Raw genomic sequence first — 49,310 nt, 5'->3', positions numbered from 1 at the left:
GCCTGAAGGCCGAGAACATCTACTACATCGGCGACCTGATCCAGCGCACCGAGACCGAGCTGCTGAAGACGCCTAACCTGGGGCGCAAATCGCTCAACGAGATCAAGGAAGTGCTGGCCTCGCGCGGGCTCACGCTGGGCTCGCGGCTGGAGAATTGGCCGCCGCAGGGCCTGGACAAGAGGTAACGACGCCCCCCCCCCCGCGCGGCCTTCGAGGGGGGGGCGACGCTGCAGGGCCGGCAGAGCCGGAACCCCGGCGTCTGCTCGAATCAGTAGCTGACGTGCAAGCCCCGGTACCTGATCCGGCCGGGGTTCGATAAGGAAAGGAAAGCACCATGCGCCACCGTCACGGACTTCGCAAACTCAACCGCACCAGCGAGCATCGCCAGGCGATGCTGCGCAACATGTGCGTCTCGCTGCTGCAGCACGAGGCGATCAAGACCACGCTGCCCAAGGCAAAGGAACTGCGGCGCGTCGTCGAGCCGCTGATCACGCTGGGCAAGCAGCCCACACTGGCGAACCGGCGCCTGGCGTTCTCGCGCCTGCGCGACCGCGACGTCGTCACCAAGCTGTTCGCCGAGCTCGGGCCGCGCTACCAGGCGCGTCCGGGCGGCTACACGCGCATCCTGAAGATGGGTTTCCGCGTCGGCGACAACGCACCGATGGCCTTCGTCGAACTCGTCGACCGACCGGAGCCGGTGGCCGCCGAGGACAAGGCCGGCGACGCCGCGAGCTGATCGCCGGCGCGGCGCGCCGCCATGGCCGCCGCCACCCACCCTCTGACCGGCGCCACGAGCGCCGGTTTCGCCTTTGTCCGCCCGCACCGCGGGCGGGCTTGGCACAATCGGCCGCGCCTATTCCACCGGGGTGTGCATCCATGGAAGCCGGCGACGACGCACCGCTCGAGCTGCCGCAGGCGTTCGCCGCGGCCTACCAGGAACTGCGCCGGCTGGCGCGCGCGCGCCTGTACCGCGGCGGGCGCAACACCGTGCTCGACACCACCGCGCTCGTGCACGAGGTGTACCTCAAGCTCAGCCGGCACAGCGGCGTCGCCTTTCCAGACCGCGCGCGATTCCTCGCCTACGCGGGCCGGGCGATGCGATCGATCATCGTCGACATGGTGCGCCAGCGGCAGACCGAGCGCGCCGGCGGCGACCTCGCGCTGCTCACGCTCACCGGCGACGTCGCCGACGCGCTGCCTGCGCAGGAGGAACACATCCTGCGGGTGCACGAGGCGCTCGACGCGATGGGCGGAGTCGACCCGCGCATGGCGCAGGTCGTGGAGATGCGCTACTTCGCGGGTATGAGCGACACCGAGATCGCCACCGCGCTCGGGGTGACCGACCGCACCGTGCGCCGCGACTGGGTGCAGGCGCGCCTGTTCCTGGCCGAGGCGTTGAGGTAGCGCCGCGGCTCCCGGCACGCACCGAGCCCCGCCGCGCCGCCGTGGACGAACCGTTCCGCCTCGATCCTTCCGACTGGGCCCGTCTGCGCGCGCTGCTCGACGAGGCGCTGGCGCTGCCGCCGGCGCAGCGTGTCGAGTGGCTCGGCAGGCTCGATCCGCGCGACGCCGCACTGCGGCCGCGCCTGCAGGCGCTGCTCGCGCACGCCGGCGGCGGGGACGGCGGCGACGGGGTGTCGACCCCCCTGCACGCGTTCGACACGCTGCCGGCGCTCGACGCGCCGCCCGACGGCGACGCCACCGAGCAGCCCGGCGCCGCGGTCGGTCCCTACCGGCTGGTGCGCGAACTGGGCAGCGGGGGCATGGGCAGCGTGTGGCTGGCCGAGCGCATCGACCTCCTGCAGCGCCGGCAGGTGGCGCTGAAGCTGCCCCACGGCGCATGGCGGCGCGCCGGGCTGGCCGAGCGGCTGGCGCGCGAGCGCGAGATCCTCGCGACGCTGGAGCACCCGCACATTGCGCGCTTGTACGACGCCGGCGTCACCGCCGCCGGGCAGCCGTGGCTGGCGCTCGAATACGTCGCCGGCGAGCGCATCGACGCCCATTGCCGCAAGCGCCAGCTCGCGGTGTCGCAGCGGCTGCGGCTGTTCCTGGACGCCGCGCGCGCGGTGGCGCACGCGCACGCTCACCTCGTGCTGCACCGCGACCTCAAGCCGGCCAACATCCTCGTCACCGACGCCGGCGACGTGAAGCTGCTGGACTTCGGCGTGGCCAAGTTGCTGGCCGAGGGTCAGACGCAGGAGACGGCGCTGACGCGCGAGGCCGGTCGCGCGCTGACGCCCGACTACGCCAGCCCCGAGCAGATCCTCGGTCGGCCGCTGGGCACCCCCAGCGACGTCTACTCGCTCGGTGTGGTGCTGTTCGAGCTGCTCACCGACAGGCGCCCGTACCGGCTCGACCGCCCGACGCACGCCGCGCTGGAGGACGCGATCGTGCGCGCCGACGTGCCGCGCCCCAGCGCCGTGGCGCCGCGCGAGCGTCGCCGTGCGCTGCGCGGCGACCTCGACACCATCGTGCTCAAGGCACTCAAGTGCGACCCGGCGCAACGCTACCCCACCGTCGCGGCGCTGGCCGACGACGTGCAGCGCCACCTCGACCGGCGCCCGGTGCTGGCGCAGCCCGACCGCGTCGGCTACCGCGTGCGCACCTTCGTGCGGCGGCACCGCCTCGCCGTCGGTGCCGGCTCGGCGGTGGTCGCCGCGCTCGCGATCGGTCTGGTCGGTGCACTGTGGCAGGCGCGCGTCGCGCAGGCCGAGCAGCGCCGCGCCGAGTCGGTGAAGGCGTTCGTCACCGGGCTGTTCGCCGACGTCGATCCGTTCAGCACGACCAGTCGCGAGCCGACGGTCGAGGGACTGCTCGAGACGGCCGAGGCGCGGCTGCGCGACCCGGCGCGGGTGGCCGGCACCGACGCCGCCACGCGTGTCGAGCTGCTCGAGATGGTGGGCGGCACCTTGGTGGGCCTGAGCCGCTTCGAGCGTGCCGAGGCCGTGCTGCAGCAGGCGATCGACGAGGGCCGGCGCACGCTCGGCGAGTGGCATCCGTTGACGCTGCGCGCGCGCATCACGATGCTGGCGGTGCATCGTTTCCGCGGTCGCTCCGACGAGATCCAGGTCGAGCTCGACTCGCTGCTGCCTGCACTGCGCGCGCGCCGCGGCGCCGCCCCCGAGCACCTGCGCCGCGCGCTCGCGGCCGCCGCTCACCTCGCGCTCGACCAGGGTCGCATCCCCGACGCCACCGCCGCCGCGCGCGAGGCGCTAGACCTGGCCGTCGCCGAACTCGGCGAGATGCACCCGCACAGCGGCACCGCCGCGCTGCTGCTGGCCACCGCGGCGGGTTACGGCACCGACATGCAAGCCGCGCTGGACCTCGCGGTGCAGGCGCGCGACCGCCTGCAGCGCATCCACGGCTCCGACGCGCATGCCCGCGTCCTGGACGCGCGCTACATGGTCGGTCGCGGGCTGGGCAACGTCGGGCGCTACCGCGACGCCGTCGACGAGCTGCGCAACGTGTTGGCCGAAGTGCAGGCACGGCTGGGCCGGCGGGCCCACATGGCTGCGTTCGTCGCCGCCGACGTCGCGCGCTTCGAGCTCGAACTCGGTCGGCCGGTGCCGGCCGAGGCCGCGGCGGCACTCGCGCTGGAGATCCTGCACAGCGAGACCGTCGACGACTCTTTCACCGCGGTGGCCGCGCGCGACCGCCACGCACGCACGCTGCTGGCGCTGCGCCGCAGCGACGAGGCGCTGCGCCAGATCGAGCGCGCGTTGCACGGCATGGAGCGACTGCGCGGGCCGCAACACCCGCAGACGCTCGACGTGCTGGCCGCTCACGCCGCCGCGCTGGCGCTGCTCGGCCGCCTGGACGAGGCCTGGCGGGCGCTGGCGCCGAACCTGACCGCCTACCGCGCGGCGCCGCCGGTGGCGCGCTACCGCGGGCTGCACGCGGCCGGCGTCGTGCGGCGGCTGCAGGGCCGTCTGGACGAGGCGGGCGCGCTGCAGGACGAGGCGCTCGCGGCCCTGCCCGCGACGGCGGTGCACGGCCCGCGCCGCGACACCGTGCGTACCGAGCTCGCCCGGCTGGCGCTGGAGCGCGGCGACGCCCGCGCCGCGCTCGACCAGATGGGCCGGTGGACGCGCGCGCCGGGCGACGGCGGCGCGCACGGGCCCGACGAGGCCGACCGCTGGGAACTGCTCGGCCGAGCCCGGCTGGCGCTCGGTGACACCGACGCGGGTCGCGACGCACTGGCGCAGGCCGAGCGGATGCGCCAGGCGGCGCGCGTGGCTGCCGGCGGCGCGGCGGCCCGGCCACCGAGGTAGCTGCCCTGCGGCGTCGATGTCCGGTTCGGACCGTCGATCTCGTTCTCCTGGGAGCCACCGTCCATCGTGGGTGGTCTGCGCCAACCCAGGAGGTTTCCATGGCCCACTCTCGTTACCGTGCCGCCCTCGCCTGTGCCCTGATCGCCGTGTCCGCGCCTGCGTGGAGCGCCGAGCGCGCCGATCTCCTGGCGGTGGCGCAGTTGCTGTACGGCACGTCGACGCTACACGACGCGTTGCGCGCCGAGGCCTGGCTGCGCCAGGTCGCCGCCGCCGGCAACGTCGTCGCGCAGCACCTCGTCGATCGTGCCGACCGTGCACGCGACGCGCGTCGCACGACGCAAGCTTCGGGCGACGAGCCCTACGTGCCCGGTCCGTACGGCTGCTGAGCGCGGCGACGCGGCACCGCCGCAGCGCGCGGCCGGCCGGCGGCGACGCGCGCCGGGTGCGTATGCCCGGGGCGTCGGCGCGCTGCCCCGCCGTGCTCAGGTGCCGCAGTAGGTCTTGTACGCCGCGGTCACCGCCGCGGGCGCCGGCTCGGCGTACGGCGCCTGCGCGGCTTCGTCGTCGAACGGGCGGCGCACCGCGCCGAGCAGGCGCTCGAACGGGCCGAGGTCACCGTCGTCGGACACCGCCGCCAGCGCCTGCTCGACGCGGTGATTGCGCGGGATCACGAGCGGGTTGACGCTGCGCATGCGCTCGGCGCGCGCAAGGGGCCCGGCGGCGGGGTCGTGCGTCGCTGCGGCGTCGTCGGCGTCGCAGCGCGCACGCCAGCGCGCCAGCCAGGCGACGAGCGGGTCGACGTCGCCGAACAGCGCGCGCAGCGGCGCGTCGTCGCCGGCGGCGGCATCGGCCAGGCGGCGCCAGGCGAGCGTGAAGTCGACCCGTCCGCGCTGCAGCAGGGCCAGCCAGTCGTCGACCAGCGCGGCGTCGGCCGCGTCGAGCTCGCGGCTGGCGTGGTGCAGCCCGAGCTTGGTGCGCTGACCGGCCAGCAGCGCGGCGCGGTACAGGCCTGGGAACGCGTCGATCACCTCGGTGGCGCGCGCGACGGCGTCGCGGATCGCCGCCTCGTCGTCGGGGGCGGCGACCAGCGGCAGCAGCGTTTCGGCCAGCCGCGCCAGGTTCCAGCGCGCGATTTGCGGCTGGTTGCCGAAGGCGTAGCGCCCGCCGTGGTCGATGCTGCTGAACACGGCCGCCGGGTCGTAGGCCTCGACGAAGGCGCAGGGGCCGTAGTCGATGGTCTCGCCCGAGATCGTCATGTTGTCGGTGTTCATCACCCCGTGGATGAAGCCGACGTTCATCCACTGCGCGACCAGGGCCGCCTGCCGTTCGGCAACGGCGCGCAGCAGCGCGAAGTGGCGCTGAGGCGCCTGCGCCAGCGCCGGGTCGTGGCGTGCGATCGCGTAGTCGACCACCCGGCGCAGTGTCTCCAGGTCGCCTTGCGCGGCGAAGAACTGGAACGTGCCGACGCGCAGGTGGCTCGCGGCCACGCGCGTGAGCACCGCGCCCGGCAGCGGCCGCTCGCGAACCACGGCCTCACCGGTGGCGACCACTGCCAGCGCCCGCGTGGTCGGGATGCCCAGCGCGTGCATCGCCTCGCCGATGATCACTTCGCGCAACATCGGGCCGACCGCCGCCTTGCCGTCGCCGCCGCGCGAGAACGGCGTGCGTCCCGATCCCTTGAGCGCGACGTCTCGCCGCCTGCCGTGGCGGTCGACGACCTCGCCGAGCAGCAGCGCGCGTCCGTCGCCGAGCTGCGGCGAGAAGCCGCCGAACTGGTGGCCGGCATAGGCCTGGGCGATCGGCTCGGCGCCGGGCGGGACCGTGTTGCCGGCGAACACGGCGGCGGCCTCCGGGCCGTCGAGCGCCGCGGCGTCGATGCCGAGCTCGGCGGCGAGTATCCGGTTGACGAACAGCAGCTTCGGTGCCGGTGTCGCGGCCGGGGGCCACGCGACGTAGGCGCCCGGCAGCTCGCGGGCGTAGGTGTTGTCGAAGGCGAACAGGGGCATCGGGGGCGTCGCGGGTTCGGGCGCCAGTGTGCCGGCGGCCGCGCCGGCGTGGCGCGGGCAGCGCGGGTGCCCGCGTCGGCGGCGCGCCGTGTCAGCGCTGTCGCCCGGGCATGCTATACTGCGAGGCTCAGTCGCGGGGTGGAGCAGTCTGGTAGCTCGTTGGGCTCATAACCCAAAGGTCGCAAGTTCAAATCTTGCCCCCGCAACCAGGATGCGCGCACAGGCCCCACCGGGGCCTGTGCGCATTTTGGGCGGCCACAGGGACCGGCCCGGGAACCCGGTGCCTCCCGTTGGCCACCTAGAATCCCGTCCGGCGCCATCGCGGCGCCATCATCGTTCGAGGACCCTGACGTGTTGATCTCCCACGCCTATGCCCAGGCCGCACCGGCGGCCACCGGTGGCGCCGAATCGAGCCTGCTCAGCCTGCTGCCGCTGGTGCTGATGTTCGTGGTGCTGTACTTCATCATGATCCGCCCGCAGATGAAGCGCCAGAAGGAGCACAAGGCGATGGTCGAGGCGTTGGCCAAGGGCGACGAGGTCGTCACTGCCGGCGGTCTGCTCGGGCGCATCAGCAAGCTCGGCGACACGTACCTGCACGTCGAGGTCGCCAACGGCGTCGAGATCCAGGTGCAGCGCACGGCGGTGGCGCAGGTGCTGCCCAAGGGCACGCTGAAGTGACCCCGATGCCGCGCCGCGCCGGCGCGGTGAGGCCGGCGGGCGCGGTCGCGGCCGTGCGCGGCCGCGGTGCCCGAAGGACACGAGCATGAACCGCTACCCGTGGTGGAAGTACGCGATCCTCGCGATCGCGCTGGTCGTCGGCTTGCTATACACCCTGCCGAACTTCTTCGGCGAGGCGCCGGCGGTGCAGGTGTCGAGCGCGAAGGCGACCGTGCGCGTCGACGAGGCCTTGGCCGAGAGGGTGCGCGAGGCGCTCGCCGCGGCGACGATCGAGGCCGACTTCGTGCAGCTCGAGGGCACCTCGGTGCGCGCGCGCTTCCGCGACACCGACGTGCAGATCCGCGCGCGCGACGTCATCGCGCAGGCGCTCAACCCCGACGCCGCCGACCCGTCGTACATCGTCGCGCTGAACCTGGTCAGTCGCTCGCCGGCGTGGCTGGCGTCGCTGCACGCGCTGCCGATGTACCTCGGCCTGGACCTGCGCGGCGGCGTGCATTTCCTGATGCAGGTCGACATGCAGTCGGCGCTGACCAAACGCGCCGAGTCGATCGCCGGCGACGCGCGCACGCTGCTGCGCGAGCGCGACATCCGCCACGCCGGCATCGTGCGCGACGCGCAGTCGGTCGAGGTGCGCTTCCGCGACGCCACCGCGCGCGAGTCGGCGCGCCTCGTGCTGAGCGAGCGCGTCGCCGAGATGCAGTGGGCCGAGGTGGGCGAGGGCGAGTCGCTGCGCCTGGTCGGCACGCTGCGACCCGAGGCGGCTCGCGCGGTGCAGGAAACGGCGCTCAAGCAGAACATCACGACGCTGAACAACCGCGTCAACGAACTCGGCGTGGCCGAGCCGGTGATCCAGCAGCAGGGGCTGGACCGCATCGTCGTGCAACTGCCCGGCGTGCAGGACACCGCGAAGGCGAAGGACATCATCGGACGCACCGCGACGCTCGAGGTGCGCCTGGTCGACGACAGCGCCGAGGCCGCGGCGGCGGCGATCGGCCAGGGGCCGGTACCGTTCGGCACCGAGCGCTACGTCGAGCGCGGCGGCGCCCCGCTGATCGTGCGGCGGCAGGTGATCCTCACCGGCGAGAACCTGACCGACGCGCAGCCTGGCTTCGACGGCCAGACGCAGGAGCCGGCGGTGCACCTGACGCTCGACGCGAAGGGCGCGCGCATCTTTCGCGACGTGACGCGCGAGAGCGTCGGCAAGCGCATGGCGATCCTGCTGTTCGAGAAGGGCAAGGGCGAGGTCGTCACCGCGCCGGTGATCCGCAGCGAGATCGGCGGCGGCCGCGTGCAGATCAGCGGGCGCATGACCACGCAGGAGGCGGCCGACGTCGCGCTGCTGTTGCGCGCCGGTTCGCTGGCCGCGCCGATGGAGATCATCGAGGAGCGCACGATCGGCCCCAGCCTGGGCGCCGAGAACATCGCCAAGGGCTTCAACAGCGTGCTGTGGGGCTTCGTCGCGATCGCCGTCTTCATGTGTGCGTACTACATGCTGTTCGGCGTGTTCTCGACGCTGGCGCTGGGCTTCAACCTGCTGCTGCTGATCGCACTGCTGTCAATGCTGCAGGCCACGCTGACGCTGCCGGGCATCGCCGCGATCGCGCTGGTGCTGGGCATGGCGATCGACGCCAACGTGCTGATCAACGAACGCGTGCGCGAGGAACTGCGCGGCGGCGCGCCGCCGCAGCTGGCGATCCAGGCCGGCTACGACCGCGCGTGGGGCACCATCCTCGACTCGAACGTGACCACGCTGATCGCCGGCCTGGCGCTGCTGGCCTTCGGCTCGGGCCCGGTGCGCGGTTTCGCGGTGGTGCACTGCCTGGGCATCCTGACCTCGATGTTCTCGGCCGTGATGTTCTCGCGCGGCCTGGTGAACCTCTGGTACGGGCGGCAGAAGAAGCTCAGGTCGGTGTCGATCGGACAGGTCTGGCGCCCGGAGCCTGACGTGCCCGGTGCGCCCGGCACGCCGCCGGCCAAGGTCTGAGGGAGCTCGCGATGGAGTTCTTCCGCATCCGCCGCGTCATCCCGTTCATGCGCCACGCGCTGGTGCTGAACGTGATCTCGTTCGTCACCTTCGCCGCCGCGGTGTTCTTCCTCGCCACACGCGGGCTGCACCTGTCGGTGGAGTTCACCGGCGGCACGCTGGTCGAGGTGCAGTACGCGCAGGCCGCCGACGTCGGCCAAGTGCGCGAAGCGGTCGAGGCGCTGGATCTGGGCGAGGTGCAGGTGCAGAACTTCGGCACCTCGCGCGACGTGCTGATCCGCCTGCCGGTGCGCGGCGGTGTCGAGCAGGCGCAGGTGGCCGGCCGCGTCTTCGAGGCGCTGTGCGCCGCCGAGCGCGGCCAGGTCTCGAGCAAGGCCTACACCACGCCGCAGGGCGAGCAGGTCAGCCGCGCCGCGTGCGACGCCGGCGGCACCGAGCCGGTGGTGCTCAAGCGCAGCGAGTTCGTCGGCCCGTCGGTGGGCGCCGAACTGTACGCCAACGGGGCCTGGGCGCTGCTCGCGACGATCGTGGGCATCATGATCTACCTGGCGTTGCGCTTCGAGTGGAAGTTCGCCGTGGCAGGCATCATCGCCAACCTGCACGACGTGGTGATCATCCTCGGCTTCTTCGCGTTCTTCCAGTGGGAGTTCTCGCTGGCCGTGCTGGCCGCAGTGCTCGCGGTGCTGGGCTACTCGGTCAACGAGTCGGTGGTCATCTTCGACCGCGTGCGCGAGACGTTCCGCCGCTTCCGCAAGATGAGCACGCCGCAGACCATCGACCACGCGATCACCAGCACCATCAGCCGCACCATCATCACGCACGGCAGCACGCTGATGATGGTCGTCTCGATGCTGGTGTTCGGCGGGCCGACGCTGTTTTACTTCGCCCTCGCGCTGACCATCGGCATCCTGTTCGGCATCTACTCGTCGGTGTTCGTCGCCGCGTCGATCGTCATGTGGCTGGGCGTCAAGCGCGAGGACCTGGTCAAGACGGCGGCCAAGGAGTCCGACCCCAACGATCCGAACGCCGGGGCGGTGGTGTAGAGTCAGCGGCATCGACCGCCCACCCTCCCACCGCATGGCGAGCGCCGCCGACCCGTCGACCCTGGCATCGCAGGCGCGGCGGGTCTACACCGAGCAACTGGTCAAGGGCCTGCCGGGGCTGGTCAACGGGGTCGTCGAGGCCGCCAACCTGCTGCGCGACAAGCCGGCCGAGCACGCGACGGCGCATCGCCGGCGCGAACTTGCGCTCGAGCTGCACCGCGGGGCCGCCGGCTGGCACCACGCGATGGTCGACGCGCTGCGCAGCGCGCTGCTCTACGGCGTGTCGGTGTCGCGGGCGATGGACCTGCCGGGCAACGGGCGCGACCAGCTGACGCTGGTCGACGACGACACGATCGAGCGCGAGATCCTCGGCTCGCGGCTGGCGCTGGCGATGATGGACCGCGCCTCCTGGGAGTTCTCCGACGTGCGCGCGCGCATGGCGCACCTCGAGCGCCGGGAAGAGCTCGAGGCGCAGGACATGCTGCGCGCCCACGTGCTGGCGCGCATCGTCGTCGACGCCTGGGGGCAGTGCGGGTTGTCGCTGGGCAGCTGGCGCGAGTTGCAGTCGTCGCTGCACGAGGCTTTCGCCACGCTCGCCGAGGGTGCCTACCACGAGGTCAACCGTTTCCTCGCCGAGAGGCAGGTGCTGCCGCAGATCGACCTGCGCCCGTTGATCCGCCGCCAGCACGAGTCGGCGCCGGCGAGCGACAGCGGCTACGCGTCGATGAGCGGTCGCGGCGTGCCGCTGGGCGGCGGCGCACCCTCTACGGGGCGTGGCGGCGTCGGCGACGAGACGCGGATGATGACGCGTACGCCGACGCTGGTGCGCGGGCACGAGCAGGCCGAGGCGGTGCTGACCCGGCTGACCCGACTGGTCGGCCGCCACCTGCCGGGCTTCGGGCAGGGCCACGCCGGCGGCACGCCGACCGCGGCGTCGCCCAACCTGCGCCAGGCGATGGTGGTTGCCGAGCAGAGCATCCGCGCGCGGCTCGACGCGGCCAGCCGGCACGGGACGGCGGAACTGACCTCGCCGGCGCTGCTCGAGCCGCTGCAGCAGCACAAGCAGGCGCTGAAGAGGGCCGCCGCGACGCCGGTCGAGCGCGCGACGATCGAGATCGTCGCGTTGCTGTTCCAGAGCATCCTCACCGACGAGCGGCTGCCGCCGTCGGTGCGCGTGTGGTTCGCGCGGCTGCAGATGCCGGTGCTGCGCGTGGCCGTGAGCGAGCCCGACTTCTTCGCGACGGTCGACCACCCGGCGCGCCGGCTGATCGACCGCATGGGCGCCTGCGTGCTGGGTTTCGACGCCTCGGCGCGCGCGGTCGGCGACGCGCTCGAGCAGGAGATCAAGCGCATCGTGCAGGTCGTCGAGGCCTATCCCGACACCGGCCGGCGCGTGTTCCAGACCGTGCTCGTCGAGTTCGAGCGTTTCCTCGAGCACTACTTCAAGGACGCCAACGAGGCCAGCCGCAAGGGCGTGTCGCTGGCGCAGCAGGTCGAGCAGCGCGAGGAGAAGGCGATCCAGTACACGATCGAGCTGCGCAGGATGCTCGAGAGCGTGCCGGTGCAGGAGGGCGTGCGCCAGTTCCTGTTCCAGGTCTGGGCCGACGTGCTGGCGATGTCGGCACTGAAGACCGGCGCAAACAGCGAGCAGACCAAGGCGATGAAGCGCGCCGCCGCCGACCTGATCTGGTCCGCCGGCGCCAAGGTCACGCGCGAGGAGCGCGCCGAGGTGATCCGCCGCCTGCCGCCGTTGCTGAAGACGCTGCGCGACGGGATGGCGCAGGCCGGCTACACCACCGAGCGGCAGGACGAGCGCATCGCCGAGCTGAACAACGCGCTGGCCGCGGCGTTCACCGCGAAGGCGGCGGCGATCCCCGACGACCGGCTCGACGAGCTGAAGGAGCGTCTCGAGAGCCTCGAGGAGATGCTGCCCGCGACCGCGCACCTGCAGATCGACGAGTCGGTGGTGCTCGACCTGTCGGGCTACGAGAACTCGGAGCTCGAGGTGGTGACCGGCGGCGGGTCGATGCCGACGGCGGCGATGCTGGCCTGGGCGCGCGAACTGCAGGTGGGCAGTTGGTTCATGCTCGACTACCGCGACCGGCTCGAGCCGGTGCAGCTCGCGTGGCGCGGTCTGCGTGGCCAGCTGTCGCTGTTCGTCGCCTCGTCGGGGCGTTGCGTGCTGTTCCAGCGCCAGCCGCTGGCCGCGTTCCTGCAGGCCGGGCTGCTGCAACCGGCGCAGGACGAGTCGCTGACCGTGCGGGCCACGCGCACCGCGCTGGCCAAGCTCGATGTCGACCCGTCGCGGCTGTTGAATTGACCCAACCCCCGGGCGCCGGCAGCGGACCGGCGAAACCGCATCCGCGGCGGCTGCTCGAACGGCATACGCGGCACGTCGCGGCCGCGAAAGCGGCGCACAGGCCGCGAAGTCAGTGGATCGAGCGTTCGTCGGCCTCGACGAGCAGTTCGTCGAGGATCAGCGCATCGGGTTCCTCGCCGAGACTCCAGAACACCATCAGCACGATGATCTTCAGGTCCTCGAGGTCGAGCGGGCCAGTGCCCAGCGCCATCGCGCGGTCGATCACCATCTCGCGCATCGGTGGCGGCAGCACGCCCGCGGCTTCGAGGAAGCTGAGGAAGCCGATCGACTCGGTGCCCAGGCGCTCCTGCTCCGCGGACGAATAGACGCGAAGCCCGTGCTCACTCTGCCGCCCGGTGTACGACTCGGCGGCCTGAGCGAGGCCGTCCAGCCAGGTCAGCGCCTCCTGGATCTCGTCCGACTCGAACCCGACCGCGGTCAGCTTGCGCGCCAGCTGGTCGTGGCTCGGGCAGGCGTCGGGTCGCCAGTAGTTCTCGTAGAGGTACACGAGCACGTCGAACATCGAACCACTATAACCGAGCACCCCGGCGCGCGGATCGACGTCTTCGGCGCCATGACCGGCAGTCGGGAATTGCCCGGCGGCGTCGACATGCACGCCGAGGCGCGCCGCAGCGCGGGCAGACGTCAGGCGCGTTCGCGGCGCTGGTACAGCCCGCCGGGCAGCCGCTGCACGTGACCGTCGAGTTCGAGCTCGAGCAGCCGCGCGGCGAGCGCCGCGGCCGACCAGCCGGTGCGCGCGCACAGCGCGTCGAGCGTGGCCGGGTCGTGGCCGAGCGCGTCGAGCAGCGGGTCCGCGCCCGCGGCCGGGGTGGCGCCGGTCGTCGCCGCCGGGGGGCGCGGCGCGCCGAATTCGGCGAGCACGTCGTCGGCGGTCTCGACCAGCTTGGCGCCCTGCTTGATCAGCGCGTGGCAGCCGCGCGACAGCGGCGAGTGGATCGACCCGGGGATCGCGAACACCTCGCGGCCGGACTCGGCGGCCAGGCGCGCGGTGATCAGCGAGCCCGACTGCAGCGCCGCCTCGACCACCAGGGTGCCGCGCGCCAGCGCGGCGATCACCCGATTGCGCTGCGGGAAGTTCGGCGGCAGCGGCGGCGTGCCCAGCGGGAACTCGCTGACCAGCAGACCGTCGTGCGCGATGCGGTGCGTCAGCGTGCGGTGGCGCGCCGGGTAGATGCGGTCGATGCCGGTGCCAAGCACGGCGATCGTGCCGCCGTCGCCGTCGAGCGCGCCCTCGTGCGCGGCACCGTCGATGCCCGCAGCCAGCCCGGAGACGACGCACCAGCCGGCGCGGCTGAAGTGCGCGGCGAAGGCGCGCGCGTTGTCGCGCCCCTGCGGTGTCGGGTGGCGGCTGCCGACGATGGCCAGCGCGTCGCGCGCCAGCCGTTCGACGCGCCCGTGCAGGAACAGCAGCAGCGGCGGGTCGGGGGTGTGCAGCAGCGCCGCCGGGTACAGCGCGTCGCCGAGCGTGACGATGCGCCGCTCCCCGTCGCTGGCCAGCCAGGCCGCGGCGGCGTCGCACTGCGCGCGCCAGCCGTCGGGCTCGGCGCCCAGCGCATCACGCTGCGCGGGGCCGACGCACGCGGCGCGTGCCGCCGGCGACGCGTCGAACACGGCCTGCGCGCTGCCGAACGTGGCGAGCAGGCGGCGCGCCGTGTCGCGGCCGACGCCGGGGGTCAGCAGCAGGCGCAGCCAGCCGCCGAGCTCGTCGTCGACGCCGGCCATCGGTGCGCCGCCCGTCCGTGCGGCGGGCGTCAGGGCTGGGTGAAGCGGTCGCCGGGGCGCACCGGGTCCTGCACGTTGACGATCAGCGCGTACGACACGCGGTCGAAGGTGCGGAACACGAACAGCAGACCGTGGCGCTCGTCGGGCAGCTTGATCATCGGGCGCTTCGGGTCGGTGCGGTCGGGCACGCGCGTGCCGTCGCGCCACAGCGCCAGCACGTGGCCGCGCTCGAGGCCGTCCTTGCGGCCGCGGTTGAGCGCGACGATCTGGTTCTGGCCGGCGGTCAGCGAGTCGCCGTAGATCGAGACGATGCGCCCGTCGAGCGGCTGCGCTGGTGCGTGCGGTGCGAAGCTGGCGAAGTCGCGCTCGGTCACCGGCGCGAGGCGGTCGCCGATGCCGATCTCCTCGCGCACGCCGGTGACGCGGAACGTCGCCGGCACCAGTTCGTCGGCGCCGTCGGCGAGCTTGCGCACCTCGCCGGGGCGCAGGTACTCGGCGGTGCCGACGTAGCGCGCCTCGTAGCCCAGCACCTCGCGCGTGACCGGGTCGACGAGGGGCCGCGCCTCGCGGAACACGCGCCAGTCGCGCACGTCGGTGACGTCGCCGCGCACGTACGCGGTGTCGCCGCGCGACATCATGACGCGGCCCTCCGGCGCCGCGACCACACGCGGCGCCGCGGCGAGCTGGTCGCCGTCGAACACCACCGCCTCGTTGAGGAACGGTGCGATCAGGTGCAGCGGGATCGCGGCGATCGCGCCGTCGCCCACGGCCTCGGAGCGAACGCGCGGCGACAGCCTGACCGTCGGCGTACCACCCACCTGCTGCGCCAGGCGCAGCCGCGCGCGGCCGTCGACGCGTTCGAGCACCAGCAACTGGCCCGGGTAGATCAGGTGCGGGTTGCGGATCTGCTCGAGGTTCATGCCCCACAGCTCGGGCCAGCGCCACGGGCTGCGCAGGAACAGCTTGGAGATGTCCCACAGCGTGTCACCACGCTTGACGGTGTAGCTGTCGGGCGCGTCGGGCGCCAGTTCGGCCAGCGGCACGCCGGCCTGCGCGACCTGCTCGGCGGTCGCGCGCCACTGCGGCAGGACGGGACGGTCGGCGGCGAGCGCCGGCACCGCGACGCCGCCGAGGCACAGGCCGGCGACGAGCAGCGCCGTGCGACGGCGGACGGGGGCGCAGGCAGGCGGGCGTCGCAGCATGAACAGGCTCTCCACGGGGTCCCAACGCGTACGGCAGGCGGTCGATGCACAATCGCCACCCGCGAGGTTATCGGAGCATGCCTGGGCCGGCGCGGCGCCGATCGGCGAAAATGCTCACCATTTCCGGAAGATTCTGCCCATAACGTCTTGATACCGCAATGAAACCGGGCCTCATCGGTCGCCTCGCAGGCGTGCCGGCCCGGCACGCGTTGCCGCCTTGCACGCCATGGCCCAGTTGACGATCCTGCGCTACCCCGATCCGCGGCTGCACACGGTGGCCAGGCCGGTGGCGGTGGTCGACGAGCGCATCCGCCGCCTGGTCGACGACATGCTCGAGACGATGTACGCCGCCGACGGCGTCGGGCTCGCCGCGACTCAGGTCGACGTGCACGAGCAGGTGATCGTGATGGACACCTCGCCGACGCACGACCAGCCGCGCGTGCTGATCAATCCCGAGATCGTCGAACGCAGCGACGACAAGAGCTTCGCCGACGAGGGCTGCCTGTCGGTGCCGGCAATCTACGACCGCGTCGAGCGTCACGCGCGCGTGAAGGTGCGCGCGCTCGGTCGCGACGGCGAACCGTACGAGTTCGAGGCCGAGGGCCTCACCGCGGTGTGCGTGCAGCACGAGATGGACCACCTGCTCGGCAAGGTCTTCGTCGAGTACCTCAGCCCGTTCAAGCGCGAGCGCATCCGCAGCAAGATGCTGAAGAAGGTGCGCGAGGAGCAGCGTGTCTGACGCGCCGCCGTTGCGCGTCGCCTTCGCCGGCACCCCCGAGTTCGCACGCATCGCGCTGGCCGCGATCGCCGACGCCGGCTTCGTCGTCCCGCTGGTGCTGACCCAGCCCGACCGCCCGGCCGGGCGCGGGCTGAAGCTGCAGGCCTCGCCGGTCAAGCGGCTGGCGCAGGCGCTGCGCATCGCGGTGGCGCAGCCGCAGGGCCTGCGCCTGGACGGTCGGTTCGCCGGCGATGCGCGTGCGGCGCGCGACGCGCTGGCGGCGGCGCGCCCCGACCTGCTGGTCGTCGCCGCCTACGGGCTGATCCTGCCGCGCTGGGTGCTCGAGCTGCCGCGCCTGGGCTGCCTGAACATCCACGCGTCGCTGCTGCCGCGCTGGCGGGGCGCCGCGCCGATCCAGCGTGCGATCGAGGCCGGCGATGCGAGCACCGGCGTGACCATCATGCAGATGGACGAGGGCCTCGACACCGGCGACATGCTGCTCGCGCAGGCGCTGCCGATCGCCGCCGACGACACCGCCGCAACGCTGCACGACCGCCTCGCCGCGCTCGGCGCGCGTCTGGTGGTGCAGGCGCTGCGCGACGCCGCCGCCGGCACCTTGCGGCGCACGCCGCAGCCGCCCGAGGGCGTGACCTACGCGCGCAAGATCGACCGGCGCGAGGCGCGCGTCGACTGGCGCGCCGACGCCGCGCAGATCGCGCGCCGCGTCCGCGCCTTCGACCCCGCGCCCGGGTTGCACTTCGAGCTCGACGGCGAGAGCGTCAAGCTGTGGCGTGCCGCGCCACGCGACGACCTGCCGCCGGCGCCCGCCGGCACGGTGCTCGTCGCGGGCGGCGGCCGGCTGGTCGTCGCCTGCGGGCGCGGTGCGCTGGAGCTGGTCGAACTGCAGCGCCCCGGCGGCCGGCGCGTCGGCGCGGCGGCGTTCCTGCAGTCGCGAGCGCCGACGCCGGGCAGCCGCCTGCCGCCGGCCGGCGGCGATTGAGATTGAAACCGCGGCCTCCGGCCGCATCTGCCGGGCACCTTTCCGCGAGGAGTGCGACGTGTTCAACCTGATGAAGACCGCCATGCTGATGGCGGCGATCACCGCGCTGTTCATGGCGTTGGGCCAGATGATCGGCGGCCAACAGGGCATGGTGCTGGCACTGGTGGTGGCGCTGGGCATGAACTTCTTCAGCTACTGGTTCAGCGACAAGCTGGTGCTGAAGATGTACAACGCGCACGAGGTCGACGCGACGAGCGCGCCACAGTTCCACCGCATGGTCGCCGAGCTGGCGCAGCGCGCCGGGCTGCCGATGCCCAGGGTCTACCTGATCGAGGAGGACGCGCCGAACGCCTTCGCCACCGGGCGCAACCCGCAGCACGCGGCGGTCGCGGCGACGACCGGGCTGCTGCGCAGGCTCGGCGAACGCGAGGTGCGCGGCGTGATGGCGCACGAACTGGCTCACGTGAAGCACCGCGACATCCTGATCAGCACCGTCAGCGCGACGATGGCCGGCGCGATCTCGATGTTGGCCCACTTCGCGATGCTGTTCGGCGGGCGCGACAGCGAGGGCCGCCCGGCCAACCCGATCGCCGGCCTCGCGATGATGATCCTCGCGCCGCTGGCAGCCAGCCTGATCCAGATGGCGATCAGCCGCGCGCGCGAGTTCGAGGCCGACCGCGGCGGCGCCGAGATCAGCGGCGACCCGCAGGCGCTGGCCAGCGCGCTGCAGAAGATCCAGCGCGCGGCGCAGGGCATCCCGCTGGAAGCCGCCGAGCGCCACCCCGAGACGGCGCAGATGATGATCATGAACCCACTGGCGGGCGGCGGGTTGCGCGGGCTGTTCAGCACCCACCCGTCGACCGAGGAGCGGGTGCAGCGGCTGCTGGCGATGGCGCGCGCCTGAACGCCGCGGGTCCGCGACGGGCGCTCAAGTTCCGCCGCGTCGCTGCCGATACGCCGGCGTGACCTCGACCGCATCCCGCGTTGCCGCCCTCGCGCTCGCTGCCGCGCTGCTGGCCGGCTGCGACCAGCTCGGGCTGGACACGCCGTCCAAGGTGGCCGAGCGCCGCGCCGCCGAGGGCCACGCGATCGGCGCCGCGTGCCGCCACGCCGCCCGCGCGATCGAGGACTGCTACGCGCTCAACCGCAAGGCCGACAAGTCGGCGATCTACGCCGGCTGGCGCGAGATGAACGACTACATGCGCGAGAACGACATCGCGCCGGTGGCGCCGCAGCTCACCCCGCCGACCGCCGCCGGCGGCGACGACGCCACCCGCCGGCCGTCCTGAGCGCGTTCGGTCGGCGCCGGCGGCAGCCCGTCGGCCGCAGCGGCGGCACGTCGCGGGGCGCTGGTGGCCACGCCACGCGGCCGACGAGAATCCGCGCATGTCCCGCCGCATGCCCCACCGCCCGGCGCCCGACGATCGTGCGTCGACCGACGCGCGACGGCGCTGGCTCGTCGCCCTGGCCGCGTTCGCAGCGCCCTGGTCCGGCGCGGCGTGGGCCCGCGACACGCTGCGCCAGGCCCGCGACGTCGCGGGCTTCCGCGCGATCGACCTGCGCGGTCCGTTCGACCTGGTCGTGCGCCCCGGCGCCGTCGACCGCGTCACCGTCGAGGCTGCGGCCGACGTGATCGACCGCATCGCGACGCGCGTCGAACCCGGCCGCGACGGCGTGCCGACGCTGGTCGTCGCGCCCGCCGGCACGGCGCCGCTGCAGCTGCGCTCGGCGGTGCGCGTCGAGGTCGAGGCGCGCCGGATCGATGCCGTCGACGCCCGCGGTTCGGGCCTCGTGCGCATCGAGGACCTGTCGGTGCCCGCGCTGGCGCTGCGCATGGCCGGCTCGGGCGACCTGCGCGTGCACCGCGTGACGACGCCGGCGCTGACGCTGTCGCTGGCCGGCAGCGGCGACGCGGTGGCCGACGGCAGTGTGCAGCGGCTGCGGCTGTCGGTGGCGGGCAGCGCCGAGGTCGACGCGCGTGCGCTGCGTGCCGACGCGGTGCGCGTCGAGATCGCCGGCAGCGGCGACGTGCGCGTGCAGGCCGGGCGCACGCTCGACGTGACGATCGCCGGCTCCGGCGACGTCGAGTACGACGGCGACCCGGCGCTGACCACGTCGATCCTCGGCAGCGGCCGGGTACGCAAGCGGCGCTGACGGCCGCGGGTCGGGTGGCGCGCGGCGCACCCCCGAACGGATCGCGCTGCCGCGACCAAGCCCGAGCGCCAGCGCGGCCGGGCGGGCGTGGCGACAATCCTGCAATGCATGCTTCCCCCGGGGCGCCGACGCTGCCGGCGTGGCGCCACCCCGAGTTCCGCCGCGGTGCGCGCGAGATGACCGGCGTCGCGCTGGGCATCGCCGCGTGGGGCCTGGTCACCGGCGTGGCGATGGTCAAGAGCGGGCTGGCCGTGCCGCTGGCGGTGCTGATGTCGCTGGTGGCGTATGCCGGCAGCGCGCAGCTGGCGGCGCTGCCGCTGATCACCTCGGGGGCACCGGTGTGGGTCGTGTTGGCGACGGCGTTCTGCGTCAACCTGCGGTTCCTGATCTTCAGCGCGCAGTGGCGACCGTACTTCGTGCACCTGCCGCTGGCGGCGCGGCTGCGCGTGGGCTACTTCACCGGCGACCTGAACTACGTGCTGTTCATGCGGCGCTTCCCCGAGCCGAAGCCGGCGCCCGAGCAGCTGCCGTACTTCTGGGGCGGCGTGGTCACGAACTGGAGCGCGTGGCAGCTGCCGTCGCTGGCCGGCATCCTGCTTGCCGACCGCGTGCCCACGCACTGGGGGCTGGGCTTTGCCGGCACGCTGGCGCTGCTCGGGGTGGCCTGGTCGATGCTCAAGGACCGCGCGAGCTGGGTCGCCGCGGCCGTCGCGGGCTGCGCCGCCGTGGCGGCGTACGCGCTGCCGCTGCGGCTGAACATCGTCGTGGCGATCGCCGCCGCGGTGGCCATCGCGCTGCTCGTCGACCACGCGCGGCCCCCCGGCAGCGGGCGCCGTACCGCGTGGCGCTGGGCCCGCGGCAAGCGCGGGGCCGTGCGGTGACCACGGCGCAGACGCTGCTGACCATCGCCGGCCTGGGGCTGGTCACGCTGGTCACGCGCGCGTTATTCTTCCTCTCGCAGCGCGAGCTGCCGATGCCGCGCTGGCTGCTCGAGGGCCTGCGCTACGCGCCGGTCGCGGCGCTGGCCGCGGTGATCGCGCCCGAGGTGCTGATGACCGACGGCCGCCTGATCGACACCTGGCGCGACGCGCGCTTGTTCGCCGTCGCCGCGGCCGGCGCCTGGTTTGTGTGGCGCCGCGACATCCTGGGCACGATCGTCGTCGGCACCGCGGTCGTGCTGGCGCTGCGCCTCGGGCTGGGCTGGTAGCGGCGGCCGCACAATGGCGGCCGGGCGCGGCGCGTTGGCCGCGCGTGCGACAGTGCATCCGCCGGAGACCCCACCCATGAACGTCCTTCGATTCGCCGACCTCGTCGCGCAGGGCCGCGTCGCCGGCCAGCGCGTGTTCATCCGTGCCGACCTCAACGTGCCGCAGGACGACGCCGGCCGCATCACCGAGGACACGCGCATCCGCGCCTCGGTGCCGTGCATCCGCATGGCGCTCGACGCCGGCGCCGCGGTGATGGTCACGAGCCACCTCGGCCGTCCGACCGAGGGCGCGTTCAAGCCCGAGGACTCGCTGGCGCCGGTGGCGGCGCGCTTGGGCGAACTGCTGCAGCGCCAGGTGCTGCTGGTCGCGAACTGGGTCGACGGCGTCGACGTCGCGCCGGGGCAGGTGGTGCTGCTCGAGAACTGCCGCGTCAACCGGGGCGAAAAGAAGAACGACGAGGCGCTGGCGCGCAAGATGGCCGCGCTGTGCGACATCTTCGTGCACGACGCGTTCGGCACCGCGCACCGCGCCGAGGCCAGCACCTACGGCATCGCGCAGTTCGCGCCGGTGGCCTGCGCCGGCCCGCTGCTGGCCGCCGAGATCGACGCGATCACGAAAGCGCTGAGCAGCCCGAAGCGTCCGCTGCTGGCGATCGTCGCCGGCAGCAAAGTCAGCACCAAGCTGACGATCCTGCAGAGCCTGTCGAAGAACGTCGACGGGCTGATCGTCGGCGGCGGCATCGCCAACACCTTCATGCTCGCCGCCGGGCTGCCGATCGGCAAGAGCCTCGCCGAGCCCGACCTGGTCGGCGACGCGAAGGCGGTGATCGAGGCGATGCGCGCACGCGGCGCCGAGGTGCCGATCCCCGTCGACGTCGTCGTCGCCAAGGAGTTCAAGGCCGACGCGGCCGCCACGGTCAAGGCCGCGGCCGACGTGGCCGCCGACGACCTGATCCTCGACATCGGCCCGCGGACCGCGGCGCAACTCGCCGACAGGCTGAAGGCCGCCGGCACGATCGTCTGGAACGGGCCGGTCGGCGTCTTCGAGTTCGAGGCGTTCGCGCACGGCACCGAGACGGTTGCGCGGGCGATCGCGGCGAGCCCGGCGTTCAGCATCGCCGGCGGCGGCGACACGCTGGCGGCGATCGCCAAGTACGGCATCGACAAGGACATCGGCTACATCTCGACCGGCGGCGGCGCCTTCCTCGAGGTGCTCGAGGGCAAGACGCTGCCGGCGTTCGAGATCCTGACGCGCCGCGCGCAGGGCTGAGTCGCGCCGGCGCGGGTCTCACCTGCGCCGTGCCGGTCAAAGCTGCTTTTGCTGCACGGGGGGTGGCAATCGACCGCCCACGCGGTACGCTGCGGGCCGTCCCCAGAAACCGACCAGGAGACAGTCCATGTCCAAGCCGCTGGCGCCCGCCGAGCTGGCCCTGCGCGACGCCGCGCTCGAGTACCACCGCACGCCCACGCGCGGCAAGATCGCCGTCACGCCGACCAAGCCGCTGAGCAACCAGCGTGACCTGTCGCTGGCCTACTCGCCCGGCGTGGCCTACGCCTGCCTGGCGATCGAGGACGACCCGACGCTGGCCGCCGAGTACACCTCGCGCGGCAACCTGGTCGGCGTGGTCACCAACGGCACCGCGGTGCTCGGGCTGGGCGACATCGGCCCGCTGGCGGGCAAGCCGGTGATGGAGGGCAAGGGCTGCCTGTTCAAGAAGTTCGCCGGCATCGACGTGTTCGACATCGAGCTCGCCGAGAAGGACCCCGACAAGCTGGTCGAGATCATCGCCGCGCTCGAGCCGACGCTGGGTGGCGTCAACCTCGAGGACATCAAGGCGCCCGAGTGCTTCACGATCGAGCGCAAGCTGCGCGAGCGCATGAAGATCCCGGTGTTCCACGACGACCAGCACGGCACCGCGATCATCTCCGGCGCGGCGCTGCTCAACGGGCTCGAGCTGGTCGGCAAGGACCTCGGCGCGATCCGGCTGGTGTGCTCGGGCGCCGGCGCCGCGGCGATCGCGTGCCTGGACATCATGGTCGGGCTGGGCGTGCGGCGCGAGCACGTCTTCGTCGTCGACAGCAAGGGCGTGATCCAGTCCGAGCGCGACGACGCGCGGGCCGGCCGCCTCGACGAGAGCAAGCAGCGCTACTGCCAGCGCACCGACGCGCGCACGCTGGCCGACGTCGTGCGCGGCGCCGACGTGTTCCTCGGCTGCTCGGCCGCCGGCGTGCTGACGCCGGAGATGGTCGCGACGATGGCCGACAAGCCGATCATCCTCGCGCTGGCCAACCCCGAGCCGGAGATCCGCCCCGAGCTGGCCAAGCAGGCGCGGCCCGACTGCATCATCGCCACCGGCCGCTCGGACTACCCGAACCAGGTCAACAACGTCCTGTGCTTCCCGTACATCTTCCGCGGCGCGCTCGACTGCGGCGCGACGAAGATCACCGAGGCGATGAAGCTGGCCTGCGTGCGCGAGATCGCCGCGCTGGCCAAGGCCGAGATCAGCGACGAGGTGGCCGGCGCCTACGCCGGGCAGGACCTGCGCTTCGGCCCCGACTACATCATCCCCACCCCGTTCGACTCGCGGCTGATCCTGCGCATCGCGCCGGCGGTGGCGCAGGCGGCGGCGGAGTCGGGCGTGGCGACGCGGCCGATCGCCGACCTCGACGCGTACCGCCAGTCGCTGACGCGCTTCGTCTACCAGACCGGCATGGTCATGCGCCCGGTGTTCGTCGCCGCGAAGGCGCACCCGGCGCGCGTCGTCTATGCCGACGGCGAGGACGAGCGCGTGCTGCGCGCGGTGCAGGTGGTCAAGGACGAGCGGCTGGCGCAGCCGATCCTGGTCGGGCGCCGCGCGGTGATCGACATGCGCATCGAGCGCGCCGGGCTGCGCCTGAAGCGCGGCGTCGACTTCGACGTCACCGACCCCGAGGACGACCCGCGCTACCGCGAGTACTGGGAGCTGTACCACGCGCTGATGAAGCGCGAGGGCGTGACGCCCGAGATGGCCAAGGCCGCGGTGCGGCGTTCGAACACGCTGATCTCGGCGCTGATGGTGCGCCGCGGCGAGGCCGACGCGATGCTCACCGGCCTGGTCGGGCGCTTCGACGCGCACCTCGAGCACGTGCGCGACGTCATCGGGCTGAAGCCCGGCGCGAAGACCTTCGCGACGATGAACGCGCTGATGCTCGAGGGCCGCACGCTGTTCATCGCCGACACCTTCGTCAACGACGAACCCGACGCCGAGCAGCTCGCCGAGATCGCGCTGATGGCCGCCGACGAGCTGCGCCGCTTCGGCCTGCCGCCGAAGGTGGCGTTCCTGTCGCACTCGTGCTTCGGCTCGTCGAAGCGGCCGGCGGCGCGGCGCATGCGCGCCGCCGTGGAACGCTTTCGCGCGATGGCGCCCGACGTCGCCTGCGACGGCGAGATGCACGGCGACGCCGCGCTCGACCCGCAGATCCGCCGCCGCTTCCTCGCCGACTCGGCGCTCGACGGCGAGGCCAACCTGCTGGTGCTGCCCAACCTCGACGCGGCGAACATCCTGTTCAACGTGCTCAAGGTCACCGGCGGCCACGGCGTGACCATCGGCCCGGTGCTGCTCGGCGCCGCGCGCCCGGTGCACATCCTGACGCCGTCGGCGACGATGCGCCGCGTCGTCAACATGACCGCGCTGTCCGTCGCCGACGCGGCGGCGCAGGTCCGCTGACCCGCATCTTCCCGCCGGCGACACGCACCCCGGCGCGCCGCCTCCGCGCGGCGTGCCGGCGGGTGGGCGTCGCGATAATCGCTGCCGCACCGGCGCGCGCGCCGTGCCACCGGAGACCCTCATGCCCCGCCAGACCAAGATCGTCGCCACCATCGGGCCGGCGTCGTCGTCGCCCGAGATGCTCGAGCGCCTGATCGCCGCCGGTGTCGACGTCGTGCGGCTGAACTTCTCGCACGGCACCGCGGCCGACCACGTCGAACGCGCGCACGCGGTGCGCGAGGCGGCGCAGCGCGCCGGCAAGGAGGTCGCGATCATGGCCGACCTGCAGGGGCCGAAGATCCGCGTCGGCCAGTTCGAGGGCGGGCAGACGGTGCTCGAGCCCGGCCAGCCGTTCGTGCTCGACGCCAGCCACGCCGGGCTCGGCGACCACCAGCGCGTCGGCCTCGACTACAAGGAGCTGCCGCGCGACGTGCGCCCCGGCGACACGCTGCTGCTCAACGACGGCCTGCTCGTGCTGCAGGTCGAGGCGGTGCGCGGCGAGGCGGTCCACACCGTGGTCAAGGTCGGCGGCGTGCTCGGCAACAACAAGGGCATCAACAAGCGCGGCGGCGGGCTGACCGCGCCGGCGCTGACCGCCAAGGACATGGACGACATCAGGACCGCGATGTCGTTCCAGTGCGAGTACCTCGCGGTGAGCTTCCCGAAGAGCGCCACCGACATGGAGATGGCGCGCCAGCTGGCCAACGTCGCCGGCGAGCCGTGGCGCCACAAGCCCGGGCTGATCGCGAAGATCGAGCGCAGCGAGGCGATCCCGCAGCTCGAGGCGATCCTCAAGGCCAGCGACGGCATCATGGTCGCGCGCGGCGACCTCGCGGTCGAGGTCGGCAACGCCGCGGTGCCGGCGCTGCAGAAGCGCATGATCAAGCTCGCGCGCTCGCTGGACAAGGTGGTGATCACCGCGACGCAGATGATGGAGAGCATGATCGTCAACCCGGTGCCCACGCGCGCCGAGGTCAGCGACGTGGCCAACGCGGTGCACGACGGCACCGACGCGGTGATGCTCAGCGCCGAGACGGCCACCGGCAAGTACCCGGTCGAGACGGTCGAGGCGATGGCCTCGATCTGCGAGGCCGCCGAGCGCGCCGAGGACTACAGCCGCGTCGACGCCGACTTCGCCAACCGCCACGTCGGTCGCATCGACCAGAGCATCGCCATGGGCGCGCTGTTCACCGCGCACCACCTGGGCTGCCGCGCGATCCTCGCGCTCACCGAGAGCGGGTCGACCGCGCTGTGGATGAGCCGCTACAAGATCGCGGTGCCGATCTACGGCATGACCACGCAGCTGGTCACGCAGCGGCGCATGGCGCTGTACCGCAACGTGCGCCCGATCCTGATGCCGGTGCACAACGACCGCGACGAGGCGCTTCGCGACGCCGAGGCGCTGCTGGTGGCACGCGGCGCGCTCAAGCCCGGCGACACGTACGCGATCACCTGCGGCGAGCCGATGGGCTACCCCGGCGGCACGAACATGATGAAGGTCTGCCGGGTGCCGTGAACGCGCGGCGCGCCGGGCACGTGGCGCGGCCCCGGGATAATGCGCCCGCGTGCGCGGCCACCGGCGGCCGCCCGCGCCAGCCTCGATGGAATTCCAGAACATCGCCCGCCTCGAGAAGGCGGGCAAGCGCGCGCGCAACGACTCGCTGCGGCTGGGCATCGGCGTGATCTTCGTCGTGCTCGTGATGCTCTACGCGAGCCTGACGCAGGGCGTCAGCGGCCCGCACGGCGCGATGCTGATCGCCGCGGCGGTGATCGGCGGCTACATGGCGATGAACATCGGCGCCAACGACGTGGCCAACAACGTCGGCCCGGCGGTCGGATCGCGCGCGATCTCGATGCTCGGCGCGCTGGTCATCGCCGCGGTGTTCGAGGCGGCTGGCGCGCTGATCGCCGGCGGCGACGTCGTCGCGACGATCCAGAAGGGCATCATCGACGCCGGCGCGATCGAGGGTACCGACCGCTTCATCTGGCTGATGACCGCGGCGCTGCTGGCCGGCGCGATCTGGCTCAACGTCGCCACCGCGATGGGCGCGCCGGTGTCGACCACGCACTCGATCGTCGGCGCGGTGCTCGGCGCCGGGCTGGCCGCCGGCGGCATGCAGGCGGCGAACTGGTCGCAGCTCGGCGAGATCGCCGCCAGCTGGGTCATCTCGCCGGTGCTCGGCGCGCTGGTCGCCGCCGCGCTGCTGTACTGGATCACGCACCGCATCCTGTATCGCGACGACATGGTCGAGGCGGCGCGACGCGTGGTGCCGTGGCTGATCGGGCTGATGGCGCTGGCCTTCACGACCTACCTCGCGCTCAAGGGCCTGAACCGCGTGTGGCACGTCGGCTTCGCGACGGCGCTGGCCGTGGGCGCGGTCGCCGGCGTCGCCGCCACCTGGCTCGCGGCGCGTGCGGTGCGCCGCGCGTCGACGACGCTCGAGAACAGCCGCCAGGGCATCAACCGGCTGTTCACCTGGCCGCTGATCTTCGCCGCCGCGCTGCTGAGCTTCGCGCACGGTGCCAACGACGTGGCCAACGCGGTGGGGCCGCTGGCGGCGGTGGTCGACGCAGTGCGCAGCGGCTCGGTGTCGGGACAGGCGGCGATCCCGCCGTGGGTGATGGTGGTCGGCGCCGTCGGCATCTCGATCGGGCTGCTGCTGTACGGTCCGCGGCTGATCCGCAAGGTCGGCAGCGAGATCACCGAGCTCGACCAGATGCGCGCCTACTGCGTGGCGATGGCCGCCGCGGTGACGGTGATCGTCGCGTCGCAGCTCGGCCTGCCGGTGAGCTCGACGCACATCGCGGTCGGCGGCGTGTTCGGCGTGGGCTTCCTGCGCGAGCTGCTGCACCGCCCGCACGCGCACGCGATCGGTTTCATCCGCATGCACCACGCGGGCCAGGACAAGGAGGTCGTCGACCGCTTCCTCGACGACTTCCTGCGCGCCTCGCTCGAGCGCAAGCGCGAGATGCTCGACGCGCTCAAGCGCCACACCGCGGCCGCCGACCTGAGCAAGTTCGAGCGCAAGCAGCTCAAGCGGGTGTACCGCGAGGACCTGGTCAAGCGCTCGGAGCTGGTGAAGATCGTCGCGGCCTGGCTGGTCACGGTGCCGGTGTCGGCGGCACTGGGTGCGCTGATCTACTTCATGATCTTCGGCATGGTCAACGCCTGACCGGCGCGCGTCGGGCGGCCTCGGGCCCGCGGCGCACGCTCAGAGCCGGTAGCGCTGCGCCAGCGCGTTCTGCACGCGCTGCACCACCGCGAACGCGTCCTTCAGCTGGTCGCGCTCGAAGCTCGACAGCTCGTCGAGGGGAAGGTGGTTGTCGGGGGCGAGCCCGGCGGCGGTCTGGCGCGCCTGGTGCTGCAGGCGCAGGCTGCCGAGGAACTCGAGCGCGTCGCGCAGGTCGCGCGCGTCGCGCTCGCCGATCTCGCCGTCGCGGCCGGCCACCGACAGGCGCTCGTGCGTGCCGACCTGCGGGTGCCCGCCGGCCAGCGCGACGATGCGCGCCAGGTCGACGATCGGCACGATGCCCTGGTGCTTCAGGTCGATGGTGCCGCGGTGCTCGCCCGAGCGCGCCACCGCGATGCCGCCGAACAGGCCGATCGGCGGACGGTGCGTCAGCGCGTTGGCGACCATGTGCGCGAGGAACAGGCCGTTGTGCCGCGTGTGCTGCAGCACGTCGCGGCGCAGCGACTCGAGCAGGTCGTCGCGGCCGTAGACGCAGCGCAGGTCGAAGAACACGCAGGTCAGCACCAGCGCCATCGGCTCGGGCTCGTCGGTCCAGTGGTGGAAGTAGGCGAGCCAGCGCCGGCGCGGCTGCCGCCAGGCGGCGTTGCGCGCCATCATGTCGCCCGGGCAGTGCACGTAGCCGCAGGCGGCGAGCCCGTCGTTGACCTGCTGCGCGAGCGCCTCGAAGTACGCGCCGTGTGCCGCGGCGTCGTAGGCGTCGTCGATCAGCAGCGCGTTGTCCTGGTCGCTCTTGGCGGTCTGCTCGTTGCGCGCCTGCGAGCCGGCGGCCAGCCACGCGTAGTCCACCGGCGGCGGCCCGAGGCGCGCCTCGGCCAGCTGCAGCAGCCGCGTCGTCAGCGCGTCGGTGATCGCGGTCACGAGGCGACCGGCCGCGTAGGCGCTGGCGCGCGCCGCCGCCAGGTGGCGCTGCAGCGCCTGCACCTTGCCGGCGGCGGCGATCAGCCCGTCGAGCGACGACTGCCGGTAGATCTCGCCGGCGAGGAACACCGCCGAGGTGCCGTGCTGCTCGGTGACGTCGGTGGCGGTGACGATGCCGGCGACGCGCTGGCCGTCGAGCACCGGCATGTGGTGGATGTTGTGCCGCGCCATCAGTCGCAGCGCCTCGAACGCCGGCTGCGCGACGTCGATGGTCAGCGGCGCGACGGTCGCGATGTCGACCACCGGGCGCGCCGGGTCGACGTCGGCGGCGAGCGCACGGTTGCGCAGGTCGCGGTCGGTGACCAGGCCGAGCAGGTGGTCGCGCTCGACGAGCAGCACCGACGACACGCGCTCGTCGCGCATCAGCCGCGCGGCCTCGGCGATCGACGCGGTCGGCGCCAGCGTCACCGGTGCGCGCCGCAGCAGCGCGCGCACCGGCGTGGACAGCAGGTTCAGGTGCGTGTCGACCGGCGGCGCGACCGGCGCCCGCGGCGGCGCCAGGTGGAACGCCAGCGCCGGCTCGTCGGCGCACAGTGCGGCGACGACGTCGGCGCCGACGAAGGCCAGCGTGCAGTCCCCGCGCGCCTGCGCCCGCCACGTCGCCGGATCGCCGCGCGGCTCGGCGCCGGCGCCGAACAGCGCGCCGCGTTCGACGACCACGGCGGCGTCGTGGCGCGTGTCGTGCAGTTCGACCCGGCCGTCGAGCACCAGCGCGAGGCGTTCGCCGAGCTGGCCGGCAGCGGCCAGCGTGGCGCCGTCGGCGTGCCGCTCGACGACGAAGCGCTGCGCCAGCCGTGCGCGCGCCGCCGGCGACAGCGCAGCGAAGACGCGGTGCGCGTCGAGCAGCGGCAGCACGCGGGGGTCGGCGGGTCCGGTCATCGCAGGGCGTCGGTCGGCTGCCGGAGTCTCGCCGATCGGCCTGCGGTCGGCCCGGCAGCGGGGGCGTGGTACTTGAGCGAAGTCAAGTCGTGCGCGGCGCAGCGGGCTAGAGTGCGCCGATGACGCGCCAACGCCGCCCGTGGTCGGTCGCCACCAAGCTGCTGGCGATCGGCGGCGTGCTGGGCGCACTGCTCGTGCTCGCGATCGGGCAGACGCTGTGGGTGGCGTGGCATTTCGAGGGCAGCGCGGCGGCGGTCAACGAAGCCGGTCGCATGCGCATGCAGGTCTGGCGGCTGGCGACGATGCTGCAGGCCGGCACGCCCGACGACGCGCAGGCGCTCGGGCGCACTTTCGACGACAGCATCGAGCTGCTGCGCGAGGGCGACGCGCTGCGCCCGCTGTTCGTGCCGTGGAACGCCGACACGCGCGCGCGCTTCGACGAGGTCGTGCGCGGGTGGGACGGGCTGCGCGCGCTGTGGCTCGGCGCGGCGACGCCGCCGCCGTCGCGGGCGGCCGAGCAGGCCGACGCCTTCGTCGCCTCGGTCGACCGCTTCGTGTTGGCCATCGAGCACGAGCTGGCGCGCCTGACGGCGATCCTCAACCTGTCGCAGATGGCGATGATGGCGCTGGCGCTGGGCGGTGCGGTGGTGCTGCTGTACACCGGCTACCTGCTGGTCATCGAGCCGCTCGGCCGGCTGCGCAGCGGCCTGCACAGCGTCGAACGCGGCGACTTCGACACGCGCGTCGAGGTGACCAGCCTCGACGAGTTCGGCCAGCTCGCGCGCGGGTTCAACCGCATGTCGGCGACGCTGCAGTCGCTGTACCGCGGGCTCGAGGACCGCGTGCGCGAGAAGACCGCGCGACTGCAGGAGCAGAGCGAGCGGCTGGCGGCGCTGTACGAGGTCAGCCTGTTCCTCGGCGAGGCGGCGACGCTCGACGAGCTGGCGCGCGGCTTCGCGCAGAAGGTGCGGCGCATCGCCCGGGCCGACGCCGCGGCGATCCGCTGGTCGGACGAGGCCAACCAGCGCTACCTGCTGCTCGCCGGCGACTGCCTGCCCACCGCGATGGCGCACGACGAGCGCTGCGTGCCCAGCGGAACCTGCCACTGCGGCCAGCCGCTGAGCACCGCGGCCAACGCGCGCGTGGTGCCGATCGTGCCCGACGGGGGCGCGACGCTGGGCTGCGCGCGCGAGGGTTTCGAGTCGCTGGTCACGGTGCCGCTGCACCTGCAGCAGCGCGTGCTCGGCGAGGTCGACCTGTTCTACCGCCACCCGGTCACGCTCGGCGACGACGAGCGTGGCGTGCTCGAGGCGCTCGCGCACCACCTGGCCAGCGCGATGGAGAGCCTGCGCGTGGCCGCGCTCGAGCGCGAGAGCGCGGTGGCCGAGGAGCGCGGGCTGCTGGCGCGCGAGCTGCACGACTCGATCGCGCAGTCGCTGTCGTTCCTGAAGATCCAGGTGCAGCTGCTGCGCCAGGCGACGCAGCGCGGCGACGGCGACGCCGTCGCGCGCGCGCTCGACGAACTCGACGCCGGCGTGCGCGAGAGCACCGCCGACGTGCGCGAGCTGCTGGTGCACTTCCGCACGCGCACGCAGGGCGAGCACATCGAGCCGGCGCTGCGCACCACGCTGCGCAAGTTCGAGCACCAGAGCGGGCTGCGCACGCACCTGCAGGTCGAGGGCCACGGTCTGCCGCTGCCGCCCGACGTGCAGGTGCAGGTGCTGCACGTGATCCAGGAGGCGCTGTCGAACGTGCGCAAGCACGCGGAGGCGCGCGAGGTGTGGGTCGAGGTGCAGGCCGCGCCGCAGTGGCGCTTCGAGGTGCGCGACGACGGCGTGGGCTTCGACGCCGACGCGCCGCACGACGAGACGCACGTCGGGCTGGGCATCATGCACGAACGCGCGCGGCGCATCGGTGCGCAGGTGCAGGTCGACGCGGTCCCGGGCGCTGGCACCTGCGTGACGCTGACGCTGCCCAGCGCGACGCCGCCGGCCGCGGTGGGCGCGCCGCCGGCGGCGGTGGCCGCGTGAGGGGAGGTCGGCGGTGGCGCGCATCCGCCTGCTGGTCGTCGACGACCACACGCTGTTCCGTCGCGGGCTGGTCGCGCTGCTGGCGCAGGACGGGCGCTTCGAGGTCGTCGGCGAGGCGGGCGACGCCGGGCAGGCGCAGCGGCTCGCCGGCGAGCGCCGCCCCGACCTGATCCTGCTCGACAACCACCTGCCCGGCGTCGCCGGCGTCGACGCGCTGCAGGGCCTGCGCGAGGCCGCGCCGCAGGCGCGTGTGCTGATGCTCACCGTCAGCGAGGACGAACGCGACCTCGCCGCCGCGCTGCGCGCCGGCGCCAGCGGCTACCTGCTGAAGACCATCGACAGCGACGCGCTCGCCGCGAGCATCGTGCGCGCGATGGCCGGCGAGTCCGTCGTCAGCCCGGAGATGACCGGCAAACTCGTCGACGCGTTCCGCCAGCTGCACCCGCCGGCGGCGCCGCAGCCGCCGGCCGACGTGCGCGCCGACGCGATCCACGCGCTGTCGCCGCGCGAGCGCGAGATCCTGCGCTGCATCGCGCGCGGCGCGAGCAACAAGGAGATCGCGCGCGAACTGGGCATCGCCGAGACCACGGTGAAGATCCACGTGCAGCACATCCTGCGCAAGCTCGACCTGGGTTCGCGCGTGCAGGCCGCCGTGTACGCGACCGAGCGCGGGCTCTGATCCGGCGCGGCGCGCTGTCACCTGCGCGACACGGGCACTCGAACCCGGGGGTGTCGAAATTCACGGCCGCGCGGTAAGGTCGGCGCGCGCCGGCGGCGGGCCGGCGCAATCGGCGCACCGGGGCCTGCAGCGGGGCGTCGCACCGAACCAGAAGAACGCCCTGCGGGTGATGGAGACACCCCCGATGATTCGATCGATGCATGCCGTGGCGGCGCTGGCCGCCGCGCTGCTGGCCGCCTGCGGCGGCGGCGCTGGAAACGCGCCCAGCGAGACCGCCCAGCGCGCGAACCCGGCCGACCCGGCGATGAGCGTGGTGCTGAGCGTGCTGTCGAGCCCGGCGCAGTGGGTTTCGGGCGGCGACGCGCGCATCCACGTGCGCGCCGCGCCCGGGCAGCGCGACAAGCTCGAACTGTGGCTCAACGGCAGCCGCGCCGACGTGGCGCTGAAGGAGGTCGCCGACGGCCTCGAGGGTGTGATCGGCGGGCTGAAGGCCGGCGACAACCGGCTCGAGGTCAGGCACCGCAACGCCAACGTGCGCGACGCGATCACGCTGACCAACTGGCCGATCACCGGGCCGATGTTCACCGGGCCGCAGCAGACGCCCTTCGTCTGCACGACCATCCAGGGCGCGGTGGGCCGACAGCCCAAGGTCGACAGCGCGACGCCGCCGGGCTACCGGGTCACCAACGCCCAGGGGCAGGTGATCGGCTACAGCCGCGATTGCTCGATCGACACCTTCGTCTCGTACTTCTACCGCCGCCACAGCGGCGGCGGCCTGGTGGCGCTGCCTGCCGACGGCAGCCGGCCCGCCGACATGGGCACGACCACGCTGCCCGACGGGCGCACCGTCGACTTCGTCGTGCGCCGCGAGATCGGTTCGATCAACCGCTTCCTGTACAGCATCGCGATGCTGGCGCCGCTGCCGACGGCCGACACCGCGGCGCAGGACGACACCAGCCGCTGGAACGGCAAGCTGCTGTACTGGTTCCAGGGCGGCGTGGCGATCGGCCACAGCCAGGGCACGGTGCACGGCGGGTCGATGAACCCCGACATCCTCGGCCAGGGCTGGGCCATCGTGCACAGCAGCGGCAACAACACCGGCACGCACTACAACCTGAACCTCAGCGGCGAGACCGCGATGATGACCAAGGAGCGCTTCATCGAGCGATACGGCGTGCCGACGTACACCGTCGGCCTCGGCGGCTCGGGCGGCGCGATCCAGCAGTACCACATCGCGCGCAACTACCCCGGCGTGCTCGACGGGCTGCTGCCGGTGCAGAGCTACCCCGACATGGTCACGCAGACGATCCACGTCAGCGACTGCGAGCTGCTCGAGCACTACATGGACGCCACCGACCGCACGAACCCGAAGTGGCACGTGACGAAGAACCGCACGTGGCTTGTCGGCTTCAACGCCGAGGAGGGGTTCTCGGGCGTCAACGATCCGCTGCGCGACCTCAAGCTCGCGCTCGGCTACGCGAGCGCGACCGGCTCGACCGAGTGCATCCCGGCCTGGCGCGGGCTGACGCCGCTGGCGGTGAACCCGCTGTACGGCCAGGCGCCGAACGCGCAGTTCTGGGACCCGATCACCGACATCCTGGCGATCCGCTGGACGCACTTCGACGACCTGCGCAACGTCTACGGCGTCGACGCCAGCGGCGCGGCGCGCGTGACCATCGACAACGTCGGCGTGCAATACGGGCTGCAGTCGCTGAAGGAGGGCAAGATCACGCCGGACGAGTTCCTGCACCTGAACTGGCACGTCGGCGGCTGGAAGCACCCGAGCGAGATGGCGCAGGAGACGTTCCCGTTCTTCGGCACCGGTGCCGCCGAGGTGCAGAAGGCGCTGACGATCCCGGGTTACTTCGACCCGTGGAGCCGCAAGAACATGCGCCTGGCGGCGTCGCCCGACGCACCGGCGCCGCGCACCGCGCGTGACCCGCTCGCGATGCGCGCGGCCTACACCAGCGGCCACGTGTTCGACGGCCGGCTCGACGTGCCGGCGATCGACCACCGCCAGTACATGGAGCGCGAGCTCGACATGCACAACGCGCACCAGAGCTTCGCGGTGCGCCAGCGCACGCTCGACCGCATGGGCCACAGCCACCACCTGGTGATCTGGTTCACCGACACGATCCCGAACACGCCCAAGGCGAGCCAGACGCTCGAGGCGCTGGCGGTGATGGACCAGTGGCTGGCCAACCTGCGCGCGAACCCGAAGGGCGGCATCGCCGGCAACAAGCCGCCGATGGCCACCGACGCGTGCTTCGACCGCGACGGCAAGCTGATGCACGCCGGCAGCGGCGTGTGGGACGGCATCCTCGACGCCCGCCCCGCCGGCGCCTGCACGCAGGCGTTCCCGCTGTACGGCACGCCGCGCACCGTCGCCGGTGCGCCGATCCACGGCGCGATGTACCGCTGCGCGCTCAAGCCGGTCGAGCAGGCGGTCGCCGACGGCACCTACGCGCCGTGGACGCCGAGCGCCGATCAGGTCGCGACGCTGAAGAAGATCTTCCCGTCGGGCGTGTGCGACTACCGCCAGCCCGACCAGGCGCGCCCGTAGACCCGCGCCGAGGCGTCACCGTCACGGGGCCCTGCGGGGCTCCGTCGCGTTGGCGCCCCGCCGACGCCTCAGCGCCGCCGGGCGAGGTGCTCGCGCACCTCGGCGACGTGGTCGCCGACGGCGTCGACGGCGGCGCGCAACTCGCTGTCGCTGCAGCCGAGCTCGCGGCACCAGTACGCCATCTCCACCGGGTCCATCGTGTTGACGCGTCCCGGGTCGATCGGGCGGAAGGCGTGGCTGTCGTCGTGCATCGGGCTCCCCTGGCTGCGGCGCGGCGCAGCGCCCGCACGAGCCTCTATACGTCGCGCAGCGCCCCGCGGGATTGACCGTCGTCAATGGCCCCGCGCCCCTCGTTCTTCCGGACGATGGCGCCGCGGCCGGCATCGTTCTTCCGCCGCGGCGGCGCTGGCTGTGCGGCGGATGTTCGCGGCGCGGCGGTGCGGCCACAGTGGCGGCAGTCGCAATCACCGGCAGCGCGTCATGGCCTCCGACAACCCGCAGCACAACCGCCAGGCCTGGTCGGTGCTGATCGTCAGCACCCTGGCCTTCACCGTCTGCTTCATGGTGTGGATGATGTTCGGCGTCATCGGCATCCCGTTGAAGAAGGAACTGGGGCTGAACGCCACGCAGTTCGGGCTGCTGACCGCCACGCCGGTGCTCACCGGCTCGCTGGTGCGCGTGCCGCTGGGCATCTGGACCGACAAGTACGGCGGGCGCATCGTGATGACGCTGCTGATGGCCTCGACGGTGCCGGCGATCTTCCTGATGGCCTACGCCACCGAGTTCTGGCACTTCCTGGTCATCGGCCTGTTCGTCGGCCTCGCCGGCGGGTCTTTCTCGGTGGGCACGCCGTACGTCGCGCGCTGGTTCCCGAAGCACCAGCAGGGCATGGCGATGGGCATCTACGGCGCCGGCAACTCGGGCGCGGCGGTCAACAAGTTCGTCGCGCCGGCGATCCTGGTGGCGTTCGGCTGGACGATGGTGCCGCAGGTCTACGCCGCGATCATGCTCGGCACGGTGATCGTGTTCTGGCTGTTCAGCCACAGCGACCCGTCGCACCTGGTGCCGGCCAACACGCGCTTCGTCGACCAGCTGCAGGCGCTGAAGGACCCGACGGTGCTCAAGTACTGCCAGTACTACAGCATCGTGTTCGGCGGCTACGTCGCGCTGAGCCTGTGGATGGTGCAGTACTACGTCGGCGAGTACGGGCTGGACATCCGCGTCGCGGCGCTGCTGGCCGCGTGCTTCTCGCTGCCCGGCGGCGTGCTGCGCGCCATCGGCGGCTGGCTGTCGGACAAGTACGGTGCGCACGCCGTCACCTGGTGGGTGATGTGGGTCAGCTGGATCTGCCTGTTCCTGCTCAGCTACCCGCAGACGCAGTTCACCGTGCTCACCGTCGAGGGCGAGCGCACCTTCCACATCGGCCTGAACGTCTACGCGTTCACCGCGCTGATGTTCGTGCTCGGCATCGCCTGGGCCTTCGGCAAGGCCAGCGTGTTCAAGTACATCAGCGACGACTACCCGAAGAACATCGGCACGATCAGCGGCATCGTCGGCCTCGCCGGCGGGCTCGGCGGCTTCGTGCTGCCGATCATGTTCGGCGCGCTGCTCGACATCACCGGCGTGCGCTCCAGCGCCTTCATGCTGATGTACGGCGTGGTCTGGGTGTCGCTGATCTGGATGTACTTCACCGAGGTGCGCCGCCGCCAGGTGCTCGGCACCCACGCCGGCGAGGTCGCCGCTTCGGCGCGCGTCTGACGCGCGCGCGCCACCGCCCACCGAGAGAGGACCGCGCATGAACACCGCCTCCACCGCCGGCTCCGCGCACGCGCGCCCGTCGGCCGACATCGACGACTGGCGCCCCGAGGACGACGCGTTCTGGGAGTCGACCGGCAAGCGCGTCGCCTGGCGCAACCTCGCGATCTCGGTGCCGGCGCTGCTGTGCGCGTTCGCCGTCTGGGGCATGTGGGGAATCATCACGGTGCAGATGCACAACCTCGGCTTCCCGTTCACGCAGGCCGAGCTGTTCACGCTGACCGCGATCGCCGGCATCGCCGGCGCGACGATGCGCATCCCGGCGTCGTTCTTCATCCGCCTGGCCGGCGGGCGCAACGTGATCTTCCTGACCACCGCGATGCTGCTGGCGCCGGCCATCGGCACCGGCATCGCGCTGCAGCACCCCGACTGGCCGCTGTGGGTCTTCCAGCTGATGGCGCTGTGGTCGGGTGTCGGCGGCGGCAACTTCGCCAGCTCGATGTCGAACATCAGCACCTTCTTCCCGAAGCGGCTGCAGGGCACGGCGCTGGGCATCAACGCCGGCATCGGCAACTTCGGCGTCACGACGATGCAGGTCGTGATCCCGCTGGTGATGACGGTCGGCCTGTTCGGCGCGCTCGGCGGCGAGCCGATGACGCTGCAGAAGGACAGCGGCTGGATCCTCGGCAAGATCGCCGCCGGCACGCCGACCTGGATCCAGAACGCCGGCTTCGCCTGGGTGCTGTCGCTGGTGCCGCTGGCCCTGCTGTGCTGGTTCGGCATGAACAACCTGAAGACGGTGACACCGTCCGCGGGGCACCCGATCGTCGCGTTCACGAAGGTCACCTACCTGTACACGATGGCCTTCGTGCCGGCGATCTTCGTGCTGTGGCTGTACCTGCCCGCGCCCACCGGGCTGGGGCTGCTGAGCATGTGGGTGGCGATCCCGCTGGACATCGGGCTGATGCTGCTGACGATGAAGCTCGCCGCCTTCGGCCCCATGAAGGAGAACATCGCCAGGCAGTTCGCGATCTTCAAGGACAAGCACACCTGGTCGATGACGGTGCTGTACATCGTCACCTTCGGCTCGTTCATCGGCTTCAGCATGGCGCTGCCGCTGTCGATCGCGGTGATCTTCGGTGTCAGCCACGTGCCCGACGCCAACGGCGTGATGACGCACACCGTGAAGAACCCGAACGCGCCGTCGGCGTTCACCTACGCGTGGATCGGCCCGTTCGTCGGCGCCGCGATCCGCCCGATCGGCGGGTGGATCAGCGACAAGGTGGGCGGCTCGATCGTCACGCAGGTGATCTCGGTCGTGATGGTCGCCGCGTCGGTCGCCGTGGGCTACGTGATGATGCTCGCCTACGCGTCGCCGACGCCCGAGCAGTACTTCCTGCCGTTCCTGCTGCTGTTCATCGTGCTGTTCGCCGCCAGCGGCATCGGCAACGGCTCGACCTTCCGCACCATCGGCGTGATCTTCGACCGCACGCAGGCCGGCCCGGTGCTGGGCTGGACCTCGGCGGTGGCCGCGTACGGCGCCTTCATCGCCCCGGTAGTGATCGGCGAGCAGATCAAGGCCGGCACGCCGCAGGTCGCGATGTACGGCTTCGCGGCGTTCTACGCCGTGTGCCTGGTGCTGAACTGGTGGTTCTACCTGCGCAAGAACGCGTACGTGAAGAACCCTTGAACGACCCCGTCGACGGAGAACCCGATGAGCCACTTTCTCGACCGCCTGACCCACTTCGCGCTGCCCAGGGAAGGCTTCGCCGAAGGCCACGGCGTGACCACCGGCGAGGACCGCACCTGGGAGGACGCCTACCGCAACCGGTGGGCGCACGACAAGGTCGTGCGCAGCACGCACGGCGTGAACTGCACCGGTTCGTGCAGCTGGAAGATCTACGTCAAGGGCGGCGTCGTCACCTGGGAGACGCAGCAGACCGACTACCCGCGCACGCGCTGGGACCTGCCCAACCACGAGCCGCGCGGCTGCGCGCGCGGCGCCAGCTACAGCTGGTACCTGTACAGCGCCAACCGCGTGAAGTACCCGATGGTGCGCGGACGGCTGCTCAAGCACTGGCGCGAGGCGCGTCGCACGCTGGGCCCGGTCGAGGCCTGGGCGGCGATCGTCGGCGACGAGGCCAAGCGCCGCGACTGGCAGAAGGTGCGCGGCATGGGTGGCTTCGTGCGCTCGAGCTGGGACGAGGTCAACGAGATCGTCGCCGCGGCCAACGTCCACACCGCGAAGACCTACGGGCCCGACCGCGTGGTGGGCTTCTCGCCGATCCCGGCGATGTCGATGGTCAGCTACGCCGCCGGCAGCCGCTACCTCAGCCTGATCGGCGGCGTGTGCATGAGCTTCTACGACTGGTACTGCGACCTGCCGCCGTCGAGCCCGCAGATCTGGGGCGAGCAGACCGACGTGCCCGAGAGCGCCGACTGGTACAACTCGAACTTCATCATCGCCTGGGGCAGCAACGTGCCGCAGACGCGCACCCCCGACGCGCACTTCTTCACCGAGGTGCGCTACAAGGGTGCGAAGACGGTGGCGGTGACGCCCGACTACTCCGAGGTCGCCAAGCTCGCCGACCTGTGGCTGCACCCGAAGCAGGGCACCGACGCGGCGCTGGCGATGGCCATGGGCCACGTGATCCTCAAGGAGTTCTACTTCGGCCGGCCCGACGAGCGCCGGGCCGCCCCGGGCGCGACGGAGCCCCTCGGGGGGTGGGTGCCGGTGGGCACCCAAGGCGCCGTCAGATCGGCCTACTTTGACGACTACGCGCGCCGCTACACCGACCTGCCGCTGCTGGTGCAGCTCGTCGAGCACACCCTGCCCGACGGGCGCAAGGCACTGGTGCCCGACCGCTACCTGCGCGCCAGCGACTTCAACGGACGCCTCGGCCAGGACAACCACCCCGAGTGGAAGACGGTGGCCTTCGACGAGCGCGGCAAGGTCGTCCTGCCGAACGGGTCGATCGGCTTCCGCTGGGGCCCCGAGGGCCGCAGCGACGCCGGCAAGTGGAACCTCGAGGCGAAGGAGGCGCGCCACGGCCAGGACACGCGGCTCAAGCTGTCGGTGATCGAGGACGGCGAGCAGGCGCACGAGGTGGTCGACGTCGCGTTCCCGTACTTCGGCGGCCAGGCCACGCCGCACTTCCGGGCCAACGAGCAAGGCGGCGACGTGCTGCTGCGCCGCGTGCCCGCGGCGCGCATCGCGCTGGGCAAGGCCGGCGAGCTGCGCGAGGCGATCGTCGCCACCGTGTTCGACCTGCTGGCGGCGCACTACGGCGTGGCGCGCGGGCTGGGCGGCGAGAACGTCGCCACGAGCTACGACGACGACCTGCCGTACACCCCCGCGTGGCAGGAGGCGATCACCGGCGTGCCGCGCGCGCAGGCGATCGCCGTGGCGCGCCAGTTCGCCGACAACGCCGACAAGACGCACGGCAAGTCGATGGTCATCATCGGCGCGGCGATGAACCACTGGTACCACAGCGACATGAACTACCGCGGCGTCATCAACATGCTGATGCTGTGCGGCTGCGTGGGCCAGAGCGGCGGCGGCTGGGCGCACTACGTCGGCCAGGAGAAGCTGCGCCCGCAGACCGGCTGGACGGCGCTCGCGTTCGCGCTCGACTGGATCCGCCCGCCGCGGCAGCAGAACAGCACCAGCTTCTTCTACGCGCACACCGACCAGTGGCGCTACGAGAAGGTCGGCATGGACGAGGTGCTGTCGCCGCTGGCCGACAGGGCGGCGTGGCGCGGCAGCATGATCGACTACAACGTGCGCGCCGAGCGCATGGGCTGGCTGCCCAGCGCCCCGCAGCTGCAGACCAACCCGCTGCAGCTGGTGCGCGACGCGCAGGCCCGCGGGCTGGACCCGAAGGACCACGTCGTGCAGTCGCTGAAGGACGGCAGCCTGCGCATGAGCTGCGAGGACCCCGACCACCCGGCCAACTGGCCGCGCAACCTGTTCGTCTGGCGCTCGAACCTGCTCGGCTCGTCGGGCAAGGGCCACGAGTACTTCCTCAAGCACCTGCTGGGCACCAGCAACGGCGTGCAGGGCAAGGACCTGGGCCGCGACGGCGAGCACCCGCTCGAGGTCGAGTGGCACGACCAGGCGCCCGAGGGCAAGCTCGACCTGCTGGTCACGCTCGACTTCCGCATGAGCACGACCTGCCTGTACTCCGACATCGTGCTGCCCACCGCGACCTGGTACGAGAAGAACGACCTCAACACCAGCGACATGCACCCGTTCATCCACCCGCTGTCGGCCGCGGTCGACCCGGCGTGGCACAGCCGCAGCGACTGGGAGATCTACAAGGGCTTCGCGAAGAAGTACGCCGAGGTCTGCGTCGGCCACCTGGGCGTCGAGAAGGAGGTCGTGCTGACGCCGCTGATGCACGACACGCCGGCCGAGCTGGCGCAGCCGTTCGACGTGAAGGAGTGGCGCAAGGGCGAGTGCGACCTGATCCCCGGCAAGACCGCGCCGCAGATCACCGTCGTCGAGCGCGACTTCCCGAACGTCTACCGGCGCTTCACCGCGCTGGGCCCGCTGATGGAGAAGGTCGGCAACGGCGGCAAGGGCATCGCGTGGAACACCGCCGACGAGGTGCGCCAGCTCGCCGAGCTCAACGGCTGCGTGCACGACGAGGGGCCGACGCAGGGTATGCCGCGCATCGTCACCGACATCGACGCCGCCGAGGTCGTGCTGATGCTCGCGCCCGAGACCAACGGCCACGTCGCGGTGAAGGCGTGGGAGGCGCTGAGCAAGGCCACCGGCCGCGAGCACGCGCACCTGGCGTTGCACCGCGAGGACGAGAAGATCCGCTTCCACGACATCCAGGCGCAGCCGCGCAAGATCATCTCGAGCCCCACCTGGAGCGGGCTGGAGAGCGAGAAGGTCAGCTACAACGCCGGCTACACCAACGTGCACGAGCTGATCCCCTGGCGCACGCTGACCGGGCGCCAGCAGTTCTACCAGGACCACCGCTGGATGCTCGCGTTCGGCGAGGGGCTGTCAAGCTACCGCCCGCCGATCGACATGAAGGCCACCGCCGGCATGCACGGCGTCAGGCCGAACGGCCACCCGGAGATCCTGCTGAACTTCATCACGCCGCACCAGAAGTGGGGCATCCACAGCACCTACACCGACAACCTGATCATGCTCACGCTGTCGCGCGGCGGGCCGATCATCTGGCTGTCGGAGGACGACGCCAGGCGCGCCGGCGTCGAGGACAACGACTGGGTCGAGCTGTTCAACGTCAACGGTGCGATCGCCGCGCGCGCGGTGGTCAGCCAGCGCGTCAACCCCGGCATGGTGCTGATGTACCACGCGCAGGAGAAGATCGTGAACACGCCGGGCAGCGAGATCACCGGCGTGCGCGGCGGCATCCACAACTCGGTGACGCGCGCGGTGCTCAAGCCCACGCACATGATCGGCGGCTACGCGCAGCTGAGCTACGGCTTCAACTACTACGGCACGATCGGCACCAACCGCGACGAGTTCGTGATCGTGCGCAAGATGAACAAGGTCGACTGGCTCGACACGCCGGTGGGCGAGGAGCTGGTGCGCCCGACGCAGGCGCACGGCGAGACCGTCTGAACCGCAGCGCAAGCAGCCAAGGAGTCACGCGATGAAAGTCCGCGCACAGATCGGCATGGTGCTCAACCTGGACAAGTGCATCGGTTGCCACACCTGTTCGGTGACCTGCAAGAACGTCTGGACCAGCCGCCCCGGCATGGAGTACGCCTGGTTCAACAACGTCGAGACCAAGCCCGGCATCGGCTACCCGAAGGAGTGGGAGAACCAGGACCGGTGGAAGGGCGGCTGGATGCGCCGCGCCGACGGCAGCATCGTGCCGCGCCAGGGCGGCAGGTGGCGGCTGCTGATGAACATCTTCGCCAACCCGAACCTGCCCGAGATCGACGACTACTACGAGCCGTTCACCTTCGACTACGACCACCTGCACAGCGCCCCCGAGATGAAGGCCGCGCCGACCGCGCGGCCGCGCAGCCTGATCACCGGCATGCAGATGGACAAGATCGTCTGGGGCCCGAACTGGGAGGAGATCCTCGGCGGCGAATTCGCCAAGCGCGGCAAGGACAAGAACTTCGACGGCTTCGAGGCGGCGCAGAAGGCGATGGTCGGCGAGTTCGAGAACACCTTCATGATGTACCTGCCGCGGCTGTGCGAGCACTGCCTGAACCCGGCGTGCGTCGCGAGCTGCCCGTCGGGGTCGATCTACAAGCGCGAGGAGGACGGCATCGTCCTCATCGACCAGGACAAGTGCCGCGGCTGGCGCATGTGCGTCTCGGGCTGCCCGTACAAGAAGATCTACTACAACTGGAAGAGCGGCAAGGCCGAGAAGTGCATCTTCTGCTACCCGCGCATCGAGGCCGGCCAGCCGACCGTGTGCTCCGAGACCTGCGTCGGGCGCATCCGCTACCTCGGCGTGCTGCTCTACGACGCCGACCGCATCGGCGAGGCCGCCGCGGTCGAGCGCGACAAGGACCTGTACCAGTCGCAGCTCGACATCTTCCTCGACCCGAACGACCCCGCGGTGATCGCGCAGGCGCGCGCCGACGGCATCCCCGACAAATGGCTCGAGGCCGCGCGCTCGAGCCCGGTGTACCGCATGGCGGTCGACTGGAAGGTCGCGCTGCCGCTGCACCCCGAGTACCGCACGCTGCCGATGGTGTGGTACGTGCCGCCGCTGTCGCCGATCACCGCCGCCGCCAACGCCGGGCAGGTCGGCGTCAACGGCGAGATCCCCGACGTGTCGCAGCTGCGCATTCCGCTGCTGTACCTGGCCAACCTGCTGACCGCCGGCGACACGATGCCGGTGCAGCGTGCACTCGAGCGCATGCTCGCGATGCGCGCGTACCAGCGCGACAAGCACGTCGAGCGGCGCCGGAACACGCGGGTGCTCGAGCAGGTCGGGCTGACGGTGGCCGAGGTCGAGGACATGTACCGGCTGATGGCGATCGCCAACTACGAGGACCGCTTCGTCATCCCGAGCACGCACCGCGAGTACGCCGAGAACGCGTTCAGCGTGCGCGGCGGCTGCGGCTTCAGCTTCGGCAACGGCTGCAGCGAGGGCGTCACCGAGACCAGCCTGTTCGGCAGCGAGAAGAAGCGCACGATCCCCATCAAGGCCGAGGTGTGACATGGGCTTCGCTTGCGCCCTCCCGATGAGCCGCACGCTGCGCGTGCTGGCGCACCTGCTGCGCTACCCCGGGCCCGAGCTGCGCGCGCACCTGGACGAGCTGCGCGACGCGCTGCACGCCGAGCGCGCGCTGGGCGCGCCGCGGCTGGCCGAGCTCGACGCGCTGATCGCGTCGCTGGCGCGCCGGCCGGCGCTCGACGTCGAGGCCGACTACGTGCAGCTGTTCGACAGCAGCCGCTCGTGCGCGCTGCACCTGTTCGAGCACGTGCACGGCGACTCGCGCGACCGCGGCCCGGCGATGATCGACCTGGCGCTGACCTACGAGAAGGCGGGTCTGATGCTGGCCAACGGCGAGCTGCCCGACCACCTCCCGGTGGTGCTCGAGTTCGCCAGCACGCAGCCGCCGCGCGAGGCCCGCGACTTCCTCGCCGAGACCGCGCACATCCTCAACGCGATCTTCGCCGCGCTGGAGCGGCGCGGCAGCCCGTACGCGGCGGCGCTGGGCGCCTGCCTCGAACTGGCCGGCGAGCGCCCGAAGCCGGTCCGGGTGCCCGACGACGAGCCGCTCGACGCGAGCTGGGCCGAGCCGGCCGCTTTCGAGGGCTGCTCGTCGCGCGGCCAGTCGCGCCCCGCCACACCGCAACCGATCCACGTCGTCCGCCGCGACGCCGCGCCAGGAGCCCGTCCATGAACCCGCTGCACCAGTACCTGCACGACTTCCTGTTCAACGTCTACCCGTACGTGTGCCTGGCGGTGTTCCTGATGGGCAGCCTGGCGCGCTTCGACCGCGACCAGTACACGTGGAAGAGCGACAGCTCGCAGCTGCTGCGCGCCAGGCAGCTGCGCTGGGGCAGCAACCTGTTCCACGTCGGCATCCTGTTCCTGTTCGCCGGGCACACGATCGGCCTGCTGACCCCGCACTGGGTCTACGAGCCGTTCATCACCGCGCCGCAGAAGCAGATGCTGGCCATCGTCAGCGGCGGCATCGCCGGTTTCGTGTGCTTCGTCGGGCTGACGATGCTGCTGCACCGGCGCATCGCCGACCCGCGCATCCGGCTGACCAGCCACCGCACCGACCTGGCGATCCTGGTCATCCTGTGGGTGCAGCTGGTGCTCGGCCTGGTCACGCTGCCGTTCTCGTTCGCGCATCGCGCCGACGCCAGCGCGATGCTGATCCTGTCCGAGTGGGCGCAGCGCATCGTCACCTTCCGCCCCGACGCCAGCGCGCTGGTCGCGCTCGACTGGCCGTTCAAGGTGCACATGGTGCTGGGCATGACGATCTTCCTGCTGCTGCCGTTCAGCCGCCTGGTGCACGTGTGGAGCGGGCTGGCGTCGGTGGCCTACCTGTTGCGCCCGTACCAGATCGTGCGCTCGCGCCGGCTGAACGTGCCGGCCGGGCAGAACCAGCCGCGCGTGCGCGCCTGAGCGGAGGCCGGCGATGAACGCATGCCCGACCCTCGATGCGCCGGTCGCACCGGTGCGCGTCAACGGCGTCGCGCTGCAGCGCGACGGCGAGCGGCTGGCCGACGACGAACTGCGCCGGCGCGCCTGCACGGAGCTGCTGCGCCAGCAGGCGCAGCGCGAAGGGCTGCTCGACGCCGCCGACGCCGCGACCCCCGATGGCGTGATCAGCGACGCCGCGGCCGCCGCGATCGAGGCGCTGCTCGACCGCGCCGTCGTGCTGCCCGAACCGTCCGACGAGGCGTGCCGGCGCCACTTCGACGCGCACCGGGCGCAGTACCGCCAGGGCGAGCGCGTGCACGCGCGCCACGTGCTGTTCGCGGTGACGCCGGGTGTCGACGTGCGCGCGCTGCGCGAGCGCGCCGAGCGCTGCCTGCTCGAGTTGCGCGCTGCCGACAGCGCCTCGGGCGCCTTCGCGCGCGCCGCCGGCGAGCTGTCGAACTGTCCGAGCGCCGCACGGGGTGGCGACCTGGGCTGGATCGGCGGCGACGAGTGCGCGAACGAGTTCGCGCGCGAGGTGTTCGGCCGCGCCGAGGTCGGCGTGCTGCCGCGGCTGGTGCACAGCCGCTTCGGGCTGCACGTGGTCGAGGTGCTGGCGCGCGAGCCGGGCACGCTGCCGGCGTTCGAGGCGGTGCGCGGCGCCGTCGCCGCGTCGCTGCGCCAGCAGGCGTTCGCCACGGCGCTGCGCCAGTACCTGCGGCTGCTCGCCGGGGCCGCGTTGGTCGAAGGCGTCGACCTCGACGGCGCCGACACGCCGCTGGTGCAATAGCGGCGCGACGCGCCGGCGCGACGATGCCCGACGAACTGCTCGAGCGGCTGCGGCGCTTCCGCGAGCACACCTTCCCCGGGGTGCAGGACCGCTTCCAGGACCTCGTCACCCACGGCCAGCATCCGACGACGCTGTTCATCGGCTGCTCCGACTCGCGGCTGGTGCCGTACCTGCTGACCGGCGCCGGGCCCGGCGACCTGTTCATGGTGCGCAACGTCGCCGCCTTCGTGCCGCCGCACGACGGCTACCTCGACGCGATGGCCGCCGACGTCGCACCGCAGCGCGAGTCCGACGCCGGCGCGCCGCTGCAGTCGGCGCGGCACTGGGTCGGCTACCACGGCACCGCGGCGGCGATCGAGTTCGCGGTGCTGCAGCTGCAGGTCTCGCGCATCGTCGTGTGCGGGCACACGCACTGCGGCGGCATCCGCGCGCTGTACGAAGGCGTGCCACCTGCGGCGGTGAACCTGTCGGCGTGGCTCGCGCTCGGCCGCGAAGCGGTGCTGCCGGTCGCCGACCCCGGCCCCGAGGTGCTGCGCCGCACCGAGCAGCGCGCGGTCGTGCTGCAGCTCGAGCGCCTGATGGGTTACCCGATGGTGCGCGAGCGCGTCGAGGCCGGCGCGCTGACGCTGCACGGCTGGCACTACGTGATCGAGGACGGCGAGGTGCACGTGTTCGACGTGGCCACCGGCGGCTTCGTGCCGGCGTCGCGCAGCGCGCACAGCGGCACCGGCCCGTACCGCGACGCCGCCGACGACGGGGCGCTGTTCAACGAGATCGACGCGGCGCTGTCGTCCCGGGCGCTTGACCAGGCGCAAGACACGGCCCCGCCGAATCCGTAGAGTCGTCGCATCGAAGGCCGGCCGGCGTGCCGGCGTGCGGGGAGCCACCACCATGTTCAAGCGCATCCTGGTGCCGGTCGACGGCAGCGACCTGTCGACGCGGGCCATCGACGCCAGCCTCGAGCTGGCGCGTCCGCTGGGCGCCACCGTGGTCGGCTTCGTCGCCGAGCCGATGCCCACGCTGCCCGCGGTCGGGCGCCCGCCCACCGTGGTCGCGCGCGAGAACGAACTGCACGACCAGCGCACCGCGGCGCACGCGCGCGAGGTGCTGTCGGCGTTCGAGCAGCGCGCGCAGGCCGCCGGTGTCGGCTTCGAAGGGCACTTCCTGCAGGCCCCGCTGGTCGACCAGGCGATCGTCGACGCCGCCGAGTCGAAGGGCTGCGACCTGATCCTGATGGTCACGCACGGCCGCGGCGCGTTCGGCGAGTTCCTGTTCGGCTCGCACACGAAGGCGGTGCTGTCGCGCTGCAAGCTGCCGCTGCTGGTGCTGCATTGAGGTGAGCCACCCCCGAGGCGCCAAGGGCGTCGCCCCCGCGAAGGTCGCGGCGCCCGCACACCGGCCAGTCCGGATGTGCCGCGAAGGCCGGGGCGCGGCGTTTTCCCGCGTCGCCTGCAGCGGTCGCGCTGCGTGAATGGCCGACGACGAGGGCGTCGTGGCGCCGCGCTGGCTGTCGATGCAACTCGACGCGCCGGGGCGGCCGTTGCAGCAGGTCTGGCGCGAGGCGCTGCCGGTGCCGGGGCCGGGGCAGGTGCGGTTGCGCGTGCGCGCCTGCGGCGTGTGCCGCACCGACTTGCACATCGTCGACGGTGAACTGGCGCACCCCGGCCCGCCGGTCGTGCCCGGCCACGAGGTGGTCGGCACGGTCAGCGCGCTCGGCGAAGGCGTCGACGGCCTCGCGCCGGGTGAGCGCGTCGGCGTGCCCTGGCTGGGCTGGACCTGCGGCCGCTGCGCGCACTGCCGCGCCGGGCGCGAGAACCTGTGCGAGCGCGCGCGCTTCACCGGCTGGCAGATCGCCGGCGGCTACGCCGAGCACGTGGTCGCCGACGCGCGCTACGTGTTCCGCCTGCCCGCGCGCTACACCGACGACGCCGCCGCGCCGCTGCTGTGCGCCGGTCTGATCGGCTGGCGCGCCTATGCGATGGCCGGCGACGCGCCGCGGCTGGGGGTCTACGGTTTCGGCGCCGCGGCGCACCTGATCGCACAGGTGGCGGTGGCGCAGCGGCGCGAGGTGTACGCGTTCACCCGCCCCGGCGACGTCGCCGCGCAGCGACTGGCGCGCGAACTGGGCGCGACGTGGGCCGGCGGCAGCGACGAGGCCGCGCCGGTGGCGCTCGACGCGGCGCTGATCTTCGCGCCGGTCGGCGCGCTGGTGCCCGTCGCGCTGCGAGCGGTGCGTGCCGGCGGCACCGTGGTGTGCGCCGGCATCCACATGAGCGACATCCCGTCGTTCCCGTACGCGCTGCTGTGGGGCGAGCGCCGGCTGCTGTCGGTGGCCAACCTCACGCGCGCCGACGGCGAGGCGTTCCTGCGCGTCGCCGCCGAGGTGCCGCTGCGCGTGCACACCGTGCCCTACGCGCTGGCCGACGCCGACCGCGCGCTGGCCGACCTGCGTGCCGGGCGCTTTGCCGGCGCGGCAGTGCTGCATCCGCCGGCGTCGGCCTGAGGCGCGCCGTCGCCGCCGTCGTGCCGTTCGCCGGCGCGCGATGGGCGTATCTTCCGTACCGGCACCGGGCCGGGGCGCCCCGGTGCCGGCGCCGTCTGCGCCCCGATCGCGAGGAGCTTGACGTGAGACACGCATGGATCGCGGCCACGGCCGCAATGCTGTTCGCCGGCACGGCGGTGTCGCAGCCGTACGGCATGGGCCCGGGGATGATGGGGGGTTACGGAGCCGGCATGATGGGCGACTACGGGCCGGGCCCCGCAATGATGGGCGGCTACGGCCATGGCCCCGGGATGATGTGGGGCGGCGGGCGCCGTGGGGACCACTGGGGGCTCGAGCTGAGCGCCGAACAGCGGCGCAAGATCGACGAGATCCAGCAGGAGACCGCCAAGGCGCGCTGGCAGCTGATGGGCACGATGCACCAGCAGGGCTGGCACATGCAGGGCCTGCACGGCCCGGGCCCCGTCGACGAGGCCGAGGCGCGCAAGGCGTTCAAGGCGATGAGCGAGGCGCGCGAACAGATGTTCGAGCTGATGCTCGGCGAACGCAAGCGCATCGACGCGGTGCTGACGAACGAGCAGCGCGAGCAGCTGCGTCGGCGTTGGGGCGGGCGCTGACGAGCTTGCCTTCGTGGGCCCCGGGCGGACTGCGGCGCACACCCGGCCCGACAGTCATCCGCGGACCGCGAGTGCCCGTCGCCGCGGCAAGGCGCAGCGCCGTGTCAGGCCGCGGCCAGCGCCGCGCGCCGCTGCAGCATCGCCCACCCGTCGTCGATCTCGGCCTGCAGCGCGTCGACCTGCGCCGGCGTCATGTGGCGGTAGCGGCGCTGGATCGCGAGGTAGTCGGCCACCGGCCGCGTCTTGTCGGAGTTGACGCTGTAGCGCCGGCCGTCCTCGACCTCGTACAGCGGGAACGCGCCCGACTCGACGGCCAGCCGCGCCGCGGTGAGCCCGGCGTCGTCGCGCAGGCCCCAGCCGTCGAGGCAGGGGATCAGCAGCGTGAGGATGCGCGTGCCGCGCATCGACTTGGCCTTGGCGACCTTGCGCTTCAGGTCGGCGAGGTGGCCGGCGCTCGCGGTGGCCACGTAGGGCACGCCGTGCGCGGCCATGATCTCGGTGAGGTTCTTCTTGCGCGAGGTCTTGCCCGCCGGCGTCGAGCCGGTCCACGCGTAGTGCGGCGTCGACGACGACTTCTGCGCGCCGGTGTTCATGTAGCCCTCGTTGTCGAG

Annotated in this window: 41 protein-coding genes and 1 tRNA gene; 35 read left to right on the top strand and 7 right to left on the bottom strand. The window is 72.5% G+C overall.

The features are described from left to right. From PKC53_RS12070 to PKC53_RS12050, 5 genes are all read left to right on the top strand, one after another. A partial coding sequence (locus tag PKC53_RS12070) for a DNA-directed RNA polymerase subunit alpha C-terminal domain-containing protein (protein ID WP_324428875.1) occupies window positions 1-185 on the top strand: 185 nt, incomplete at its 5' end. A gap of 149 nt (window positions 186-334) precedes the next feature. Then, a complete protein-coding gene (rplQ, locus tag PKC53_RS12065; protein WP_324428873.1) occupies window positions 335-736 on the top strand; it encodes a 50S ribosomal protein L17 in 402 nt (133 codons plus the stop codon). 140 nt (window positions 737-876) lie between these two features. Then, a complete protein-coding gene (locus PKC53_RS12060; protein WP_324428871.1) occupies window positions 877-1,404 on the top strand; it encodes an ECF-type sigma factor in 528 nt (175 codons plus the stop codon). 41 nt (window positions 1,405-1,445) lie between these two features. Further along, window positions 1,446-4,271 carry a serine/threonine-protein kinase gene (locus PKC53_RS12055; protein ID WP_324428869.1) on the top strand — a complete coding sequence of 942 codons (2,826 nt, stop codon included), beginning with the start codon at window positions 1,446-1,448 and terminating at the stop codon, window positions 4,269-4,271. A gap of 98 nt (window positions 4,272-4,369) precedes the next feature. Continuing rightward, a complete protein-coding gene (locus tag PKC53_RS12050) occupies window positions 4,370-4,657 on the top strand; it encodes a hypothetical protein (RefSeq protein WP_324428867.1) in 288 nt (95 codons plus the stop codon). A gap of 96 nt (window positions 4,658-4,753) precedes the next feature. Here the strand turns inward: PKC53_RS12050 and PKC53_RS12045 are convergent, their stop codons facing one another. Further along, entirely contained in the window at window positions 4,754-6,277 is a 1,524-nt protein-coding gene (locus PKC53_RS12045) for a protein adenylyltransferase SelO family protein (protein WP_324428865.1), read from the bottom strand. 132 nt (window positions 6,278-6,409) lie between these two features. On the opposite strand from PKC53_RS12045, the gene PKC53_RS12040 reads away from it, so the two are divergent. From PKC53_RS12040 to PKC53_RS12020, 5 genes are all read left to right on the top strand, one after another. Beyond that, window positions 6,410-6,486 (top strand) — tRNA-Met (locus PKC53_RS12040). A 142-nt stretch (window positions 6,487-6,628) separates the two neighbouring features. Continuing rightward, a complete protein-coding gene (yajC, locus tag PKC53_RS12035; protein ID WP_324428863.1) occupies window positions 6,629-6,955 on the top strand; it encodes a preprotein translocase subunit YajC in 327 nt (108 codons plus the stop codon). An 85-nt stretch (window positions 6,956-7,040) separates the two neighbouring features. Next, on the top strand, window positions 7,041-8,939 hold the full coding sequence (secD, locus tag PKC53_RS12030) for a protein translocase subunit SecD (protein WP_324428861.1): 1,899 nt from the start codon (window positions 7,041-7,043) through the stop codon (window positions 8,937-8,939). Window positions 8,940-8,950: 11 nt separating this feature from the next. Continuing rightward, window positions 8,951-9,982: a protein translocase subunit SecF gene (gene secF, locus PKC53_RS12025; RefSeq protein WP_324428860.1), complete on the top strand. Its 1,032-nt coding sequence runs from the start codon at window positions 8,951-8,953 to the stop codon at window positions 9,980-9,982. A 34-nt stretch (window positions 9,983-10,016) separates the two neighbouring features. Beyond that, complete coding sequence (locus tag PKC53_RS12020) at window positions 10,017-12,302, top strand: DUF1631 family protein (RefSeq protein WP_324428858.1); 2,286 nt, start codon at window positions 10,017-10,019, stop codon at window positions 12,300-12,302. A 109-nt stretch (window positions 12,303-12,411) separates the two neighbouring features. Here PKC53_RS12020 and PKC53_RS12015 read toward each other — a convergent pair whose 3' ends face one another. The 3 genes from PKC53_RS12015 to PKC53_RS12005 form a co-directional block, all read right to left on the bottom strand. Continuing rightward, window positions 12,412-12,864 (bottom strand): DUF494 domain-containing protein, encoded by a 453-nt coding sequence (locus tag PKC53_RS12015; RefSeq protein ID WP_324428856.1) that lies wholly within the window; start codon window positions 12,862-12,864, stop codon window positions 12,412-12,414. Between the two features lie 122 nt (window positions 12,865-12,986). After that, window positions 12,987-14,084 (bottom strand): DNA-processing protein DprA, encoded by a 1,098-nt coding sequence (gene dprA, locus PKC53_RS12010; protein WP_324428854.1) that lies wholly within the window; start codon window positions 14,082-14,084, stop codon window positions 12,987-12,989. Between the two features lie 29 nt (window positions 14,085-14,113). Continuing rightward, window positions 14,114-15,286 (bottom strand): LysM domain-containing protein, encoded by a 1,173-nt coding sequence (locus tag PKC53_RS12005; protein WP_324428852.1) that lies wholly within the window; start codon window positions 15,284-15,286, stop codon window positions 14,114-14,116. Between the two features lie 226 nt (window positions 15,287-15,512). On the opposite strand from PKC53_RS12005, the gene def reads away from it, so the two are divergent. The 11 genes from def to PKC53_RS11950 all read left to right on the top strand — a co-directional run bounded on the left by def (window position 15,513) and on the right by PKC53_RS11950 (window position 27,284). Next, complete coding sequence (def, locus tag PKC53_RS12000) at window positions 15,513-16,025, top strand: peptide deformylase (RefSeq protein WP_324428849.1); 513 nt, start codon at window positions 15,513-15,515, stop codon at window positions 16,023-16,025. A 10-nt stretch (window positions 16,026-16,035) separates the two neighbouring features. Then, window positions 16,036-17,004, top strand: coding sequence for a methionyl-tRNA formyltransferase (fmt, locus tag PKC53_RS11995; protein ID WP_324428878.1), 969 nt, complete (start codon window positions 16,036-16,038; stop codon window positions 17,002-17,004). Window positions 17,005-17,062: 58 nt separating this feature from the next. Then, window positions 17,063-17,908, top strand: a complete 846-nt coding sequence (htpX, locus tag PKC53_RS11990) for a zinc metalloprotease HtpX (RefSeq protein WP_324428847.1) — start codon at window positions 17,063-17,065, stop codon at window positions 17,906-17,908. Window positions 17,909-17,966: 58 nt separating this feature from the next. Further along, window positions 17,967-18,293 carry a hypothetical protein gene (locus tag PKC53_RS11985; RefSeq protein ID WP_324428845.1) on the top strand — a complete coding sequence of 109 codons (327 nt, stop codon included), beginning with the start codon at window positions 17,967-17,969 and terminating at the stop codon, window positions 18,291-18,293. A 97-nt stretch (window positions 18,294-18,390) separates the two neighbouring features. Then, entirely contained in the window at window positions 18,391-19,158 is a 768-nt protein-coding gene (locus tag PKC53_RS11980) for a head GIN domain-containing protein (protein ID WP_324428843.1), read from the top strand. Window positions 19,159-19,262: 104 nt separating this feature from the next. Next, window positions 19,263-20,039, top strand: coding sequence for an AzlC family ABC transporter permease (locus PKC53_RS11975; protein ID WP_324428841.1), 777 nt, complete (start codon window positions 19,263-19,265; stop codon window positions 20,037-20,039). After that, window positions 20,036-20,365 carry an AzlD domain-containing protein gene (locus PKC53_RS11970; protein WP_324428839.1) on the top strand — a complete coding sequence of 110 codons (330 nt, stop codon included), beginning with the start codon at window positions 20,036-20,038 and terminating at the stop codon, window positions 20,363-20,365. The genes PKC53_RS11975 and PKC53_RS11970 overlap by 4 nt, the downstream gene beginning before the upstream one ends. A gap of 76 nt (window positions 20,366-20,441) precedes the next feature. Further along, window positions 20,442-21,635 (top strand): phosphoglycerate kinase, encoded by a 1,194-nt coding sequence (locus PKC53_RS11965; protein WP_324428837.1) that lies wholly within the window; start codon window positions 20,442-20,444, stop codon window positions 21,633-21,635. A gap of 127 nt (window positions 21,636-21,762) precedes the next feature. Then, window positions 21,763-24,072, top strand: a complete 2,310-nt coding sequence (locus PKC53_RS11960) for an NADP-dependent malic enzyme (protein ID WP_324428835.1) — start codon at window positions 21,763-21,765, stop codon at window positions 24,070-24,072. Between the two features lie 121 nt (window positions 24,073-24,193). Beyond that, window positions 24,194-25,627 (top strand): pyruvate kinase, encoded by a 1,434-nt coding sequence (gene pyk, locus PKC53_RS11955; protein WP_324428833.1) that lies wholly within the window; start codon window positions 24,194-24,196, stop codon window positions 25,625-25,627. Window positions 25,628-25,712: 85 nt separating this feature from the next. Beyond that, a complete protein-coding gene (locus PKC53_RS11950; protein ID WP_324428831.1) occupies window positions 25,713-27,284 on the top strand; it encodes an inorganic phosphate transporter in 1,572 nt (523 codons plus the stop codon). Window positions 27,285-27,323: 39 nt separating this feature from the next. Here PKC53_RS11950 and PKC53_RS11945 read toward each other — a convergent pair whose 3' ends face one another. After that, entirely contained in the window at window positions 27,324-29,159 is a 1,836-nt protein-coding gene (locus PKC53_RS11945; protein ID WP_324428829.1) for a putative nucleotidyltransferase substrate binding domain-containing protein, read from the bottom strand. 119 nt (window positions 29,160-29,278) lie between these two features. Between PKC53_RS11945 and PKC53_RS11940 the strand changes: the two genes are divergently transcribed. From PKC53_RS11940 to PKC53_RS11930, 3 genes are all read left to right on the top strand, one after another. Next, window positions 29,279-31,189, top strand: coding sequence for a type IV pili methyl-accepting chemotaxis transducer N-terminal domain-containing protein (locus PKC53_RS11940; protein ID WP_324428827.1), 1,911 nt, complete (start codon window positions 29,279-29,281; stop codon window positions 31,187-31,189). Window positions 31,190-31,202: 13 nt separating this feature from the next. Continuing rightward, window positions 31,203-31,868, top strand: a complete 666-nt coding sequence (locus PKC53_RS11935; protein ID WP_324428825.1) for a response regulator — start codon at window positions 31,203-31,205, stop codon at window positions 31,866-31,868. Between the two features lie 184 nt (window positions 31,869-32,052). Continuing rightward, window positions 32,053-34,431, top strand: a complete 2,379-nt coding sequence (locus PKC53_RS11930) for a DUF6351 family protein (RefSeq protein ID WP_324428823.1) — start codon at window positions 32,053-32,055, stop codon at window positions 34,429-34,431. A gap of 68 nt (window positions 34,432-34,499) precedes the next feature. Here the strand turns inward: PKC53_RS11930 and PKC53_RS11925 are convergent, their stop codons facing one another. Beyond that, window positions 34,500-34,682, bottom strand: coding sequence for a DUF3606 domain-containing protein (locus tag PKC53_RS11925; protein ID WP_324428821.1), 183 nt, complete (start codon window positions 34,680-34,682; stop codon window positions 34,500-34,502). Window positions 34,683-34,911: 229 nt separating this feature from the next. On the opposite strand from PKC53_RS11925, the gene PKC53_RS11920 reads away from it, so the two are divergent. The 11 genes from PKC53_RS11920 to PKC53_RS11870 all read left to right on the top strand — a co-directional run bounded on the left by PKC53_RS11920 (window position 34,912) and on the right by PKC53_RS11870 (window position 48,699). Next, entirely contained in the window at window positions 34,912-36,189 is a 1,278-nt protein-coding gene (locus tag PKC53_RS11920; RefSeq protein ID WP_324428819.1) for a nitrate/nitrite transporter, read from the top strand. Window positions 36,190-36,226: 37 nt separating this feature from the next. Beyond that, window positions 36,227-37,876 (top strand): antiporter, encoded by a 1,650-nt coding sequence (locus PKC53_RS11915; protein ID WP_324428817.1) that lies wholly within the window; start codon window positions 36,227-36,229, stop codon window positions 37,874-37,876. Window positions 37,877-37,900: 24 nt separating this feature from the next. Then, window positions 37,901-41,788: a nitrate reductase subunit alpha gene (locus tag PKC53_RS11910; RefSeq protein ID WP_324428815.1), complete on the top strand. Its 3,888-nt coding sequence runs from the start codon at window positions 37,901-37,903 to the stop codon at window positions 41,786-41,788. Between the two features lie 31 nt (window positions 41,789-41,819). Next, window positions 41,820-43,352 carry a nitrate reductase subunit beta gene (narH, locus tag PKC53_RS11905; protein WP_324428813.1) on the top strand — a complete coding sequence of 511 codons (1,533 nt, stop codon included), beginning with the start codon at window positions 41,820-41,822 and terminating at the stop codon, window positions 43,350-43,352. Window positions 43,353-43,377: 25 nt separating this feature from the next. Then, window positions 43,378-44,043: a nitrate reductase molybdenum cofactor assembly chaperone gene (gene narJ / locus PKC53_RS11900; protein ID WP_324428811.1), complete on the top strand. Its 666-nt coding sequence runs from the start codon at window positions 43,378-43,380 to the stop codon at window positions 44,041-44,043. Between the two features lie 5 nt (window positions 44,044-44,048). Further along, window positions 44,049-44,777 (top strand): respiratory nitrate reductase subunit gamma, encoded by a 729-nt coding sequence (gene narI, locus PKC53_RS11895; RefSeq protein WP_324428877.1) that lies wholly within the window; start codon window positions 44,049-44,051, stop codon window positions 44,775-44,777. 13 nt (window positions 44,778-44,790) lie between these two features. Beyond that, window positions 44,791-45,582 (top strand): peptidylprolyl isomerase, encoded by a 792-nt coding sequence (locus tag PKC53_RS11890; protein ID WP_324428808.1) that lies wholly within the window; start codon window positions 44,791-44,793, stop codon window positions 45,580-45,582. 23 nt (window positions 45,583-45,605) lie between these two features. Continuing rightward, the gene (locus tag PKC53_RS11885; protein WP_324428806.1) at window positions 45,606-46,421 is read left to right on the top strand and encodes a carbonic anhydrase; all 816 of its coding nucleotides are present in this window, start codon (window positions 45,606-45,608) and stop codon (window positions 46,419-46,421) included. Between the two features lie 52 nt (window positions 46,422-46,473). Further along, a complete protein-coding gene (locus tag PKC53_RS11880) occupies window positions 46,474-46,917 on the top strand; it encodes a universal stress protein (RefSeq protein ID WP_324428804.1) in 444 nt (147 codons plus the stop codon). A 178-nt stretch (window positions 46,918-47,095) separates the two neighbouring features. Next, window positions 47,096-48,085 (top strand): zinc-dependent alcohol dehydrogenase family protein, encoded by a 990-nt coding sequence (locus tag PKC53_RS11875; RefSeq protein WP_324428876.1) that lies wholly within the window; start codon window positions 47,096-47,098, stop codon window positions 48,083-48,085. Between the two features lie 122 nt (window positions 48,086-48,207). Beyond that, window positions 48,208-48,699 (top strand): Spy/CpxP family protein refolding chaperone, encoded by a 492-nt coding sequence (locus PKC53_RS11870; RefSeq protein WP_324428802.1) that lies wholly within the window; start codon window positions 48,208-48,210, stop codon window positions 48,697-48,699. Between the two features lie 104 nt (window positions 48,700-48,803). Here PKC53_RS11870 and PKC53_RS11865 read toward each other — a convergent pair. Next, a partial coding sequence (locus tag PKC53_RS11865; protein ID WP_324428800.1) for a thiamine pyrophosphate-dependent enzyme occupies window positions 48,804-49,310 on the bottom strand: 507 nt, incomplete at its 5' end.

Source organism: Azohydromonas sp., from assembly GCF_035325925.1.
GTDB lineage: Bacteria > Pseudomonadota > Gammaproteobacteria > Burkholderiales > Burkholderiaceae_C > Calidifontimicrobium.
The sequence above is the reverse complement of the archived record's forward strand: the minus strand, read 5'-3'. Positions and strand labels throughout refer to the sequence as shown.

Excerpts from the sequence above, each read along its gene's own strand:
- rplQ (WP_324428873.1), top strand. The coding sequence starts at position 335 with ATGCGCCACCGTCACGGACTTCGCAAACTCAACCGCACCAGCGAGCAT.
- PKC53_RS12060 (WP_324428871.1), top strand. The coding sequence starts at position 877 with ATGGAAGCCGGCGACGACGCACCGCTCGAGCTGCCGCAGGCGTTCGCC.
- PKC53_RS12050 (WP_324428867.1), top strand. The coding sequence starts at position 4,370 with ATGGCCCACTCTCGTTACCGTGCCGCCCTCGCCTGTGCCCTGATCGCC.
- PKC53_RS12045 (WP_324428865.1), bottom strand. The coding sequence starts at position 6,277 with ATGCCCCTGTTCGCCTTCGACAACACCTACGCCCGCGAGCTGCCGGGC.
- secD (WP_324428861.1), top strand. The coding sequence starts at position 7,041 with ATGAACCGCTACCCGTGGTGGAAGTACGCGATCCTCGCGATCGCGCTG.
- secF (WP_324428860.1), top strand. The coding sequence starts at position 8,951 with ATGGAGTTCTTCCGCATCCGCCGCGTCATCCCGTTCATGCGCCACGCG.
- PKC53_RS12020 (WP_324428858.1), top strand. The coding sequence starts at position 10,017 with ATGGCGAGCGCCGCCGACCCGTCGACCCTGGCATCGCAGGCGCGGCGG.
- PKC53_RS12015 (WP_324428856.1), bottom strand. The coding sequence starts at position 12,864 with ATGTTCGACGTGCTCGTGTACCTCTACGAGAACTACTGGCGACCCGAC.
- dprA (WP_324428854.1), bottom strand. The coding sequence starts at position 14,084 with ATGGCCGGCGTCGACGACGAGCTCGGCGGCTGGCTGCGCCTGCTGCTG.
- PKC53_RS12005 (WP_324428852.1), bottom strand. The coding sequence starts at position 15,286 with ATGCTGCGACGCCCGCCTGCCTGCGCCCCCGTCCGCCGTCGCACGGCG.
- def (WP_324428849.1), top strand. The coding sequence starts at position 15,513 with ATGGCCCAGTTGACGATCCTGCGCTACCCCGATCCGCGGCTGCACACG.
- PKC53_RS11980 (WP_324428843.1), top strand. The coding sequence starts at position 18,391 with ATGTCCCGCCGCATGCCCCACCGCCCGGCGCCCGACGATCGTGCGTCG.
- PKC53_RS11975 (WP_324428841.1), top strand. The coding sequence starts at position 19,263 with ATGCATGCTTCCCCCGGGGCGCCGACGCTGCCGGCGTGGCGCCACCCC.
- PKC53_RS11965 (WP_324428837.1), top strand. The coding sequence starts at position 20,442 with ATGAACGTCCTTCGATTCGCCGACCTCGTCGCGCAGGGCCGCGTCGCC.
- PKC53_RS11960 (WP_324428835.1), top strand. The coding sequence starts at position 21,763 with ATGTCCAAGCCGCTGGCGCCCGCCGAGCTGGCCCTGCGCGACGCCGCG.
- pyk (WP_324428833.1), top strand. The coding sequence starts at position 24,194 with ATGCCCCGCCAGACCAAGATCGTCGCCACCATCGGGCCGGCGTCGTCG.
- PKC53_RS11950 (WP_324428831.1), top strand. The coding sequence starts at position 25,713 with ATGGAATTCCAGAACATCGCCCGCCTCGAGAAGGCGGGCAAGCGCGCG.
- PKC53_RS11945 (WP_324428829.1), bottom strand. The coding sequence starts at position 29,159 with ATGACCGGACCCGCCGACCCCCGCGTGCTGCCGCTGCTCGACGCGCAC.
- PKC53_RS11940 (WP_324428827.1), top strand. The coding sequence starts at position 29,279 with ATGACGCGCCAACGCCGCCCGTGGTCGGTCGCCACCAAGCTGCTGGCG.
- PKC53_RS11930 (WP_324428823.1), top strand. The coding sequence starts at position 32,053 with ATGATTCGATCGATGCATGCCGTGGCGGCGCTGGCCGCCGCGCTGCTG.
- PKC53_RS11925 (WP_324428821.1), bottom strand. The coding sequence starts at position 34,682 with ATGCACGACGACAGCCACGCCTTCCGCCCGATCGACCCGGGACGCGTC.
- PKC53_RS11920 (WP_324428819.1), top strand. The coding sequence starts at position 34,912 with ATGGCCTCCGACAACCCGCAGCACAACCGCCAGGCCTGGTCGGTGCTG.
- PKC53_RS11915 (WP_324428817.1), top strand. The coding sequence starts at position 36,227 with ATGAACACCGCCTCCACCGCCGGCTCCGCGCACGCGCGCCCGTCGGCC.
- PKC53_RS11910 (WP_324428815.1), top strand. The coding sequence starts at position 37,901 with ATGAGCCACTTTCTCGACCGCCTGACCCACTTCGCGCTGCCCAGGGAA.
- narH (WP_324428813.1), top strand. The coding sequence starts at position 41,820 with ATGAAAGTCCGCGCACAGATCGGCATGGTGCTCAACCTGGACAAGTGC.
- narJ (WP_324428811.1), top strand. The coding sequence starts at position 43,378 with ATGAGCCGCACGCTGCGCGTGCTGGCGCACCTGCTGCGCTACCCCGGG.
- PKC53_RS11890 (WP_324428808.1), top strand. The coding sequence starts at position 44,791 with ATGAACGCATGCCCGACCCTCGATGCGCCGGTCGCACCGGTGCGCGTC.
- PKC53_RS11885 (WP_324428806.1), top strand. The coding sequence starts at position 45,606 with ATGCCCGACGAACTGCTCGAGCGGCTGCGGCGCTTCCGCGAGCACACC.
- PKC53_RS11880 (WP_324428804.1), top strand. The coding sequence starts at position 46,474 with ATGTTCAAGCGCATCCTGGTGCCGGTCGACGGCAGCGACCTGTCGACG.
- PKC53_RS11875 (WP_324428876.1), top strand. The coding sequence starts at position 47,096 with ATGCAACTCGACGCGCCGGGGCGGCCGTTGCAGCAGGTCTGGCGCGAG.